Here is a 56,325-nt window from a genome sequence, read left to right as displayed (position 1 = left end):
GGGCTGTTAGGGTCGTCTGCTTCTGCCAACCGGGCCGAATGAAAGCCGGCCGCCGCCGCCACGCGGTTGGGGTGTTCAGCCGACATGCGCAGTGCGAAGGCCCCCGTCATGCAATAGCCAACCACCGCCATCCTGCCTTTCTCGAACTCGGCTGCGTTATCGATGCCGTCTAGAAGGGCGACGAAGTCACGGGATTGTGCCGCGGGTGTGAGATGTTTTGCGTACTCTAATAGCGTTGGTCGTACGTCAGGGTCGCGGAAAGATTTGCCCTCAGGCACGACAGCGCCGCTTACATCGCGATAGTAGACGTTGGGCATCAATACGGCATAGCCATTGCTGGCGATTTGCTGGGCTTTCTCGTGATAGCAGGGGCGCAGACCGCCGATATCCGTGAACAGAATAACCGCCGGAAAGGGGCCTTTGGCGTTCCCGGGCGTGAAGATGTGAGCATCGATGGTACCGTCGGCGGCGGGAATTTCGATAGCACGCGACATGAACAAACTCCGGCTTGTTGATAGTGAGGGATCATTGCCACAAACGAGTATTACACAGATAAATCCAGCCGAAGAAGGGCCTGCACTCTTCGTAACATGGCGTCATCGGCCAACAACTCCTATGTTGTCGGAAAGGCGATAGGAGTAACGATGATGGATGCACTTGCGCGGAAGCTTGGTCTCAGGACGGACCCCACCATATTTTTCACGTCTGCTGGGATCATGATCCTTTTTCTGGTCGTGATTCTGATTGCGCCGGGCCCCATAGGGGAAGCCTTCGGTGCTGGCCGGGAATGGATCGTTACCAATCTAGGCTGGTTCTTTATTTTTGGGGTGACGAGCTGGGTAGCCTTTCTACTTTGGGTAGCGATCAGCCGTTTCGGGGCAATCCGACTAGGTGGCAATGATGCAACGCCGGCCTATAGCAATGTCTCCTGGTTCGCCATGCTGTTTGCAGGTGGTATCGGCACGGTATTGATGTTCTGGGGGGTAGCGGAACCTATTTCCCATTTTACAACGCCGCCAAGGCCTGATGTTGAGCCTTTCTCTGTAGAAGCCGCCGACGATGCCATGAGCTTTTCGATCTATCACCTGGGGTTGCATACCTGGGCGATCTTCGCCATGCCGGGCCTTGCGTTTGCGTACTTTATCTATCGTTACAATCTGCCGATGCGTTTCAGCTCGGTTTTTTACCCACTGATAGGCGAGCGGATTTATGGTCCTGTCGGCAAAGGCCTCGATATCTTTGCCATTCTCGGCACCCTCTTTGGCGTGGCGGTCTCCATTGGCCTCGGTACCCAGCAGATCAATGCAGGATTAACTGAGTTGTTCGATATTCCGGATGCAGTGATTACCAAGGTGGTCATTATCACCATTCTGACGTCTGTTGCTGTTGGTTCTATCGTGGCGGGGCTGGATTCAGGTGTAAAACGGCTCTCCAATATCAATATCGGCATGGCTGTTGGCCTGATGGTGTTTGTGCTTTTTACAGGCTCTACCGTTTTCCTTCTGCGTGCCGTTGTTGAGACCTTTGGCCTCTACATATCGAACCTGCTGCCCATGGCATTCTGGAATGACACACTGGCGACCTATACCAACGATGATGGCAGTGGCTGGGGCTGGCAGGGCAGTTGGACCGTCTTTTATTGGGCCTGGACAGTTACCTGGTCGCCGTTCATCGGCATATTCGTGGCGCGGATTTCTCGTGGACGGACCATCCGTGAGTTTGTCCTTGGGGTATTGTTCGCCCCCTCTATTTTTACGCTGATCTGGTTTGCGATCTTCGGCTGGTCGGCGATGGAGATTGACGGGATTGGGCCTGAGGCCCGGGAAGCAATGGGCGAGCAGGCCGGTGTCCTGTCTGCGGCCGTTGGTGAAAGCATTCCGCTTGCCATGTTTGCGTTTTTTGAGAATTTCCCGGCCGCTACATTGATTCAAGGCCTGGCCGTTGTCATCGTGGCTATTTTCTTTGCCACGTCCTCGGACTCTGCGTCACTGGTGGTCGATATGCTGTGCACCGGCAGCCCTGATCCTGGCCCTTGGCATCAGAGGGTGTTCTGGGGTGTCTCTGAAGGCATGCTGGCGGCCATGCTTATTGTGCTTGCTGGCGACGCGGGACTGACGGCATTGCAGGAGGTGATTACCGTTGTCGGTCTGCCAATGTTCATTCTAGTATTTGCCATGATGTTCGCGTTGTTCCGTGGGTTGTCCCACGAAGACCTTGGGGCAGTGAAGGTCGGTGAGCCGCCCAAGCCAGAGGAGCTATCAGCGAGCGAAAAGGGGCGAACCTAAGCCCTTTCGACGATCAACAGATTCCAGGAAACTGGAGATAGCATTTTCCGGATCCATTACCGCAAGGGGAGGATGGCCATGAGCCAACGCGATGAGTTCATCGAGGAAATGAAAGCCAAGCTCGACGAGTGGAATGCTGAGATCGACAAGCTAACCGCTCAGGCCCGCCAGGCCAGTGACGATGCCAGGGTCAAGTACCACGAGGATATCGAGCAACTCAAGAAACGCCAGGCGGAGACTCAGCAAAGGCTTGAGGAACTGCGCCATGCCAGCGAAGAGGCCTGGGATACCGTCCGCCAGGGCATGGACGATTCCTGGGAATTGATGCGCAAGGCTTTCCGGGATGCTTCCTCGCGTTTCAAGTAGCCGTTATAGGGCGCGGACCCATCAGGTGGAGGCGGGGCCGTCCTTCGGTTGCGCCTCATTACCTTCTCGTAGACGTTCGATAGACGCGCTTCCCTGCTTTGACAAAGCGGCGAGGCGGTCTATTTGCTCATCCAGGCGAGGCAGCGCTTCCTGACGATAGGTTGAAAGGTCGTCGATTGCGCCCATCACCTCGCCAAACGCTTCCTCGAGCACCTGCATGTCGAGCATCGCCGAGGAGGCCCGCTTCTGGATGTCCACGCCTTGCTGGCGTAGCGCCTTGGCGGTACCGCCGATCATCTGGGATGTGGTGGCGTTGAGGGATTCGATACGATCCAGTACCAGACGCTGATTGGCCATCGCCATGGCGACCGTCACTGCCACAGTGAGGGCCGAGACCGTCACGTTGATGGCCCTGTCCACGCCACGCATCAATTCCCGGTTGTTGCGGATGATGACTTCCAGCGCCAATACACCCTGCTGGCTCACCGCCAGCTGTTGCTGTAGGTCGACAATGCGTTGACGAAGCGGAAAGAGCAGTTCCTCTTCGATAAATTGACGCCGCGGATCATGCGTGTCGCGCTCGGCAACATCATCCTTAAGGCGTTGGTCGATCAAACGGCCCAACGCGATCTGGCGGTTGAGCTCGCTGAGGATGTCATTGAGCGCCTTCTGGTCATCGCTCAAGGTGAGGTTGTCACGATGCAGCATATCGCGACCACCTTCCAGGTCCTCGATGATTGCGTCCAGGGCCTGCTGGGCATTCTCGAACTTGCGAAAGTAGCGCTGCAGGCGACTGTCGACGCCGGGAATGATCGCCATCACGCGGTCCAGTGCACTGGGCGCCAGGCGGTGACGGGTGGGGTCGAGACCTTCCATGCGGCCCCGCAGGTCGCTCAGTGCCTTGGCAACCGGCCCGCCTTCGTCGCCCTGGTGGGCCAGCTTGCGAAGCGGTGTTTGCAGCATGGCACTGCGATGGGCGGCCTGCTGCTGAAGTTCCAGGCCCATTTCGTCCACGGCACGGCGTTGGCGAACCGCCGACGCTTCATCACCCTCGCCAAGAATGTCCTCTATAAAACGGTCAGCCATGGACGTGAGCTCGGGGTCAATGTCCTGACTTTCAGGCTCAAGCGACTCGTCCCGATGCGCCCCCAATTGGCTGGCAATCTCGTCCACGGGTGGCAATGAGAGGCGAGGTTGGTCATCCGATGGCTGAGTCATGGGCGTCTCCAGAGGATAAAAACTGAGTGATCAAGAAGCGTCGTGAATACTTTACTGTATCAATGACTGCCGGATCAGTCTTTGCGTGCATAACGATCGGCCCCTTCGACGAAGCGGCGCAGATCCTCCAGCGCTTTTTCGGTGGTAACGGACGCTTGAGGTCGCGTTGTTTCGATGCGTGCCATGGAAACGGCGGTATCGTCGAGCACGGTAAGTGCCGATTCTATTCGGGCGGAAAGCTCATTGAGCCGGTGTTCGGTCTCCACCAGCAGGTCGAGCCGACGCACCAGGGCGGTACGCTCCTCGTCGCTTAGCCGATTGCCATCCCGTTCCAGCCGACCGCGGACGTATTGACCATCCACGCTGACCACGCCGCGGGCCTGGGAGGCCATGGTCGTCAGTGTATCCACCGCGCCGAGACACACCTGAGTAACCAGCCCACGGGAGCGCTCAAAGGCCAGCTCACCCGTGTGGAAGCGACCGCTCAGGACATCCATGACATGACGGTAGCGGCTATAGAGACGGTCCGCGAGAATCGCCAGGTCAGGGCGTTTGACATCCAGCAGGCTCTGTTTGGTCCGACACATGGCCAACACAAGATCGTCGGCGCCTTCGGGTGGCCTTGCCGGATCGAGCACCGATACGCCAGCCTCATAGGCCTTGCGCTCCTCCTGGGTTCGGCGCCGTTGCGCTTCGGCGATACTTTGAGCCTCGCGGCGACGTTCACGGCGGCGAGCAAGCCATCCGCGCAGCGTTCGCTCTATGGGCAGTGCCGCCGGGATGGCCACGATGCCCGCCAACCAGCCGAGCAGGCTGGGGCTGAAACCACCCCAAAGAGAGGTCAGCCATAGCAGCATGCTGATGAAAGGGATGACCAGACAATAGCGGAAGACGACCTGCAGCCGCCCTTGGGTTGCCACCGGGAGCGCTATGCCAGGGTTGTACAGGCCGATCAGTAACCAGGGCAGGCAGGTCATGAAGAGGCCATAGGAAAATCCCTGCAGGAATCCCAACATTGATGCGATCACCCTTCAAAAATTGAACGGTCAGAGTAACCGAGCTAGGTCGATAAACACCAGCAGCGCTGGCACTCTGACAATATTTTGTGTACTTCTATCAGTCATTCCTTTCTTCTTTGATACTTATGGTTTTATTACCTATGTCCTTGTTTGGTGCCTGCCGTTGGCTGTCCGCCGGTCATTTGCAAACACTGTATAGCCCATTATTTCGCTCAGCCTTGCCTTTAGCGCGCGAACGGGAGCGGCTGACGCTAAGGGATGGGGACTTCATCGATCTCGACTGGTATGGCGGCGGTGACGACGACACGCCTTGCGTCATACTGCTTCATGGGCTGACCGGCAGCTCTTCGTCGCGTTACATCCTCGGCCAGCAGCAGGCATTAGCCATGCAAGGCTGGCAGAGCGTGGCGGTGAATTGGCGGGGTTGCTCTGGGGAACCCAATCGACTCGCTCGCGGTTATCATTCCGGGGTGAGTGACGACCTCGCTGAGGTTGTCGGGATGCTGTCCATGCGCCGACCGGCCCAGCCCCTGGCGGTGATTGGTTATTCGCTGGGCGGCAACGTACTGTTGAAATACCTGGGCGAGCAGGGCAGTGATACACCGCTGCAGGCAGCCGCCGCTGTTTCGGTACCGTTCCGTTTGGATCACAGTGCCAAGCGAATACGCCAGGGCATGTCGAAAGTTTACCAGGCACGCTTTTTACGCGACCTGCGTCATTACATGACAGACAAGCGCCAGCGATTTGCGATAAATGGCGACCCCGATGAATACGCAAGGCTGCTAGCCTTGGGATCGCTAAAGGGGATTAGTTCGCTGTGGGAATTCGATGAGCGGGTGACAGCCCCATTGCACGGTTTTTCAAGCGCTGCCGATTACTACCAGCGATGCAGCAGCCTGCACTTCCTTTCGTCGATTACTGTGCCGACACTGATCATCCAGGCACAAGACGACCCATTTCTTTACCCAGATAGTGTGCCACATCCAGCGTCATTACCTGATAGCGTGGCGCTTGAGTTTCATCGCCAAGGGGGGCATGTGGGCTTTATTGAAGGCTCACCCTGGTCACCCGGTTATTACCTGGAGCGGCGCTTGCCAGCTTGGCTGATGGCTATCCTGGCAAGTTCCGAACATCGGGCAAGCTACGCGTAAAATATCGATTGTATTGGTACGGCGTTGCACTAATATGCAGCTATAAGGCTCATTGGGAGCCCTTATGGAAAGCCGCCATGCTAAAAGGTCTGATTATCTGTTTTGTTGTGTTGTTTGCACAATTAGCGGTACTGCATGTAATTGATGCGCGCCTCTACAACGCCCCTCAGGACGCACGTCAAACCGCGGTTACCAACAACACGCCCCTGAAAGACGATGAGGAAGACGTACCAAGCTAGGTTGGCTAATCAGTACGTTCATGGCAGGCTCGCTTCCGAAAGGTTAAAGGAGGTGTTGTGCGGCCAATAAATGCCGACTTCGTAGTTTACAACGACGATTTCCGGTTCAACGCTAGCGCTTGCTAAACTGATACAGGATTGAATATCCAATCACTAAAGACGAAGAGCGTGTAAGACAAAGACTTGCGTCTGGAACTTGGGAACGGCATGCTGGTCAATTGTTTGATAGATCATTACGGAGCATGAACACATGAGTTACAACGACTCACATATTGCGCAATCAGCCTCTGGCGGTGTGGCCAATTCGGTTAGCACCAACAAAGTGCTGCGTAACACCTACGCGTTGCTGGCGATGACGCTGCTTTTCTCTGCGGTCACCGCAGGCGCCTCGGTCGCAATGGGCGTTCAGCAACTGAACATCTTTGTGTTCTTCATTGGTGCCTATGGGTTGATGTTCCTGGTCCATAAAACGGCCAACTCAGCGTTAGGCCTGCTGTCTACATTTGCCTTCACGGGCTTTATGGGCTTCACCCTAGGGCCGATTCTGTCCGCCTACCTGGCATTGCCCAATGGCGGCGCCTTGATCATGAATGCCCTGGCCATGACCGGTATCACCTTCATCGGCCTTTCAGCCGTTGCCCTGATAACCAAGAAAGATTTTGGCTTCCTAGCCAATTTCATGGTGGCCGGTGCGATCGTGCTGGTACTCGCGATGGTGGCGGCGTTGATTTTCAACATTCCCGCGCTGTCGCTAATGGTGTCGGCTGGCTTCGTGCTGTTTTCGTCAGCGGCCATTCTTTACCAGACCAGTGAAATCATCCATCGCCAGGGTGAGACGAATTATATTCTGGCGACCATCACGCTCTTCGTCTCTATCTACAACCTGTTTATCAGCCTGCTGTCGCTGCTGGGCTTCATGAGCAACGATTAACCGATCTGGCGTTAAACAGAGCGATAAGCCCAACAGACCCTATCATTAGGGTCTGTTTTTTTATTATGTGCGCGATATCATTAGCCACACCACGATAGGTAAGGGCAATGGATTACGGACTGTTAGTCATGGGGGCCCCCTATAGCCAACCGGCGCCTCATTCGGCGCTCAGGTTTGCCCATGCGGTGCTGGCAAGGGGGCATCGGCTCGTTGGCGTTTTCTTCTATCACGACGGTGTTCATAATGCGTCAATGCTAATGACACCGCCGCAGGACGAGCTGAACCTGCGCGACGCCTGGAAGGCGCTTCATAAAGAGCACGATGTAGCCCTGGATGTATGTATCGCTGCTGCGCTGAGGCGTGGTGTCATCAGTCAATCTGAAGCATCCCGCCATGGCCATGATGCCTTCAACCTGGAAGCGCCCTTCGAGTTGACCGGGCTTGGCCAGTTGCTGACGCTGCAACGGCGCTGCGACCGTTTGATTACCTTTGCCAGTTGAGGCCGTCCATGCGTGAATCAGAAGACCTGCTGGTGATCATTCGTCATGCCCCCCATGATTCGAACTGGCTGCGTGAGGGGCTAGACGCCGCTCTGGTTGGCGCCGCCTTTGGCCAATCTGTAAGGCTGCTGTTCATGGGGCAGGGCGCGTTGGCGTTGTGCAGGGAACAGCTTGCAGGCGCCCCGGGGCAGAAGGCCAGTCTGCCGACCATCGACATGCTCGAGATGTATGATATCGATCAGTTGAACGTTCCCCAGCGAGTGCTCGATGACCTGAAGTTGCCTCTCGAAGCGCTTGTCGATGGTGTAACACCGCTCAGTGAGAGGCAGGTCAAAGCATTATTTAGCCAAAACCGCCCGATCCTCAACTTCTAGGGTGTTTCATGATCCTGCATATTTTGACAACCCCACCCACGAGCGAGGTCGCCCAGCAGGTCGAGCAGGCCATTCAGGCGGGGGATACGCTGTTGCTGACCGAGGCAGGCGTGACGGCGGCGCTTGACCCGGATCTACACTGCTGGACGCAGAATGACTACGCGGTATTTTTGCTTGAAGAAGACCTCGTCGCCAGAGGGCTCTCAAGCATCGCGGCAACCCATGGGTTGTCAACGGTGGATATGGACGGGTTCGTAGCGCTGACCGAGCAACATCGACAGTCGGTCACCTGGTATTGAACAGCTGATAGGCAACAGTGAGTACACTGATGGAGAACACCGAGGCTAACGTAACGCTGGATCCAGAAGGGTATCTCGTCGACATGAGTGACTGGTCGGAAGCGGTGGCGACCCAGTTGGCCGACGATGAAGGTATCGAATTGACGTCCGAACACTGGGAAATCATCCACTTGGCGCGCGGTTTCTATCGCCGTTACGAAATGGCACCGGCGATGCGGCCGCTCGTCAAAGCCACTCAGCAGGCGCTGGGTAGTGACAAAGGCCGTTCGATTTATCTGATGCGGCTCTTTCCTGGCAGTACCGCCAAGGTGGTAGCGCGTATTGCGGGACTTCCCAAACCCACCAACTGTCTTTAAGGCTTTTCTGGCTTTGAGACTTTATCTGGCATTATATCGGTTTAGCTCGGGCCTTCCCTGCGCGCACTGAAAGACAGCGCCACGGTGGCCCTTGCTTGTGGAATCGATACGTGGCCCTGTGGTTAGCCCAAAGCAAAGGGCAAGCCTAGCAAGGCTCTCAGGTGTGCTTCCACGCCACTTGCCAGCGAGGTCGGGTTATACCCACCCTCTAACGAGGAAACCAGGCGGTTATCGGCATACAGGGTGGCAATTTCCATCGCCATGTGCGTGACCCAGTAGAAGTCCTCGTCTGCCAGACACACATCGCCCATGGGGTCATCGCGGTGGGCATCGAACCCGGCGGATATCATCACCAGATCAGGCTTGAAGCGGTGCAGCGCCGGTAGCCATTGGCTCTCAATCAGGCGACGGAATTCGGCGCCTTGCGTGCCGACTTCCAAGGGCGTATTGACCACGTTTTGCCATTCGCTACGTAAATATCGCCATGGGTAGAAGGGATACTGGAAGCTGGTACAGATCAGCACATCGGGGTCATTCTTGAAAATATCGATCGTGCCGTTGCACTGGTGGACGTCAAAATCCAGTATGGCAATACGCTGGGCACCGTAACGTTCCCTTGCATAGGCCGCGCCGACGGCAATGTTGTTGTAAAAGCAAAACCCCATCGCCTCGGCGGCTTCGGCATGATGCCCGGGCGGGCGAACTGCGCAAAATACGTTGTCGGCTTGGCGCTTGAAGACCTGGTCGACCCCTTTGACCACCGCACCGGCAGCAAAACGAGCCGCTTTCAGGCTGTCCGGGTTCATCAAGGTGTCGCCATCAAGCGATACGATGCCTTGCTCGGGCAGGCATTTGCTAAGGGCGTCAAGATGACGCGTGGCGTGCACCCGGTTGAGTGCCGCGTCATCCGCTTCCTTGGCATCGGCCTGCATGGTTTGCTGTAATAATCCCGATAATGCTAGACGCGCTCGAATCGCTTCCAGTCGCTGAGGGTTTTCAGGATGTTCCGGCCCCATATGATGCAATGAACAGTCGGGGTGGGTAAGGTAGGCAGTGATCATTCAAGCGCTCCATGGTAGCTGGTATCACCTTAATCGCGAGACGCTGATACGCGACAGTGTCCATAAGTCTTACATCGCCCTGCACCGTTCCAGGAGAGGCAAACGTGAGCACACGTTTTTTGCACCATTTCTTTGAACCCCGCACGCTTGCCGTCATTGGCGCGTCCGAAAACCCGGCGTCGCTTGGGGGCCTGGTCCTACGCAATATCCATGAAGGTGGATTCAAGGGGCAGCGTTGGGCAGTGAATCTGAAAGGCTATGATCAGGTCTTCGGTGACCCTTGTGTCAAGCGCGTTGACGACTTGCCTGAGGTGCCTGACCTCGCCATCATCTGCTCGCCCATTGACGGGGTGCCCAAATTGATCCACCAGTTGGGCAAGTTTGGGGTAAAAGCCGCCCTGGTACTGTCCGGGGGCGCTTATCTGGACCGCGATACGGGCAATAAAGGCTCGATACGCGAGCGCATGTTGAGGGCTGCCCGAGAATCCGGCATCCGTGTGCTGGGGCCTGAGTGCATGGGCCTGATCGTGCCGGCAAAAAAACTCAACGCCTCCTATGCCAGTCAGCCGGTCAAGGCGGGCCGGGTGGCGTATCTTGGACAGTCAGGCATGTTGGCCAACGCCATGATCGATTGGGCGGCCGGGCGCGATGTGGGGTTTTCGCACCTGATTACCGTGGGTGATAGTGTTGATGTGCTATTGCCGGATCTGATCGATTACGTGAACCAGTTTTCGCCAGCGCAGGCGATTCTGCTCCATCTCGAGCGGATTTCCGATGCGCAGCATTTCATGACCGCGGTACGCGACGCCTCGAGAAACCGGCTCGTGCTGGCGATCAAGAGCGGGCGAACCTTTGCCTCGGATATTTCCGGCATGGCCCCGACCCCGGGTATTGCCAATCGCGATGTCGTGTTTGACGCGGCTTTCTCACGCGCCGGGGTAGTGCGTGTCGACGACTCCGACGAGTTGCTGGATGCCCTGGAAACGCTTTCGCGCATGAAACCCTTGCGGGGTGACCGCCTGGCGGTAGTGTCCAACGGTTTGGGTCCTGCCATGCTGGCCATCGACAAGCTGGTCAGCGCCGGGGGCAAGCTGGCCGAGTTCAGCGATGAAACGCAGCAGGCGCTGCATCAAAGCCAGGTCGATTTCAGCAAACCCGGTGAAAACCCCGTTGACCTGGGCGGCAACGCCACCCCCGAGCGGTTTGTCGAAGCGCTGAAAATTGTCGCCGCAGATGCCAATGTGGATGCGGTACTCGTGGTGCATGCGCCAACGCGCCTCGCGCCTTCGCTGGTCACCGCACAAGCGTTGATTGCCAACCGCAAGGCCTTCCGTCGCAATCTGTTGACCAGTTGGATGGGGCTCAAGGAGGCGCTGAATGCCCGCCACGAATGCAACCTGGCCGGTATTCCCACCTATATTTCACCCGAGAAGGCGGTGAAAGCTTTCATGCATATGGTGGACTACCAGCGCGTTCAGCAGTTGCTTCAGGAAACACCGCCCAGCCTGCCGTTTTCCACCAGCGCCGAGATTCGTGCGGAGTGCCGGACATTGATCAGTGAGGCGAAGGCGGAGGGCCGTCAGACGTTAAGCCACTCGGAAACGGCCCAAGTGCTCGAGGCTTACGGCATTCCTGCAGCCACCAGCTATTACCTCACCAGTGCCGAACAGGCGCTGGACATTGCCGCAAAGATTGAAGGTCCCAAAGCGCTTAAAGTGGTTCATGAGGGCAATTGCCGCCCTTATCGCTATCGCAAGCACCCGCATAAGATCTCGGCGGGACTGCTTCAGGATCTTGAAACGCCCGAGCAGGTGGCGGATGGCGTTCGCCAACTGGGCGAAAAGGTGAACGAAAAGTACCCCGAGTACGCGATTCACGAATACTGCCTGCAGCCCATGCAACGCGGCAAACATTCCATGCAGGTGTGCGCGGGCATTACCCGAGACCCGGTATTCGGCCCGCTGATCGTGTTCGGCATTGGCGGCTATAAAGTCAATGTGCTCGCTGACCGCCAAGTCGCTTTACCGCCTCTCAACATGAGCCTGGCAGCGGATGTGGTCAATCGCACCCACGCGGCATCGTTGATACGCGAACACTCGTCAGACCCCGACCGGGATAACCAGCACCTATGCCAGCTGCTGGTAAAGCTGTCGCAAATGGCCTCGGACCTGGGCGAGCTGCGCGGGCTTGAACTGAACCCGTTGCTGCTCAACCGCGATGGCATGCTGGCCGTCGACTTTGCCATGGACCTCGGCCCCCCGGCACGCTTCGCCATCATGCCTTACCCGGAAGAACTGCGTGAATGGCTGACGCTGAAAAACGGCTGGCAGGTCGAGGTGCGGCCGATTCGTGCTGAAGACGCGCCCTTGATTACCAACTTTCACCGCCAGCTTTCCGAAGAAAGCATTCGCTTCCGTTATTTTCATAACAAGTCGGATTTAACCCAGCGTGATCTGTCGGTGCTGTCGCACATCAATTACGACCGCCAGATGGCGTTTATTGCCGAACATCAGCGTGATGATGGCAGCAAGGAGATGCTCGGGGTGGTGCGTGTCTGGAATGACCCGGATAACATTCGAACGGAATTTTCGGTCATTATTCGCGACGACATGCAGGGCTTGGGGATCGGCAGCCTGCTGATGAAGAAAATGATCGCCTACTGCACCCACATTGGCACCCTGGAAATGGTGGGTAAAATCATGCCGGATAATCATCCCATGCGGGCATTGATGAAGCACCTGGGCTTCACTTGCCGTTACAACATGGAAGAGCAGGTGATCGATGCCATCATGCGGCTCAACGAGCCCGAAAGCGAGTGGCAGCGCCACCGGCTGGAAAGCCTGCCGGACTAGACGCGTACAAGCCATGGCCAGCCAGCCTGCTGCATTGGCCAGCCGGAGGGAATCTTCAGGGCGCCATGCGGAAAGAGTTCCACTCGCCGCCTTCGCGACGTTCATAGCGTATGCGGTCGTGCAGGCGACTGGGTTGGCCCTGCCAGAATTCGATCATGTCAGGATTCACGCGGTAGCCGCCCCAATGGTTGGGACGCGGAATTTCCTGCCCCTCATAGGCTTGCTCAAAACGCTTCTGCCGCTCTTCAATCCAGTTACGGTCGGGTATCACCACGCTCTGGGTGGCAATCCAGGCACCTAGCTGGCTGCCACGTGGGCGGCTGGCGAAATACGCGTCGGACTCTTCAGCGGCCACCTGCTCGACGGCGCCCTCAATGCGTACCTGGCGGGAAATCGATGGCCACCAGAAGGTAAGCGCTGCGTAGGGCACATTGTTGAGTTCACTGCCCTTGTGGCTATGATAATTGGTGTAAAACACCATGCCGCGATCGTCGAACCCTTTCAACAGGACCACGCGCGCATGAGGGCGCCCCTGGCTGTCGACGCTTGCCAGCGTCATGGCATTGCTGTCCCTACCTTCCTGCTCGATAGCCAGACTGAACCATTCATCAAACAACACGAGGGGATCATCAGGGACCTGGGATTCATCGAGTAGGCCACCTTCATAATCACGCCTGATATCCGCTATGTCGCGTGCCATTGCTAGGCTCTCCATCAAGAATTTTTCACATGGTGTCGGGTGTGGTAACAAAGCTCAAGTCTTGATTAGCCCTGAGCACGTATTTGGCGGCTGCGGAACCGCGCATAGGCCATGCAGCCGGTAAACAAAGCCAGTGACAGGACGGCCTCGGCGACGCCACGCAGGGCTTGTGCTGGAAGGGTAGCCACCATGACGCCCTGGCTGAAATACAGCAGGCTGACAAACGCCAACCAGGCGTGACCCCGCGGACGCCTTCCGATAATGGAAGGCAGAAACAGGACCAGAGGGAGCACAAAGGCTGCCATGGGGCGCCAACTGAAGGCCGCGTCCTGGACCATGAAACCACGCAACAACATCATTATCAGCAACAGGCCAAAACTTGCCAATACCCATTGCCGCGCTCGAAAGGTGAGAAGATCAACGCCGTGGCGTTGCTCAACGCGCTCCAGCCACTGCTTCATGGCGCCTCCTCGCGCATTGTCCGCATTGCCAGCGCCAGTTTGGCCAGGCGCTTGCCCTGAGCGACACACAAGGCGCGCTCGTGTTCATCGACTGAGCGGTCGCTCCGTGGCCCTGCCAGGTGGCTTGACCCATAGGGCGTGCCACCGGTCTGTGTGGCCAGCAGCTCGGTGGCGCTATAGGGCACGCCCGCGTAGACCATGCCGTGGTGGAGCAGCGGAACCAGCATGGTCAACAGCGTCGCTTCCTGCCCGCCATGCAGGCTCGAGCTCGAGGTGAAGGCGGTAGCCGGCTTGTCGATCAGGGCGCCATTGATCCAAAGGCTGCTGGTGGTATCAAGGAAATATTTGAGCGGTGATGCCATGTTGCCAAACCGGGTCGGGCTGCCCAGTGCCAGGCCGCTACAGTGACGGAGGTCGTCGAGCTCGGCATAAATCGCACCTTCCTCCGGAATCTCTGGCGATGTTGCTTCGCAGGTGGGGGAAACCGGCGGCACAGTGCGCAGGCGCGCCTCGATGCCTGCCACTTGCTCCACGCCGGCAGCCATCTGCTGAGCCATGGTGGCGGTGGCACCCGAGCGCGAATAATAAAGTATCAAGACATAGGGCAATGAACCGGACATAGTCACTCCAAGCAGATTATTCTCTTAGGGTACCAGAGCAATGTGGGCAGCGGGTAACGACAAACGCGTACCCTGCGCATTGGGTAGCCGCTGATAGACCCAGGCACGGGTGCCATCGGCAAGCTGCTTCTCCACCCGCTCGTAGCGAACCCCCAGGCGTTCATAGCGATCCAGGCGAGCGAGTTGATCGGCGGTGACGCTCAGGCGAAGCCCTTTCACCTGGCTGCCAGGCGAAGGCGATAAATCAAGCCCGTTGCGCTGATGGCCTTCAAGCGTGGCTGGCTCAGGGTCGCCCGAACCGCCCATCACCACCCAGCGAACCGGCGCATAGCGCAGCGTGCCGTAGACAAACACCTGGTGTGTGCGCTGTTCGATATCCTCAAGATCGTCGGGGCGCTCATAAAACCACGGGCTGAGCATGGTCAGCCACAGCCACCCGGCAAGGCCCAGCAGCAGTATTGCACATAGCACCAGTAGGCGTTTGACCCAGGCCATGGTGTTTCCTTATGCAGCAGGCAGAAAGCGTAGGGTGGCGTGCGTCAGCGTGGAACACAAGCGTAACAAGACGCTTAAGCAATCGGTGCGGGTTTGGTAGGATAAAAGCCATATCCTGTCGGAGAGCCTGCCATGAACCAGCCACTTCGTGATGAGACCGACTTTCGGGCGCTTGTGGGCGACGTGAAGCCGCTAGCGCAGAAAAATCGGGCGGATACCGGTGATGCGCGCAAGCGTCCTTCCGAGGCGCAGCTGGCAAGGCGCGAACGCGCTGAAGCAGAGATTGATGAGCACAACTTTCTATCCGATGATTTTGTCGACCTGATACCGCCCTTTGACCCCATCGAGTACCGCCGCGAGGGGATCCAGCAGGGGGTGGTCCATAAACTCAAGCACGGCGGCTACCCGGTTCAGGCACAGCTTCATCTGCTCAGGCGGCCTCTGGCCGAGTGCCGTAGGCTGGTGTTTCCTTTTATTCAGGATGCCTACGCGCACGACCTGCGCTCGGTACTGATTGTCCACGGTCGAGGGCGTGAGATCGACAGCCCCGCCAATGTATTACGTTCCTATATTGGCAAATGGCTGATCCAGTTTGACGAAGTACAGGCCTATATCTCCGCCCAGCCCTCGGAAGGCGGGCTGGGGGCTACCTGGGTCATGCTACGCAAGAGCGATCGCGCCAAAGCCAACAACCGTGAACGGCAGCAAAAACGTCGTGGCTAGCCAGCCATGAATTAGCCGTCAACGAAAAGGGGCAGCCGCATGGCTGCCCCTTTGGCGGGTTCGCTATGATGTGCTCAATGGTGAGCGTTAAGACGTTTTTCAAACAGTGCCTGGCGTTCTTCGACATCCGGCTGGTAGCGCACGCTGAAAAAACTCAGCGCCCGCAGGGCATCCTCGGGATGCTGGTCATCGCGAAGCGCCATGGCGGTAAAGCCACAGCGGCGCATGTATTCCAGCTGGTCGACCAGCACATCGCCTACCGCACGCACTTCGCCCTGATAGCCAAAGCGCTCGCGCAGCAACCGAGCAAGGGTGTAGCCACGGCCGTCGGTGAATGCCGGAAAGTGAATGGCGATTGCCGGGGCCGAACGGAGCTCATCCGCCAGGCTCACCGTCAGTTCGCAATCGCTTGCCAGCAGCGGTGCCAGTTCGGTGTCTTCCTGATGCGCTTTCCAGAGCGCCAGGGGGACAAAGGCAGGGCGCTGCTCGGGCAGCGCCTCTGCGTCGTAAGACACGCACCAGGCGTTTTCCGCCGCCAGTTCGCCATTGGCGATCAGGTGATCGGCATGAACCGGCGTCATCTCAACCGCCTCGGCCTGCTTGTCATTAGGCGGCATAAACACGCTCCTTGAAGGGTTTCAGTCCAATACGGCGATAAGTATCCAGGAAGCGTTCATCTTCATGGCGCTGGGCCACGTAGACTTCCAGCACTTTCTCGACAACCCCTGGGACGTCTTCACGGAAGAACGAGGGGCCAAGAATCTTGCCCAATGAGGCATCGTCGGTCGAGTTGCCGCCAATCGATACCTGATAGTACTCCTCGCCCTTTTTATCGACACCCAGAATGCCGATATGGCCGACGTGGTGGTGGCCACAGGCATTCATGCAGCCGGAAATATTCAGATCCAGCGGCCCCAGGTCGTAAAGGAAATCCAGGTCTTCAAAGCGTTCCTGCAAGGCCTGGGCGATGGGAATCGACACGGCATTGGCCAGGCTGCAGTAATCGCCGCCAGGGCAGCAGATGATATCGTTGAGCGTACCCACCGTCGGGTTGGCCATGCCCAGCGTTTCGAGCTCTTGCCAAAGGGCTTCCAGCTCGTCCACCGGGACGTCGGAGAGCACCAGGTTCTGCTCATGGGTCACGCGGACTTCCCCGAAGCTGTAGCGGTCGGCAAGATCAGCGATGGCGTCCATCTGGTCAGCCGTCACATCGCCGGGGGCGTGCTCGCGGCGCTTGAGCGATAGCGTCACGGCTTTATAACCGTAGACCTTGTGGTCGGTGACGTTATTGGTCACGAAACGCGCAAAGCCACGGTTTTCCTGACGAAGACCCTCATAAGCTGCCACCGCGGTTTCATCCACGGTGCGACGATCCGGCTCGGGGAAGTGGCTCTTTGCGGCTTCGACCGCGGCAGCATTGAGCGTCTGAGGGCCATCTTTCAGATGCGCCCACTCTTCCTCGACGCGACGGCGGTACTCTTCGATCCCCAGCGCCTTGACCAGAATCTTTATCCGGGCCTTGAACTTGTTGTCGCGACGCCCGAACTGGTTGTACACCCGGACGCACGCTTCCAGATAGGTCAGCAGGTGCTGCCAGGGCAGGTCGTCGCGTACCACGTCGCCGATCATCGGCGTCCGGCCCAGACCACCACCCGCAAGGACTCTGACGCGCAGTTCGCCTGCCTCGTTGTACCACAGACGCAGGCCGATATCGTGAACCTGGATGGCCGCGCGGTCCTGGGAAGCACCGCTGACGGCGATCTTGAACTTGCGCGGCAGATAGGCAAATTCAGGGTGCAGCGTCGACCACTGGCGGATCAGCTCGCACCAGGGGCGCGGGTCTTCCACTTCATCGTTGGCAATACCGGCAAACTGGTCGCTGGTGGTATTGCGAATGCAGTTGCCGCTGGTCTGGATGGCGTGCATCTGGACTTTCGCCAGATCCGCCAGGATATCCGGCACATCTTCCAGGGCAGGCCAGTTGAGCTGCAGGTTCTGCCGCGTGGTGAAGTGGCCGTAGCCGCGGTCGTAGCGACGGGTAATATCCCCGAGCGCCCGCAGCTGATGGCCAGCCAGCATGCCGTAAGGGATCGCAATCCGCAGCATGGGGGCATGGCGCTGGATGTAGAGGCCATTCTGCAAACGCAGTGGACGAAACTCTTCTTCTCCCAAACGCCCGTCGCGGTAGCGATCCATTTGATCGCGGAATTGAGCGACGCGCTCATCTACCAGCGTTTGGTCATGAATATCATAACGATACATGGGGCACGGTCCTGCTAAAGCGAAGTTGTCACGTTGAAACGGGACGAATCAGTGTCGCCACCATAACGCGGGCATCATATTCTACAAAAGAATATATAATTATCTTTTTATATCAAAATGGTATTTAGAGCCGTATTTGAGCCAGTGTTTGAGACAGTATTTACGCTAGCGACGTCGCCCAGCGGCGGCGTTGCCATATCCAGAAAAACGCGGCTGAGTTAATGATGCGATACATCAGCTGCATTAGCCAAATGCCGAGTAGCCCATAGCCCAGACTAACGCCGACCCACCAGGCCAGCGGTAAAAAAAGCAGCCATTGCAGGCTCAGCGTCAACAGCATGACGGTTCGCTGGGCGCCCGCCCCCATCAGGGCTTGAGCGAGTACCAGCGCGGCGACGTCAATGACCATCATCAGGCCCGTCAACTGTAAGGGCAGCGTGCCAAGCTTAATCAATTCTGGCGCCTTGAAAAACAGGCCAAGCAGTTTGTCCGGCATCCAGAGCATGGGCAGGGCCAGTATCACCAGCAATAGCGCGGCCACCCAGAGCGCGTCCAGCCCCCAGCGGTGGGCTTCTTGCTCGGCATCCCGGCCCAGAGCTTCACCCACCAGGCTCATCGCGGCAACGCCGACACCGACACCCGGCAATATCAGCAACAGCGACAGGTTGATCAGCACGTGCCCCACGGCAACACTCGCGGTGCCGAGCTGGCTGAGCAGCCAGAAAAGCACGGCATAGCCAGCGGCAAACCAAAGCTGCTGGGCCGAGTGGGGTAACGCCAGCCGGGCAGTGGTTCTCAGCACCGGCACCTCAGGTCGTAACTGGGCCCAGGTCAGGGCACTGCTGTGGCGGGCGGTGATGCCTATCCAGAGCAGCAGCCCCACGCCTACCGACAGCGTGGTGGCAACGCCTGCACCACTGGCTCCCAGCTCGGGAAGCCCGACAAGGCCAAAAATCAATCCCGCGCTGAGCACCACGTTAAGCAGATGGACAGCCACAATAATGCGTAAATACAGGCGTGTGTACTGACGGCCATTCCAGTAACCGCGAAAGCACAGGGTGAGCGCAATCGCCGCCAGCGACAGCACTCGCCAGCGGAAATAATCGACGGCCACGGAGTGAACGTCCGGGGTCGGCGAGAGCCACTGCATAATTGCAGGCGCCTGCCACCATGCCAGCAGCGTCAGCAATGTACCACTGACCAAACCGAGCAACAGCCCCGCCTGCAGCGGCCGGGCGAGGCCGGAATGCCCCGCGCCCAGCCGCTGGGCGGTTTGGGATTGAACGCTGGAGGACAGGCCGAATACCAGTGCCGTCATCATGAACATGGCGTAACCGCCAAGCCCCACACCGGCCAGCGCCGTTTCGCCTAGACGGCCCACCAGGGCAGCATCAACAAGGTTGAGCATGCTCTGCGAGAGCATGCCCAGTATGACCGGCCAAGCCAGACGAACCACTAGGCCGTGGCGGTGGGCGACGTAGGGCACAGTCAGCTCGGGTCGTAGGAAAGCACCGGTGACAGCCAGCGCTCCATTTCCTCAAGCGGCATTTGCTTTCGTTCAGCCAATACCTTGACCTGATCCTGGGTAATCTTGCCGGTGGAAAAATATTTCGATTGCGGATGCGAGAAATACCATCCAGATACCGCCGCGGCAGGCCACATGGCAAAGTTTTCGGTCAGCGCCAGTCCGGTATTGGCGGTGGCGTCAAGCATCCTGAACAGCGTTGCCTTCTCGGTGTGGTCAGGGCAGGCCGGGTAGCCGGGGGCGGGGCGGATGCCCTGGTATTTCTCGGCAATCAAGGCGTCATTATCGAGCGACTCCTCGGGCACGTAGCCCCAGAATTCCTTGCGTACGCGCTCGTGCATCCGCTCGGCAAAGGCTTCTGCCAACCGGTCGGTGAGGGCCTGAACCATGATGGCATTATAGTCGTCGCCCGCCGCTTCGTATTCTTTGGCCAGTTCATCGACCCCGTGCCCGGTGGTCACCGCAAAGCCGCCAATCCAGTCTGCTTTGCCGCTGTCCTTGGGAGCGATGAAATCCGCCAGGCTGTAGCAGATGCCGTCGCGTCCTTTGGTGGTCTGCTGACGGATATGATGCAGCCGTTCGACGACATCGGTACGGGATTCATCGGCGTAGACCTCAATGACATCGTCATCGACGGTATTCGCCGGCCAGAAGCCAATCACGCCCCTTGCCTGGACGCGCTTTTCGTCAAGCAGCTTGCGCAGCATCACCTGGGCATCTTCGAACAGGTTGCGAGCCGCCTCGCCAACTACCTTGTCATCCAGAATCTTGGGGTATTTACCCGCCAACTGCCAGCTCATGAAGAAGGGCGTCCAATCGATCCGCTCGACGAGCTCATCAAGCGGATAATTATCGAAGGTATTCAGCCCCAACTGGTGAGGTTTGACCGGCGTATAGTTGGCCCAGTCGGTCCGGAAACGCCGCTTGCGCGCCTGGGTGTAGTCAAGGTCGGCGGCTTTGGGGCGACGCTTGGCATTGCGTTCACGAACCTTTTCGTACTCTTCGCGTATTTCGGCAATGTAGGGCGTCTTGAGGGACGGGGTAAGCAACCGGCTGGCCACCCCGACGGCCCGGGACGCATCGGTCACATAAATCACCGGATGGTCATACTGGGGTTCGATTTTAACCGCCGTATGCGCTTTCGAGGTCGTTGCACCGCCAATCAGCAGCGGCAGGTCCATGCCGCGACGCTTCATTTCCTTGGCGACGTGAACCATTTCATCCAGGGACGGTGTGATCAAACCGGACAGCCCGATGATATCGGCGTTGTGATCCTTGGCGGCCTGGAGGATTTTCTCGGTGGGCACCATCACGCCAAGGTCAATAACCTCGTAGTTGTTGCACTGAAGCACCACGCCGACGATATTCTTGCCGATATCGTGGACATCACCCTTGACCGTCGCCATGACAATCTTGCCCTTGGCCTGGGTGTCAGCACTTTTCTCGGCCTCGATGTAGGGAATCAGGTAGGCGACGGCCTGCTTCATGACCCGAGCGGATTTGACCACCTGGGGCAGGAACATCTTGCCTGCGCCAAACAGGTCGCCGACCACGTTCATGCCGTCCATCAAGGGCCCTTCAATGACCTCGATGGGGCGCTCCGCCTCGGCACGTGCCAGTTCGGTATCGTCTTCGATGTGTGCGGTAATGCCTTTGACAAGGGCATGTTCGATACGCTTGTTGACCGGCCAGCTGCGCCATTCCAGGTCTTCTTTTTTCGCCGCGCCGCTGCCATCGCCTTTATAGTTATCGGCAATTTCCAGCAGGCGCTCGGTGCCGTCGCTGCGCCGGTTGAGCACCACGTCCTCAACGGCTTCGCGCAGTTCGGCAGGCAGGTCATCGTATACGGCGAGCTGGCCCGCGTTGACGATCCCCATGGTGAGGCCCGCACGAATGGCGTGGTACAGAAAGACCGAGTGAATCGCTTCGCGTACCGGATTATTGCCCCGGAACGAGAAGGATACGTTGGAAACGCCCCCGGAAAGCATGGCGTGGGGCAGGTGTTCGCGAATCCACTGGGACGCCTCGATGAAATCAACGGCGTAGTTGTTATGCTCTTCAATCCCCGTGGCAATGGCAAAAATATTGGGGTCAAAGATGATATCTTCCGCCGGGAAACCGATTTCATCCACCAGCAGGCGGTAGGCACGCTCACAGATCTCCGTCTTGCGGGCGAAGGTATCGGCCTGGCCTTCTTCGTCGAACGCCATCACCACGATGGCGGCCCCGTAGCGGCGGCACTTGGTCGCCTGCTCGCGGAAAGCTTCTTCGCCTTCCTTGAGCGAAATGGAGTTGACCACGGCCTTGCCCTGCACGCACTGAAGCCCGGCTTCGATGATTTCCCATTTGGACGAGTCGATCATGATGGGCACGCGGGCAATGTCGGGCTCACCGGCGATCAGGTTCAGAAAGCGCACCATGGCTTCCTGTGACTCCAGCATGCCCTCATCCATGTTGATATCGATGATCTGGGCGCCGTTTTGCACCTGCTCCAGCGCGACTTCCAGCGCAGTGGTGAAATCTTCTTCCACGATCAACCGCTTGAAGCGCGCCGAGCCGGTCACATTGGTGCGCTCGCCGACATTCACAAACAGCGAGTCGGCTTCGATGTTGAACGGTTCCAGGCCCGACAATCGGCAGGCGGGGGAGCGTTCCGGCACCTCGCGGGGCGGCAGACCATGAACGGCTTCGGCTATGGCGCGGATGTGCTCGGGCGTCGAGCCGCAACAGCCGCCGATAATGTTGACTAGGCCGCTTTGCGCAAACTCGCCGACAATGGCTGCCATTTCTTCAGGCGTTTGGTCGTATTCGCCAAATTCGTTGGGTAGGCCCGCGTTGGGGTGGGCCGACACAAAGGCATCAGCCTTGGTGGAGAGTTCTTCGACGTACTGGCGCAGCTCTTCGGCCCCTAACGCGCAGTTAAGGCCCACGGAAAACGGGTTGGCGTGGCGAACGGAATTCCAGAAGGCTTCGGTGGTTTGTCCCGATAGCGTTCGCCCGGAGGCATCGGTGATGGTGCCGGAGATCATGACCGGCAACCGCTTGCCCAGGGTCTCGAATAGTTCCTCGAGGGCGTAGATGGCGGCCTTGGCATTCAGGGTATCGAAGATGGTCTCGATCATGATCAGGTCGGCGCCGCCATCAATGAGCGCCTGAGCGGCTTCAAGGTAATTGTCGCGCAGCTCGTTGAAGGTGACGTTACGCTTGGCGGGGTCGTTGACATCCGGCGACAGCGACGCGGTTCGCGAGGTAGGCCCCAGCACACCCGCCACATACCGCGGTACCCCGGTCTCTTCGGCAACGGCGTCACACACTTCCCGGGCCAGCCGCGCCGACTCGCGGTTCAGCTCCGGCACAATGTCTTCCATGCCGTAATCGGCCTGGGAGAGGCGGGTACTATTGAAGGTGTTGGTTTCAATAATATCGGCACCGGCCTCGAGATAATCGCGGTGAATGCGGGTCACCACGTCGGGGCAGGTCAGTGCCAGCAAGTCATTGTTGCCTTTCAGGTCCGACGGCCAGTCACTGAAACGCTGGCCACGAAACTCCTCCTCGCTCAGCTCGGCATTCTGCAACATGGTCCCCATGCCGCCATCCAGAATATGGATACGTTGATTCAGGCGTTGGGAGAGGGTGGCAATCAAATCACTAGCAGCCATGGCAGGGGGATGTCTCCAGCGTCACAGTCAAAAAAGGTTTTTTATCGTCGGCAATCGCCGTTCAAATGAACCAACGGCGCACTATGATAACAAAGGGTGCCAGGCGGGGCAGCAATGTATTGTTTATGAATGCCATAGGCCCCATTAACAATACACCGGAAATAGCCCAGTAAAACAGTCGGGATTGTGTCGGCGCGCTGTTTTGCTTACCATAGGCACAAAATGACATGTGAAGTGGCGCCGCCACTGCCACGGGAGGAAAACAGCCCTCATGACCACGACAGCAGAAGCAGAAACCAAGGTCGATACCCAAGGTATTGATATTACCAACAGTGCACAGGATTACCTGGCGGAATTGCTGGAAAAGCAGAACGTCGAGGGCATCGCTGTGCGCATTTTCATCACCCAGCCGGGCACGCCCTACGCCGAAACGTGTTTGGCCTATTGCCGCCCGGGCGAAGAAGAGCCGACTGACGAAAAGCTGGAACTCGAGAAGATCAACGTGTTCCTCGACAAGAACAGCCTGGCGTTCCTTGAGGAAGCCGTGGTCGACTTTAACGCCGACCGCATGGGCGGCCAGCTGACCATCAAGGCACCAAACGCCAAGATGCCCAAGGTCAACGCGGACAGTCCGCTGGAAGACCGCGTCAACTATGTCCTGTACAGCGAAATCAATCCTGGCCTGGCCTCTCACGGCGGCGAAGTCAAACTGGTCGAACTGACCGAGCAGAACATGGCGGTACTGGCCTTCGGCGGTGGCTGCCAGGGTTGTGCGGCCGTCGACCTGACCCTCAAGGATGGTGTCGAAAAAACGCTCATGGAGCGTATTCCCGAGCTTGGCGGCATTCGCGATGTGACCGACCACTCGGACACCACCAACGCCTACTATCGATAATCAATAGCGTTCCGCCAAGATGATGATGCCCAGCTCCTGCTGGGCATTTTTCGTCTGCGCCCATTGACGCTAGCCGTCTAGTCACGGCTATTTTTATCTTCGTGCTCACCATTCTGGTCGCGCGCCAGTGATGTCGGCAGATCGGTTAGCTGCCGTTGCATGGCGTCCATTCTGGACCAAAGCTGTTCCTGCCAGGCCTTTTCGCGAGCATCATGTTGCCGTGCTTCTTCGGCTAACGCCGTTTCTGCGCTGGCAAGCTTCTTGATCACCTCGTCGTGGCGCTGTTGAAGGTCTTTCATTGCGGTGTGCAGCTGCTGATAAGCCTGCTGCTGGGCATGTGCCTCCAACTGATACTGATGGATTGATTTTTCCAGCGTTTTAACCTCCTCGGCCAACGCCTCGTTACGTTTATCAGCCTGTTTCAGACGTTGCTGGTAGGCGCTTTCTTCCTGTGCCCGTTCCTGTCGGGCGCTGTCCAGCAGGCTCATCAACCGGTCTTCGGCAGCTTCATGGCGCTGCTCTTCCTGGGTCAGGCGCGCCTGCCATTCGGCCTGCTGTTGGCTGAGTTGATCGGCATGCTGTGCCTGGCGCTCGGCTATGTCTTGCTGGGCGCGTTCATGGGCGGCCTGCCATTTGCCCACTGCGTCACGTGCTTCCTTTGCCTGGGTCCGCCACTGCGCTTCATCCGCTTGGCTGGCCGTCAGGTCCCGGCTAAGCGCCTCGACGCGCGTCTCTGTATGACGCAGATATTCTGCCAGGGCGCTTTCACGCTGCTCCGCATTGGCGGCCCGCTGGTCGGCCTCGTTGGCCTCGAGCTGTGCCGCTTCGACCTGGCGGTCGGCTTCCTCGCGATAATGGCGTAACGCATCGTGCGCCGCTTCCATGGCGTCCTTCCATAGTTCGCTGGCAGCACTGACCACAGATTCCGGCACGCCCTTGGGGGGAGGGATATCGCGGTTCTGCTCCCGGTCAAGTCGCCACTGGCGAAAGTGTTCGCTGATGGTGGTAAAGCTCCCCGTACCGAGTACTTCGCGAATGCGCTGAACGCTAGGCGTATCGCCTCGGCTAAGCAGTGTATCGATGGCCTGTTGTACATCCTGGTATTGAATGCCGCTGCGTGCCATTGGCGGGCTCCTTGCAGGGTTGGAATGACCGTGATTATCCCGCTCTTGGCGATACAAGACAATATTACGTAATACGTAAAACGTAATTTATTTATCTTAAACCGTATAAATTCAAGATTACGCGTATTATCTTGAATTTATAAAGAGTAAAAGGCACACTTGTCAGCAACTGACGCGAATAAGAAGGAAGATGAGGAGAGAGAAGGGGGAGGAGGGAAGAGGGAAGAGGAAAAATAGCAGGGTGAGAGAGGATAAAGAGACGTCAATGGAAACATGGGATAATACCGCTATCGCCAACCCGATATCGCCGCTGGAAAGGCTCGGTGGCCCGCCCGTGTTGCCGCACATTACCGCCAGCACGGACGTGGAGGCGGTCGCGGCGTGGCTCGCCGAATACCACGAAAGCCCGCAAACCTGGAAGTGTTATCGTCGGGAAGCCGAGCGCCTGCTGTTGTGGCTGAATACCCAGAACTTGACGCTTGACCAGGTCAACCGTGACATGCTGCGTCACTTCGAACAGTTTCTTGCCGACCCACAGCCAAATACCTATTGGGTGGGGCCTACCAAGCCCCGGCATCACCCACAATGGCGCCCCTTCCGGGGTGGACTTTCACCGGCCAGCCGTCGGCAAAGCCTGGTTATTCTTCAGGGGTTGTTCAGCTGGCTGGTTGAAGCGGGGTGGGTGCGCCACAATCCGTTTCGCCTGATGCGCGATAAGTCACGCCGCATGAGCAACCAGGCGCCGCGCATAGAGCGCTACCTGGAGCGGGAGTTATGGGAGTGGCTCTGGCAGTGGCTTAACCAGCCAGCGGAGGAGGGCGAACGCAACCGTTACGAAGTGGCCAGACGACGGTTCATCTTTGGCTTTGCGTACCTGCTGGCCCCCAGGGTGAGTGAAATGGCCGAGGCCCGTATGGGCGACTTTGAGCGAAGCGAAGGGCGCTGGTGGTGGTCCGTCGTCGGCAAGGGCAATAAGATTGCCCGCATTCCTCTCCCGGCTGACATGCTGGAATGTCTGGCCGAATGGCGGCAGGCCCTGGGGCTTTCGCCCACGCCGGAACATCAAGACGATACGCCCTTAATTCGCGCCCTGGACAAGAAGCGAGGGATTGGTCATAACCAGCTTTATCGCCTGATACGTGAGACTTTCAGTGAAGCAGCCAGCGCACTGGAAGCGGCTGATGGCAACCCTGTTTACATTGAGGCGTTGCGCCGGGCAACGCCTCACTGGTTGCGCCATACATCGATTACCCATCAAGCCCAGGCAGGCATCAGCCTGCGGCATTTGGCCGACAGCGCCCGCCACTCGCGCCTGGATACCACCGCGCGCTATCTGCACAACGAAGCCATCGAGTGGCACCAGGAACAGCAACGCCATCAGATTGAGCCGAGAGCCACCCAAGACGACCTTGAGACGTTATAATGGGCCAAATTTCGTGACACCAACGCTAAAGGAATCACCATGACCACGTCCGGTGCCGAGTTAGCCCAGCAGGAACTGATCGAAGAGTTCGACATGTTTGATAACTGGATGGACCGTTATCAATACATCATCGATATGGGCAAACAGCTACCCGCTTTCCCCGACGAGTGGAAAACAGATGAGTTTAAAATTCAGGGATGTCAGTCGAACGTGTGGATGCACCACGAAGCGCAGGACGACATGCTGATCTTCAAGGCAACCTCTGATGCGGCGATAGTATCAGGGTTGATTGCCGTGCTGCTGCGTATCTACAGCGAAAGAACCGCCGAAGAAGTACGTAGTACAGAGCCGCATTTCATGACGGACCTGGGGCTGGACAAACACTTGTCGCCAACGCGGAGCAACGGCTTGCATGCCATGCTGGAGCGTATTTACCAGGTTGCCCGGCAAAGCGCTTAACAATCACGCCGGGAGCGATGATGATCAACAGCGTCGGCATGGTCTTTGTCTTCCCGGCATAGGGCTTCACTACGCCCGCCGGGAACGGGGTCCATGCCACCGTCGCTGCCCGGGTGGCATTTCACAAGCCGCTTCGCGGCCATCCAGCTGCCTTTGAACGGTCCGTGTACCTGGATGGCTTCGATGGCATAGGAGGAACAGCTTGGCCAAAAGCGACAGCGTGGGCCGAGCAGGGGGCTTAACGTATATTGGTAAATGCGCACCATAATGACCAGGCACTGACCGAGCAGCCAACGCACGCCATTAAGCCAAGTCTTCATGGCGATGGCTTGGCGTAGAGCTCGGCGGGGTCAATAAGTGGTTCGCTGTTGATCGTCACGCCTTCGTTTGAAAGCGACAGATAAAAGCAGCTACGCCGCCCCGTATGGCAGGCAGGCCCGGTTTGCGCCACCTGGAGCAACAGCGTGTCGCCATCGCAGTCGAGGGCTGCCGATACCAGATGCTGCTGTTGGCCGGAAGACTCGCCTTTACGCCATAACTTGCCTCTTGAGCGCGAGTAATAGCATACCCGCTGCGTTTGCAGCGTTTCTTCCAGGGCGTCGCGGTTCATCCAGGCCATCATCAGCACTTCGCCGGTATCATGCTGTTGGGCGATGGCAGGCATCAGGCCGTCGGCATTAAACGCGGCGGCATCGAGCAGCGCCGTGACAGAGCAAAGAGCATCCCCAGGGGATGCCGACTCGAGGTCTTTGAATAGTGAATTTTCTGAGGACATGTTCACGACTCATCATGGGGTTGGCAACGCTGGCATAGCCCCTGTAATTCTATGGTCTGGCGCTCTACATTGAAGCCTTGACGCTGGGCGAGTGCGGCCAGTTGATCGCTGATTTCATCCAGGTGGAGTTCTTCCACGTAACCACACTGCCGACAGATAAGCAGCTGAAAGCCGTGGGCGTGTTCCGGGCATGCGCAGGCAACATAGGCGTTTTGCGATTCGATGCGGTGAACCAGTCCCTGCTCGATGAGAAACTCAAGGGCACGATAAACCGTCGGCGGTCGAGCGGCCGCGTGCTCTGTGGAGAGCTTGTCGAGTAGGTCATAGGCCTTTAAGCCGCCACCATGACGCGCGATCAATTCAAGCACACGGCGCCGAATAGGCGTAAAGCGCACGCCCCGCGTATGGCACTGGGATTCTGCCTGTTGTAATAGCACATTGGCGTGTGTCATAGACGTCTCGTTGACCAGGGTGAGCGCAGTTCACGCTCTAAAAGTAGTTTACGCGCTTGCTGGAGGCGTGTCAGCCGGGTCAGTCAACTCACTCACGCGGGCAAAATGATGCTGCGCAAATGCCACACGCTTCTTGGCAGGCACGCCATCGGGCTGACGTTCGATAAGGTCCAGGCGGCGGCGTAGGCCTTCACCGTTGGTCATCTGGATGGCAAGCCCGGGGCGGGCATTAAGCTCAAGCAACATCGGGCCATGCTGGCGGTCGAGCACCATGTCGGTTCCCAGGTAGCCCAGTCCGGTCATTTCGTAACAACCCGCGGCCAGATTAAGCAGCGTTTCCCACTGGGGGACCACCAGGCTTGCCAGGTCGTGTCCGGTATCCGGATGAACAAAGCAGGGGCGGTCAAACTGCACGCCGCGAAGGGCGGCGCCCGTTGCCATGTTAAGCCCCACACCGACAGCTCCCTGGTGCAGGTTGGCCTTGCCATCCGATGCCGCCGTCGAGAGCCGCATCATGGCCATGACGGGGTAGCCTTTAAAGACGATGACACGAATATCAGGGACGCCTTCGTAGGTGTAGGCCATCAGGCTTTCATCAAAGTTGATCAGTGTCTCGACAACGGCGACGTCGGGTGAGCCGCCAAGCGAGTAGAGCCCCGACAGGATATTCGACACATGGCGTTCGATATCGGTGATCGAAAGGCGTGCCCCGCTAGGCTTGATGAAATCATCGCCCTCGATCTTTTCAATGACCAGAATTCCCTTGCCGCCGCTGCCTTTGGCCGGTTTGATCACAAATCCATGGTGGCCTGACAATATTTGGCCGATATGCTTGACCCCAAACTGGGTCGTCACCGTGCCGATTAACGCCGGCGAGGTAATCCCGTATCGTTGCGCCAACAGCTTGGTTTTCAGCTTGTCATCCACCAGCGGGTAAAGACGCCGGTTATTGTAACGCCCGATATAGCGGATGTTACGCCGGTTCATGCCGATAATGCCTTTGTCACGCAGTTGCGACGGCCATGTCCAATTACTCAGCCAGCTCATGAGGGCTTGTCTTCCTCGGTAATGGGCTTGAAGCGCCGCAGTTCCAGCAGGCGATAACCTGTATAGTTACCCAGCAACAGGATCAGTGCCATCAAGATGAACTGAACCCCCAGGAAGTTAAAGGTGATGTGGCGCACCCATGGGTTGTTCATGGCCAGGAAGGCGATGACGGCGGTGAGCAGGCTGCCGCCCCCTTGTATCAGGACCTGCTTGGGACCTTCTTCTTCCCACAGGATCGACATCCGCTCGATCGTCCAGGCAAGAATGATCATTGGGAAGAAGGTGATGGTCAGCCCGGCGTTCAAGCCCATTCGGTACGCCAGCACCGAGAATACCGAAATGATGGCAATGACGGTGATAATCACCGCCGAGACCCTGGCCACTAATAACAAGTTTAGATAAGACAGGTAATTACGGATTATCAGACCTACCGACACGACCAGCAGAAAACCAATCAACCCGGTTGTCAGACTGGTCTGGATAAAGGCGAGTGCAATCAGTACAGGCATGAAGGTGCCCGAGGTTTTGATGCCTACCAGTACGCGCAGGAAGACGACGACCAGGGCGCCAATCGGAATAAGCAGAATGGTTTGAAATAGCGCCTGTTCCTCCAGCGGGAGGCTGTGAATCGAGAAGTTCAGCAACGTATCGTTGGAGTTGTGGTTACGGACCGCCGCGGAAGCGGGCTGATAATGGGTCATCATCGAGAAACTGACCCGTGAGTTTGTCCCGCCTTGTACTTCCAGGACAGCGTCGCCGGTGGTTTCCCATAGCAACAGGTTGTCTGGCTTGCCCTGGACCCCGGTAATGGGGTGGAAAAGCGACCATGTCTCGTCGTTTTCATCGAATACCTGAATCCAGGTGCTCAGTGTTTGCCGCCGACGCCCATCCTCAAGCAGCAAACCGCTGACGCCTCTGGCTTTCACTTCCGCCTGGTTAAGCAGGCGAACCACCAGCGGCGCAGGATCCATCTCGCCAAGTAGAAGGCGGGCGTTCTCATCCTGGCGCTCACCGTTCACATCGCGAATCAACTCGCGGGCAAAGGTGGCGTTATTGGCGCTTCGCTCCCAGGCTTCATCGATAAGCTGCTCAGCCGCCGAGTCGTAAGGGCTTTCCCACTCGACGGCGGGAGGCAGTTCAGGGGCCGCCTGCACCGGCGCTTGCGCGTCGGGCGATACCAGCATTTGCACGGAATAATACAGCTGCTGTTCGCCATCAGCTTCGCGAATCGTCCATTCCGCTCGCCGACCCGCGTCATTTGCCTGGTAAGCCAGCCCGTAGCCAGAAGAAGCCGTGTTCTCGGTAAGTATACGATACCCAGCCTGCTGGGTCGGTAGTGCAAGATCAACCTCTACCGGGCCATCCTGGGCGTCAAAGGTAATGACGGCTTCGATTTCCCAAACCTGGCGTTGCTCACCTGGCACCCAGGGTATTTCAAACTGCAGATGGCGATGTACGCTCATTGCAATGCCAGCTGCGAGCAATAAACCGACGATAAAATAAAAGGGTAGCCGGGACATTGAGATTCCTTTCAAAAGTGACAGAGGCGGCTGTCGTTATTCTTCGCTATCGTCTGACTCAGCAACTTCATCGTCAGCCGCTTGGTCGGCGGGCTCACCACCGGGGAACTCGGGCCGGTCAAAGCGATAAGTTTCTGCCACATCGATAATGGCAATATCGAGTAAGAAACGCCGACCGAGCAGAACAGGGTAGTCCAGATGGCTGCGGTCGCTAAGGGTGAACTCGACAGTTTCGCTGAGCGGCCCCAGGGTTAACAGCAAGGAAATTACCAGGCGCGATTCTTCTCCGGAAGCCTGTACGATACGGACGCGGCGCTCGATAGGCGCTTCAATCCACTCATCGCGGATACTTTCGACCACAACATCTTCTTCATTAAGCGCCAACTTGAAGCGAACCCAGTCTTCACCGTCACGTTCAAAGGGCGTGATGTCACGAGCAGATAGTGATGATGTATTGGCGCCTGAATCCACTTGGGCCTGGAGGTAGGTACCGATACTCGGTAATCCTACCCATTCATTGCGGCCAAGCAGCGTTTTATTTTCAAGCAGGTCGTTTTCAACATTGCATTCTTCACGAACCACAATGGATTCCTGGTTGCGCGCATCCAGTTGCTCCACGTCGTTGCGCAGGAGGCGAAGCAGGCTGCCGACTTCTCGTACATCGGCCGTAAAGACGTCTTGCTTGTCAAGCTGGCGTTGCTGCAAGGACGCCGTCTCGCTGCACTGCTGGGACAACTGGGTCTGCAACCTATCCATGCGCGTGTTGAATGCTGCTTCATCAAGGGGCGGGGGTCCTTCGGGAGCAGGCTTCGGCAACGCACAACCCGTCATCAAAACAGCCGAACCTACTATCAACCAAACAACACCTGTACGCATAACATGGACACTCGTTATCAATAAGAGGATGAATGATAAGGAGTAGTGAGACCGGTTGTCCAACACCCGCACGATGTTTTCACCGTCAGCCCACAACATTTAACATAATATATATTATGCGAACTCAAGGACGGCTTGGCTTTGACCATGATTCCTGCGATAGTTTCGACAATTATTATACCCACCACTCAATCCATATAGGGAAAGCACAATGAAAATATCTGTTCAAGCTGCCGTTTTCGCCCTCCTGGTCACTTTCCTTGCAGGCTGTTCAAGTATCGATGTCGAAGATTACGCCGGTACCGAACCGCGTCTGGATATCGCCGAGTATTTTACCGGCACAACCCGCGCCTGGGGAATGGTACAGGATTACAGCGGCGAAGTTCAGCGCCGGTTTACCGTGACCATTGACGGTCGTGTTGAAAACGGCACGCTAATTCTGGATGAGGACTTCGTGTTCGCCGATGGCGAGACCGACAGGCGTGTATGGCGCTTCGAGCGTATCGATGAACATCGCTGGGAAGGCACGGCGAATGACGTCGAAGAGACGGTGGATGCCCGCCAATACGGTCATGCGTTCCACATGAACTACCCGCTGGATGTGGCGATCGGCGACAGGACGATCAACTTCACCATGGATGACTGGATGTACCTGCAACCCGACGGACGACTGATCAATCGGACCGCCATGACGAAATTTGGTTTAACACTGGGTGAAATTACCCTGGTCTTTGAACAGGTCGATCCCTGACCAGCGCTGATGACATCTTTGCCTTCGATGGCAACGTAAAACAGCCTGCTGGTCAGCAGGCTGTTTTGTGTCTATCACACTGACGGTATTAAGCGTCGGTTTTATTCGTCGGCCGGCGCGTAGGAACCATCTTCACGGTGTACTTCGTTACCGGTGATTGGCGGCGTGAACACGCAGGCCAGGTGCATGGTTTTATGAGCACGCAGCAGATGCTCGTCATGCTGGTCAAGAATGTAGATATCACCGGGCTTGATCGGCCAGATTTTGCCATCTGCCAGGGTTTCCACCTCACCTTCACCTTCGATGCAATAAACGGATTCATAGTGATGCTTGTAATGAATATGCGTTTCGGTGCCTTCGAAGATACGCGTAATGTGGAACGAAAAGTTACCACCATCACCTGCAAGTACCAGGCGCGTGCTGTCCCAGTTTCCGTTCTCGGCTGTCACTAAGCGATCAGTTTGGCGGGCTTCTTCAATGTTGCGAACGATCATACTGGTGCTCCAATTAAGAGGCGGCCCGAACGGAACCGCATACATTATATCTTAGCGGAAGAATAGTAGCGTTGTTACTCGCTAGCGATAGCTTTGACACATTTTTCCAGGATGTCCAACCCTTCCAGCAGGTCTTCATCGCTGATGGTCAGCGGGCACAGGCACTTGACCACTTCGCCGTCTTGACCGCTGGTCTCGATGATCAGTCCATGTTCAAACGCCATGGCGGTGATTTTATCGGCGATATCACCCGACACGACGTCGATGCCACGCATCAAGCCACGGCCACGTTCAGTGGCGGGTATGCCGTTTTCGGTAAGCATCTCGGCTAACGATTTAAAGCGCTCTTCTACAATACGGGCTTTACGCTGTACGTCACGCTCGAAGGTGTCGTTTGACCAGTATTTTTTGAGTGCAGCAGTGGCTGTCACCATGGCCAGGTTGAAACCGCGGAAGGTGCCGTTGTACTGGCCTGGCTTCCACTTATCCAGTTCCGGCTTCATGAGTACATGGGCAAACGGCATGCCAAAGCCGGATAACGACTTGGAATTGGTCACCATGTCCGGCTTGATGCCCGCATGTTCGAAGCTGAAGAATTTGCCTGTGCGGCCACAGCCCGCCTGGATATCGTCAATGATCAATAGAATGTCGTGGGCTTTACAGATCTCTGCCAAGCGCTTGAGCCACTCGAGGCCGGCCACGTTGATACCGCCCTCGCCTTGCACCGTTTCGACAATCACGGCGGCCGGCACATCCAGACCGCCCGATTTATCCTTCAACAGCTTCTCGAAATAATCGAGTGTGTCGGCATGTTCGCCCATGTAGCCATCGAACGGCAGGAAGCTGGCCCCCTGGGTCGGAATGCCACCGGTGGCTTCGCGGAACTTGCGATTTCCGGTCGTGGCCAGGGCGCCCATGGTGACGCCATGGAAACCGTTGGTGAAGGTGACGATATTGTGCCGCCCTTTCGCCACACGCGCCAAGCGGATGGCGGCTTCTACCGCATTGGTACCGGTTGGACCGGGAAGGTGAACTTTATAGTCCAGGCCACGAGGCTTGAGAATGACATTTTCAAGCGTTTCCAGATAATCGCGTTTTGCATCGGTCCACATATCCAGGCCATGAACGACACCGTCTGTGGCCAGATAGTCGATCATGGCTTGCTTTAAGTACGGATTGTTATGGCCATAGTTCAATGTGCCCGCACCGGCGAGAAAATCGATATATTCACGGCCGTTTTCATCGGTCAAGCGGGCATTCTGTGCCTTGGTGAATACCACCGGAAAAGAACGTGAATAGGTACGAACATTGGATTCCATACGTTCGAGAGTCTGGGTCTGCATTAGCGACCTCCTTTTTTAGAAATCAGTTTGCCAAGCGAAAGGAAGGTAACGCGAGCGGGAAAACCGGTTAGATGTTGTGGGTATTGAACGGACCAATACGCACCAGGTTTTCCGGGTCGTGCTCGCCTCCAAGTTGTTCGGTCGAAAAGTATTCACGGCTGTTCAGAGGGGCCTGCCAGCGCCCTGCCAGCCGTTGGAACAAGCCCCATGAGGCTTGATTGTCGGGCGTGATCGTCGTTTCGAGGTGGTGTACATCGGCCAATTCCGGGCGGGACATGATGGCCTCTACCAGGCGGCGCGCCAACCCGGTTCCCCTCGCCTTTTCACCAACGGCCACTTGCCAGAGAAAGTAGGTATCCGGGGCGTTGTCCTTTACATAGCCGGACACAAAGCCGACGACCTCGCCTTCTTCATTGGTCGCGACGGCACAGGTATCCCTGAACTGAGTGGCTAGCAGGAGATAGGCATAGGCGGAATTCACATCTAGCGGGGGGCATGCTTTGATCAGCTCATAGACCCCCCAGCCGTCTTCGGCATTAGGCTTGCGAATATATAGCGGCGTATCCGCATGACCGACAACGGCATCGGCAATGGTCGGTCGGGCCAAGTCTGCTGAAGGCGTAAACGGCGGTGTTGGGGTGCTCATGGTTATGCTTCGCTGTTGCGATTTTGGATGTGATTATAACAGCTGATTATGAGCAGTTCAAAAATCATGTTATTCAACTCCCTATGTTCGATAATTATTTATTATACGAGCAGGCTGTTCATGGTGAACCGGGGGCAGCCACCTCCTCTTCTGACTAGGATAAGTTTAGCCCAAAGGAGATGATTGCCCAGGTCCTATTGAAACGCCACTAGCCCCGGGAAGGCGCACGCATCGTGACAAATTCTTCCGCGCCGGTGGGATGAATTCCGACCGTATTGTCAAAGTCGCGCTTGGTTAATCCGGCGCGCACCGCGATGGCAATTCCCTGGATGACCTCCCCCGCGTCGTCACCGACCATGTGGGCACCGACCACCACATCGGTCGCATCATCCACCACGAGCTTCATCAGAGTACGTTCCTGGCTGCCTGACAGCGTATGCTTCATGGCCCGGAAGTCAGTCCGGTAAACGCGAATGGCGCCAAACTGTGCCCGCGCGGCTTCTTCTGAGAGGCCGACCGTGCCAATGTTGGGGTGGCAGAAAACAGCCGTTGGCACGCGGGTGTAGTCCAGGGGGGCGGGCGCCGTGCCACCGAAGTGGTGGTCAGCTAATTGCATGGCTTCCGCAATGGCGACCGGGGTCAGCTCGGGCGTATCAATCAAGTCCCCGAGGGCAAGAATTGACGGGACCTCAGTTTCAAAGCGTTCATTGACCGATAGCTTGCCCTGCTCGTTCAGTGAAAGGCCTATCGATTCCAGGCCCAGTCCGGACACGTTGGCACGGCGCCCTGTAGCAGCCAGAACGGCATCCACTTCAAGGGTCTCCCCATTGGTGAGCGCAACCTGGTAGCCAGTGTCAGTTTTCTCGATTGTCTCGATATTGGTATCAAAATGGAGATGGACACCTTGACGATCCATTTCCTGACGCGTGAACTCACGCACCTCGTTATCAAAGCCTTTCAGGAATAGATCACCGCGGTAGATCAGGTGCGATTCGCTGCCTAAACCGTTAAAGATACTGGCAAACTCAACGGCAATATAGCCACCGCCAAGAACAAGAAATCGCTCCGGCAGACGTTCAAGATCAAAAATCTGGTTGGAGGTCAGGGCGTGCTCATTGCCTGGGAAGGTGGGTACCCAAGGCCAGCCGCCGGTGGCCAGCAGTATGCGCTCGGCCGTCACATGCTGCTCGTCGCCCTGCTGATCGGTAATCACTACCGAGTGCTCACTGTCCAGGCGGGCTCGCCCGTTATAGAGGTTGACGCCTGCGGTCTCCAGCAAACGCTGATAGATGCCATTGAGCCGTTTGATTTCGCTGGTTTTGTTGTCCCTTAGCGTCGCCCAATCAAAACGCGCCTCGCCGGGCAGCTGCCAGCCGAAGCCACTGGCATCATCGAATGCGCTATGGAAATGGGACGCGTAGGCGTAGAGTTTTTTGGGCACGCAGCCGACGTTGACGCAAGTGCCGCCAAGGTACCGATCCTCCACGATCGCGACCCTGGCCCCCTTGGCAGCGGACATACGGGCCGCTCGTACGCCGCCGGAGCCTGCACCAATTACCAACAAGTCGTAGTCGTAACCTGTAACCTCTGACATTTCAATCTCCTATATCGTCAACACGGCGAATGTTGACCCGCTGTCGAGAGAAGGTTAAAAACCTTCCTCTGGTTAATGTGTATGCTGGCCGTCATGACTAAGAATGAGCATGCCGGGCGTAATGATGGAAAAATTGAGTAATCGGAGACCCAATGTCTGACCCTATTGAGACGTTACTAGAGAACAATCGTGCCTGGGCGAAGCGCATGTGCGATGAAGACCCTGATTACTTCAAACGACTATCAGAGCAGCAAAATCCTGATTATCTCTGGATTGGCTGTTCTGATAGCCGGGTGCCCGCCAATCAGATCATCGCTCTGCCTCCCGGTGAGGTGTTCGTCCATCGCAACGTCGCCAACCTGCTGCATCATACCGATATGAATGCGCTTTCAGTGGTGCAATTTGCTGTGGATGTGCTTAAGGTCAGCCATATCATGGTGGTCGGGCATTACGGCTGCGGGGGTATCAAGGCCGCGGTAATGGGTGGCGAATGCGGTGTCGTCGACTACTGGCTACACTCGGTTCGTGAGCAATACAATCAACATCGTCGTTCACTTGACCACCTTCCAATTGACGAGCAAATCGACCGCATGTGTGAGCTCAATGTGAAAGCGCAAGTCAATAGCCTGTGCCGTACCAAGATCCTTCAGCGTGCCTGGCAGCGCGGTCAGCAGATCTCGGTTCATGGTTGGGTCTATGGCTTGAGCGATGGACACGTAAAAGACCTCAATTGCACCATCGACGGCCTTGAACAGGTCGAAACGTTATACCGCATTGACCGTCTGCAAACCGACGACTGACGACCTATCGCCCGCGGATGCCGCGGGCGATAGTAACAGCCAGCCCCTTACCCTATAGGGCAGCTGACGCCTGTTCCCTTAATGCCGCAATAGCCATTGGGATTTTTGTATAGGTATTGCTGATGATACGCCTCGGCATAATAAAAAGCGTCCAGCGGCTTGATTTCAGTAGTGATATCGCCTTTTCCGGCGGCGTGAAGCGCCTGCTGGAACACCTTGGCACTTTCCTCAGCTGCCTGATGCTGCGCCGCTGTCGTCGTATAAATCGCTGAGCGATACTGAGAGCCAACATCATTGCCCTGGCGATTTTTTTGGGTGGGGTCGTGCTGCTCCCAGAAAATATTCAGCAGGGTTGCCAGTGATACCTGGCTCGGGTCGTAAATAATTCGTACGGCCTCGGTATGGCCGGTCAGCCCCGTGCAGGTTTCTTCATAGGTCGGGTTGGGCGTTTGCCCACCGGCATAACCTGCCGCCGTCACATAGACCCCTGGCAAATCCCAGAAAAGGCGCTCCACGCCCCAGAAACAGCCCATGCCGACAACCAGTTCCTCAGCCTCTGGGGGAAAAGGCGGATGCAGTGGATGACCGTTAACGGCATGATGATCACTGGTTGCAATGGGTGCCTCACGACCCGGCAGAGCGGGCTCCGCCTGGCGAGTGGCATTATGGGTGTCAAATATAGACATGCTGCTTACCTCATTGCTGATCGAAAATGGTTGGGTTACCAGAGCGGCTGAAGGTGTAGATTAGGTCCACTGCCTGATTGGCCCCGGAAACTGCCTGCACATAAAGGTTGCGCCACAAAGTGTAGCGTAACGTTAGTTCTGCAATGGGGGAAAAAATTCCCACCCCGTAACTGATCCGGATATCGTCAGTCAGCTGCCCACTCAATGCCACCTGACTATCTTCACCGGAACCTGCCGTGTCCAGTGTCAAATCATCGATGCCAAAGGCCTCACCGATAGAGCCAACCGCCCCACCGGTGCGGCCCAGCGACATGCCAATAAGTGCGGTGGTCAACGCGCTGTCGACACCACCGCCTGAGTCCTCAGGGGCGCGCCCTCTCAATATATAGGAAAGCGCACGGCTCTCATTCATGGCGGGTTCGGAAAAAATGGCAATGTTCGGCTGTTCGGCGTTCCCTGTCACTCGGAGACCGGCAATGACATCGTCTTCGGTCACCTCCGGGTTGCGTATGGCCTCAAAGTCGAGAATGGGCAGCCCAGGGGGGCCACTGAATAACAACTGCCCCCGGCGAATGAGCAGGTCCTGTCCAAACGCCTGAAAACGGCCGTCGACCAGGTTGACCTCGCCAAATAGCTGTAGCGAACCGCTATCCTGACGAATTTCTAATGTGCCTCCCAGCCGAGATTCCAGCCCATACGCTGAAATCCTCATGTCGCGACCTAACGTCAGGGTAATTAAAACATCCAGCTCCATGCCCTCACTGGCGAGCTCATCGGCCGCACTGGAGCCATCTTCGCCACGTTCTGCCTGGCGGCGTGCCTCCTCTGCCGCCTGCCTATCCTGGCGCTCGGTAATAATCACTTCGTCAGGGCTGGGTGAGATAGCGGACGACGGTAGGTCCCCCACTTCCAAGCGGGCCCATGGCAAGTCGACATTGCCGCGAACCTGTAACCGCTCGGGGGTGACGCGTACACGAATATCCGGCGCGGCTTCCAAACGCCCAAACTGCGGCAATACCACCAGTATCGGCGATTGGGCTGCGTTGAGGTCTACCCCCACCCGCCAGTCATCATCCGCTGGCCAACGGGCATTTCCCTCAATATCAAGCTGGCCTCGCTCGGCGGCCAGGAAGCCGTCGATCGTCCCTTCTTCGCCGTCGAACCTTATGGTGACCTCACCGTCCTGAACATCCACTGGAATATCGGGGCCATTCACCTGGATGCCAAGTAGCGCAAGCTCGCCCTGCAGGTCAGGCTGGGTCGTGGTGCCCGCTATATCGATGCGGCCATTCAAATCCCCCGCAAGCTCCTCAAGGGATACCACCATGGGCTGATACGGGGCCAGTGATACGTCATTGGCTTCAAGCGACCCGGACAACTCTCCCGCGCCGAGTGGGTCCAGGACCGACAGCGCCAGTTCGATATCTCCCGCCTCTTCCAGTGATAGCAGCACCCTGCCATCCGCCTCGGCCTGAGTGGCGGCTATCTGAGTATCCAATGAGATGCGCGGCAGCTCGACGGGCTGACCATAATCATTGACCGCTGTGACCCTGAGTTCGCCAAGCACCTCGGCATCGGCTTGCCAACGCTGTCCACCCTGGCTCCATTGAGCAGCCAGGTCCGCGGTGGTATCACCATCGACCTGCCACTCTTCGGGTAACCAGGGTTCCAGCGCTTCGATAGGAATATCACGCACGCTAAGCGCCGCTTGCCCCTGGTCAGGTGATGCCACCATTGGCCGGTCAGCGCATACCCGACCGCCCTGCTCGCGAACCAGACAAAACGGCGCCAAACGGGCCTCACTGCTGGCAAGGTCGAAAACGACATCAAGCGGCGCTTCCAGTCGGATATCGCCTCCCCCGGTGTCGACTTCCAGCGGTATGAGACGCGCCTGGTAGCGCTGAGCCGTCTGGTCCAACTGGCCGTTGAGAGTGAGCAAAACACGTTCCAAGGCGCCGTCCGGCTGACCATCCACATTGATATTCATTTGATGCGATGACAGCCGTCCATCCAGGGTCAGATTTGCCGCGGCGAGTGTCTGACCACCGGCAACCAGGTTCTCGAGCGCCAGTGAAACGTCCAGTTGCGGGTCCTCCAGCCCTTCCACATTGGCATTGAGGCGTAACTGCTCGATGCGATTTTGCGCAAACCTTAGCGCTTCGCCGTTGAGCGTTGCCTGAAGCTGGGGCTGCGCCAGGCTTCCCCGAGCTTCAATATCGCCACGGATCGTACCGGCGAGATCAGGGGAAAGCGTTTGCAGCTCGCGCAGATCGATATCGGCGTCCACGGCGAGTTCGTCAGGCTGTACCGAACCGCTCGCCGACAAGCGGTTTTCTCCCTGACGAAAGCGCAGGCGTTCGATGTTGGCCTGCAAGTCACTGTTGGCATCAAAGGCAGCATCCAACTGCAATGGATAGTCACGCAGGTCGCCGTTCAAGCTCAAGTTCGGTACATCGACCAGCCAACGCGTGCCCTGCTGACGAAGGGTGAACGCTAGTTCGCCATCGATATCGCCTTCTAACGAGTCGACAAACAAGGCCGGATCAAATTGCTCGAGCCCTACCTGGGCATCCACCGTCAGCGGGGAGGTCCAGTCGACACGGCCTTCGCTAGTCAGTTGGCTATCGCCTGCGACCAGCGTCAACGGCTGCCAAATGAAATGTGCCATGTCGCCTTGGCCGTTCACCGCGATGTCGGTTTCGGGCAGCCCCGGGCCTTGCGCCTTCAGGCCCAACTGAAGTTGATAAGCGGCGAGGTTGCCGCTTACCTCCAGGTCAAGATCGTCGATAACGAACCCGTCGCTTGACGGTGCTTCTTCTTCGTCAAGCGCTGCATTGGTTTCAGGCAGCGGCCATGTCAGTTCGTCACTTTGCAGACGCACCTGAAATGGAAGCGCCGGGTCCAGGGCATTCACCTGGCCTTCCAGTGCCGCAGTAATGGCTCCTTGGGCGTCAAGCTGTGCCGTCAATTCGCTCAGGTTACCCGTCAAATCAAGCGTAAGAGACTGACCACTCAGTGCCGGTAACGGCTCCTCCAGGAACAGCGTGGTTTCAGCTTGTAACGCCAGCGGATAGTCGTCACGCAATGCAACATTGCCTGCCAGATTAAACCTTGCATCGGCAGACGCCACCTCGAAATGCTCGATCACGACGTCACTTCCCCGGGTTTCCACCCCGAGACTCAAGCGTTCGACGAGATAGCGAAAGCGACCCCTGACTTCGATATCGTCAACCGTCAGCGTGGCGAGCCGGATATCGACAGGCAGGCTCACTTCGGGCAGTTCGATGGTAGAACGGTCTGAAGCCTTCTCATCACTGGCCGCGGCACCGGGCGTTTCAGCAAGCGGATTTTGTAACGCGATGGAGGCATCAATGGTCGCGGCGGTTACCCCTGACCCACCCTCTGCTGGTGCCAGGCGCTGCCCCGCTGACGGCGGCAAATAAAGCCGAGGATTTTCCCAATGCGTCGGGGCAATATCGACGCGTCCAGCACTTGCCTTTACCGAGGTGCGAAAAGAGGTCCAGGCGAACCGGGTACCATCGGGTAGTTCCAGGGCAACGTCGTCCAGCACCAGTTCCCTGAGCTCGACAGGAAAGGGAAAACTGAATGGGGAAGCCCCCTCTGAGCCGTCCGCCTCTGCAGGCGCTTCTTCACCGCCGCCGCCAGACAGGCGGATATCGGCACCTTCCAGGCGTAAGGTATCCAGACAAAGCTTGCCGGACAGAACACAGTCATCCGCCCAGGCAAGTTCAAGCTCGTCAATCCGAACCTCTGCACCGGCTGCATCGAGCTGAAAACCGCTAAGCTGGAACTCATCGAGCACACCGCCCACGTGTTCTTCAACGCTGAACCAGCCGCGGTCCTGGCCTTGGGATAGCAATACACCGGTTCCCCACGGCGAAAGCGCCACTCCCAACAATAAGACCACAGCGCCAACCAACCATAGCGGAAGCAGCAACAACAGTCGCAGGGTACTCCAACATAACAACCACAGGCGGAAGCGACGGGTCAGCGCTCGACGACCAGCCGCGGGCGTTTGGGTAGCTTGAGGCACATCGCTCTCCTAGAATTCGGGTCCAATCGAAAAGTGCAACCGCCAGCTATCGTCGGCGTCGTCAAACGGATGCGCCACATCAAAGCGAACAGGGCCCACCGGGGAGACCCACCTCACCCCTAAACCCGCACTTTTTTTCAGATCAGCGGGGCCCCAATTGTCAAAGGCATCCCCGGCATCGAAAAAGGCTGCTCCCCACCATGCACCGGTGACGCGGCGCTGGTACTCGAGGCTTGAGGTCAGTTTTTGCTGGCCCCCGCGCAGTTTGCCTTCAGCGTTACGGGGCGAAAGTCCTTCGTAGGAATAACCGCGTACGCTGCGATCGCCGCCCACAAAGAACCGCAGCGACGGGGGAATTTTATCGAAGTCTCGGGTTTCGATGGCCCCGACACTGATGCGAGCCAAAAAGCGGTTATCATTGCCGTAGGTGCGAATCCACTCGGTATCACCCGTCAGGCGTAAAAACTGGGCGTCCGACCCCCAGGCGGGGTCAGAGTACTCCACCGAAAACTGCTGGCGATCCCCCCACAAAGGAAAGCGCTGAGGCCGGGTTCGCGTGCGTGACCACTGAACACCCGGGTAAAATAACCATACTTGGTCGGCTTCTCCCCCTTGGGTGAAATCTTCATAGGTGGTGCGAAAATAAAGCGACTGCACCCAGTCATTGTCGAACTCCCAGCGCCGGGCGATTTCCACGGTCCCTTCCAATGAGTCCGTATCGCTGTCATCGACGTTGCGGACACCGTATTGCAGGCGGTAGCTATCGCGCAGGGGATCTTCAAGGGGAATATCGTAGACGCCGGTAAAGCGCTGCTCGGGCGCTGACAGGTAGAGATCGTGATCCAGGCTATGTCCATAGCGGTTAATCCACGGCTGGTCCCAGCCGAACCGTAACCGTGGCCCCACGTCAGTGGCGAAGCCTATGCCTGTTTCAAACTGGTGCCGATTGGCAGGCTCCACGCTGACATCAATGGGCAAGGCTGTATCGTCGTCGGATTGACGCGTGCTCAAAGCGCTGGCAAGTGCGGCACTGGTAATTCTTGGGCGCTTCGGCTGTGATTCGGTCGCCGATACCCACCAGGGGTCGCCACCGCCAGGCGGGGCGAGTGTTAGTTCTTGAGCCGTTTCCAGGCGCGGTTTGACGGATACGGAGCTAAACCAGCCGGTCTCGGCGAGCCGTTGGTTGAAGCGCGCCAGGGACTCAGCCAAATAAGGCTCATCCTTCTCATAAGTGCGCATCTGCTGAAGACGCTCCGGTTGAATGTGGCTGCCGGTGATCAGCGTTTCCCCAAACCGGTAACGCGGACCACTGTCAAAGTCCATATACAGCCGTGCACTTTGCAAGTAGGGGCGTACCTCCATCCGGCGATCCGTGAACCCCCAGTCAAAATAGCCACGTTCAATGGCCAAGCCGGAAAACTCTCCCCGCAGCCGGTCCCAGGGCGCATGACGCAGTGTATCGCCCACTTTCAAGGGGAACCCCTCTAGCGCCTCTTTGAATGGCTTATCCTGAGCGGCGTCACCGAGGATATTGATATCCAGTGTTTCGATGGTGACCTGAGGCCCTGGCTCAATGACCAAGCGCGGGGTCCCTTCAGTTGGAAGGTCTATGGAAATATCGGGTTCATAATAGCCGTAAACGCGCATTGCCTGCCGAGTGCGTTGACGGATTTCACCTTCCAGACGGGGTTGGGTGTATTCGTCTTCTTCGATATTCTGCAGATAGGCGCGGATGTTGCCCGCCACCTCGCCCTCCACGCCTTCAAGGGTAGCGTCTAGTGCCCATGCGGCGGGCGCGGCCACTCCTAGCGGCAAGGTTACGAGGTTTGCGATGACCGTTGCTGAAAGCCATTGCCGTTGTCTTCCCATACATTTTTCCTAACCTGATCATCGGCGTGCTGCCTTTCAGCCAGTCGTGTCAATCAACGCAACATTTCAAGCTGTGCACTGAATGCCAGTTGCGCTTGGCGAACTTGGCGTACATCATCTTCCAGCTCGTCCAGTCGCTGTGACAATTGGCTCTCTAGTGCTTCGTTGTCGCTCCTTTCACCCTCAAGCTCGCTTAGTGAGGCTTCAAAGCGTGACCACTGTTCTTGTCGCTCGGCGTCGCGGGCGTTGAGGCGTTCGTCAATATCATTTGCCAGGTCGGCAACTGACGTTTCCAGTGCCTCAAGCGCCTCTTGGCTTTGAGATTCTACATGAGCGATTTCCTCGGCTAGCGACCTACGTCCCGATGTTCCGGCTTCCTCCAACGCATCCAGCGATGCTTGGATGGCGGCAAGTTGGCTATCGCGAAGGGCCGCCCGCTCACGCTGGTCCTCCAAACGCTCGAGCAACGGATCAATCGTGTCACTGGCAATAGTGCCTTCGTTCTCGGTGAGTACATCGTAAAGCTCGTTCCGAGTATCCGTTAGCGCGACCGACAATTGTTCCTGTTCTTGAAACAAGGTACTCATCTGAGCTTGGACAAAGGTTAACGTATCTTGTACATCACTGTCACCTGAGTCCAGACGGGCGTGCATGTTCGATACCTCGCCACTGACACGCTGCAACTCCTCCTGAAGCCGCTCGCGCTCCAGGTACAGCCCTATCGCGGCTGCCACCAATAGACCAATTAACACAAACATGCACAGCCAGAGCGGCCACAGTGACGGCCCCTTGCGGTGTTTGACATGCTGAGATGCAATACTCTGATCGGCATCCGGTACAATGCGCGAAGATGGGGCTCTATCGGACATGCAATTTCCTCACAACGACGTTGGATCGGCGCGCCGACCTATTCCTCGATACTTTAAGCCACAGCTGGCCACAAATTCAGGGTCATAAATATTCCTGCCGTCCAGTATCAGCTTATCGCCAAGCTGTGAAGCCAAGCGTTGCCAGTCGGGATTCCAGTAGGTTTTCCATTCTGTTACCAACATTAACGCATTAGCACCTTCACAAGCATCGTACGGGTTATCGACAAAGGTAACCAAATCATTCCTTGGGCCCACAGCCGCCTTCAATGCAGGCGTAGCCGCGGGGTCGTGAAGCTGGACGTGAACCCCCTGCGCCCAAAGTGCGTCAAGCAACGTCAGCACCGGCGCATGGTCAATCCGGGCGGTACCGGGTTTAAAAGCGGCGCCCCAAATGGCAATCGTCTTGCCTTCAAGCGCTCCGCTGTAGTAGGACCACAGCTTGCGAAATAACGTCTCTTTCTTCTGTTCGTTGATATCGAGCACGTGCTCGAGCAAGGCTGATTGCCGCCCGCTGGCAACCTGCACGTCGGCAAGCCTCATCAAATCTCGCGAGAAGCTTGGCCCGCCAAAGCCGCATCCTGGATAAAGGTATTCGTACCCGATACGTGAATCGCCCCCCATTCCCTGCCGGACATGTTCCACATCAACGCCCAGGGTATCCGCCAACCCGGCAATTTCATTCATGTAGCTGATGCGCGTGGCCAGCATGCCGTTGATGGCCAGCTTGGTTAACTCAGCGGCACGCGTGGGCATCACTTGAAAAGCGTCACGGCGCCGGTTGAAGGCTCTCAGTAACTCGCGTAGCTTTTGCTCGGCCAGTGAATCATCACAACCCAACAGCCAACGCCCAGGGCGTGTAAACGACTCCCAGGCGCGCCCCTCTTCCAGTGTATCCGGCAAGGCAACACCCAGAGCGCATTCACCCGTCAGGTGCTGTAAGCGTTCGGTTTCACCCACCGGAAAGGTCGAGTTATTGACCAGCACGCTACCTGTCTGCCACGTCAACGCGGGGTGCTGCAGCAAGCCGGCTGCCGATTCGCGTTGTGACGGTGAAAGCGCTAACCACAACACATCGACAGCCAGCTTTGCTTCCGGCTGAGCAATAACCGTTAAAGCACCAGTCTCCAGAGACTGTTGTATCTGATCAACGAGGTGCGGTTCGCGGCGTAGCCAGTTCTCGTTGAAGAGCGTCGACCATGGTGTATCCCCATGGGGAAGCCATGTCACCACATGGCCCACGGAGGACAGCGCAGCCGCCGCGGTTGCGGTGCTTAATTCACTGCCGTACAGGAGCACCCGCATCGTTTATCCTCCCTGATGATAGCGTGCGAGCAGCGCTTTAAAATCATCACCCAAGTCAGGGTGCCTGCGAGCATAGGCCAGCGTCGCCTCCAGGTAGCCCAGAGGTTGTCCGCAATCGTACGTCGTCCCCCGCATACGGTAGGCCTGAACCCCCTGCTGCTCACGAAGCGTTTCAATCGCGTCGGTGAGCTGAATTTCGCCCCCCGCACCGGGCGGTGTCTTGGCAAGAATAGGAAAAATCGCGGCGGGTAAGGCATAACGGCCGATGACCGCCAGGTTCGAGGGTGCCTGGTCACGCGCAGGCTTTTCAACCATGCCGAGCAGGTCAGCAGAGCATGAGGGAGCTGGCACCTTACCTGCAGGGGCGACAATGCCGTATTTTTCCACAAGTTCCCAGTTGACTTCCTCGACCATCAGTTGCGCGGTGGCGTGCTGCCCGTAGGCCTCGAGCATCCCTTGCAGATCACTGCGCGGCGTGTCGCTGTTGTCTACCAACACATCCGGCAAAAGCACTGCAAAGGGTTCGTCGTCGCCAATAATTGGCCGTGCGCAAAGAATGGCATGTCCAAGCCCCAGGGGCTCACCCTGGCGAACACTGATGATATTGACATCATCAGGCACCATTGCCCTGAGCGAGGCCAAGAGGTCGTGCTTCCCCTTTGCTTCCAGGCTCGCTTCCAATTCAGCATGGGTGTCGAAATGGTTTTCGATAGCGCCCTTGTTACTGCTGGTGACAAACACGATATCGCGAATACCCGCCGCAATCGCCTCTTCGACCACGTATTGAATGACCGGCCGGTCCACAATGGTGATCATTTCCTTGGGAATGGCTTTGGAAGCGGGCAGGCAGCGGGTACCAAACCCCGCAACAGGCAGTACGGCCTTACGAATCATAAGAGGTCCTTTTCATGCGTTCCGGCTCAGGAGTAGTTAGAATGCCTATCATACTGAACGCGCGGTGGGTTTCCAGTTCGCCGTTAGACTGCAAGTATCAGGCCACGGTCTTTCCCATGCTTGCTCACTGTTGATGGAGTCAAAACATGTCAGCGACACCAAAGGATAGCACTGCTCACCAATATCAAGGCAATGTTGATAACGCCGAAGTGGCGAAATTTGAAGCACTTGCCAGTCGCTGGTGGGATCCGCAGAGTGAATTTAAACCCCTGCACGATATAAATCCCTTACGACTCGACTTTATCGATGCCAGGGCCGGGCTGGCGGGCAAGAAAGTGCTGGATGTTGGCTGCGGCGGCGGCATTTTGAGCGAAGCCATGGCGCGACGTGGTGCACAGGTGACCGGTATTGACCTGGGTGAAGCACCCTTGGGAGTCGCCCGCTTGCATGCGGAAGAGCAAGGCGTGGCGGTTGACTACCGCAACATCAGCGTGGAAGCACTGGCAGATGAACAGGCGGGCCAGTATGACGTCGTCACCTGCATGGAAATGTTGGAGCACGTTCCGGACCCGGCGTCGGTGGTGCGTGCTTGTGCGGCCTTGGTGAGACAGGGTGGCTATGTGTTTTTCTCTACCCTTAACCGCACGCCGAAGGCGTACGCTTTTGCCATTCTAGGTGCCGAGTATGTGCTGAAGCTGCTGCCTCGCGGAACGCATGACTATGCGAAATTCATTCGCCCCTCCGAAATGGCGAGCTGGAATCGACAGAACGGCCTGGAAGTGCGCGAACAGATCGGCCTGACCTACAACCCCCTGACCCGACGCTATCGGTTGGTTGAAAACGATGTTTCGGTCAATTACATGATGTACTGCCGTAAGGTGCATGCGTAATGCCTGTCTGCTCATCGCCTTGCGCTGTGCTGTTTGACCTGGACGGCACCCTGGTGGATACCGCGCCGGACTTGGCCGTCGCGACCAATGCGTTGCGTCAACACCACGGCTTGGCACCGTTGCCGTTCGCCACCATTCGTACCCAGGTTTCAAACGGCGGTAACGCCTTGGTGAGCCTGGCACTGGGCGATGACCTTAGCGTCACGCATCAGGCGGAGGCTCGTCAGTTCCTGCTGGACGCCTATGAAGCCTCGGTTGCGGTTCACAGCCGGGTATTTTCACCGCTGGACCAATGGTTAGATGCCTGGCACCAACAGGCGCGCCCTTGGGGGATTGTCACTAACAAACCCCGGCGTTATACCACGCCATTGCTTGAAGCCCTGGCGCTGGCACCCGGTGCCCTGCTTTGTGCAGATGATCTGACCGCCAAGAAACCCGACCCCCTGCCCCTGCTCGAGGCCGCTCGGCAATTAGGTGTCAATCCGCAGCACTGCTGGTACGTTGGCGACCATTTGAGGGATATGCAAGCTGCCCGGGCTGCTGGTATGACCGCGGTGGCGGTGGGCTACGGGTATATCGCGGAAGGCGATGATTATCGTCAGTGGCCAGCACACTGCTGGTATCAGCAGTGTGCCGAGCTGGTCGATGCGCTGCCTGACATCGCTTGAAAAGCCTTAAACGTCAAGTCTGCCGGGGTGGTTGCGCATCGATTTTCTGACCATGGGTGCCCGCGCTGTCGGGGCCCATCAACCACAGATAGGTGGGCATAATGTCGTCAGGCGTGCGCAAGTTGGCGGGGTCTTCACCGGGATAAGCATTACGCCGCATTTGAGTCCGGGTAGCGCCTGGGTTAAGGGTGTTGATGCGCATGTGGGGCTCATTATCCAGCTCGTCGGCCAATACTTCCACAAAGCCTTCCGTGGCAAATTTAGACACGGCGTAGGCCCCCCAGTAGGCACGGCCTTTACGACCGACACTGGAAGAAGTAAAGATGACCGACGCATCATTGGAGCGCTGCAACAACGGCAATAGCGCCTGGGTCATCCAGATGGGGCCGTTGATATTGACCTGCATGACCTGCTCCCAGAGCGTGGCATCATACTGCGCAAAAGGGGTAATCCGACCCAGTAGACCGGCATTGTGCAGTAGACCATCCAGACACCCGAACTCCTTTTCCAGGGTGTCGGCCATATCGTGAAAATCCTTGAGCGTCGCGCCCTCAAAATTGAGCGGGAAAATGGCCGGCTGGGGGCCGCCATCCGCCTCGATTTCATCGTACACACGCTCTAGCTTGGCAATGGTGCGGCCAAGCAGAATTACCGTCGCACCGTGGCGGGCGTAGCTGAGTGCCGCCGCACGACCTATACCGTCACCTGCCCCGGTGACCAGCACAACACGGTCACGGAGCAAATCGGGTGCTGGCTGATAATCAATTTTACATGTCATCGCAGACCCTCCTGGCGGCTTCTGTCATCAACTGCTCTGGCGAAGAAAGTCATCGGCCAGCCCCGCCGCACTGCTTTGTGGGTAATCATCCTGCACTTTTTCGAGAAGCGCACGACTTTCTTCCGCTTCGCCCTGCCGGGCCTTGACCAAGCCAAGCTTGTATAACGCATCCGGTACCTTGCTACTACCGTCATAGTTATCAATCACGCGGGTGAATGCTTGTTCGGCGGCATCCAGTTCGCCTTCGGCGGCATACAACTCTCCCAGCCAGTAATGGCCATTGGCGGTCAGGCTGGTATCCGGATAGGCTTCCACAAAGGCTTCAAAGGCGTCGATAGCCTCACCGAAGCGACGCTCCTGCACATGCGCAAATGCATCCTGGTAGGCCTGCCTGGCGTCATCACTGACGTCGCTTACGGAGGGCGCATTGGCGACTTCTTCGGCGGCTTCCGGTTCAACCTCGGGTGTTGATTCCTCGATCTGATTTTGGCCGCTGCTCATCAGGCGGTCTTCAATATCCAGGTATTGCTGCTGCGATTGGCGACGGAGCTGCTCCATTTGATGGCGCAGCTCTTCAATTTCACCCCGCAGACGCTGGATTTGCTGCTGGTGCTCCTGCACCGTGTTGAATAACACCAGACTCCCATTGGCGCCTCCGCCCTGGGTTTGGGCTTGTTCATAAAACCCGCCGCCCGAACCTGACAGATCTTCGACAACGGGTTGTTGGGCAACACTGACAAGGGGCAATACGGATAGCGGGAGCACTAGGGCTCCCGCACCGCACAGCCTCTCAACGTAACGCTTGAGACTGTGATTCATGATGACTCCAAAAATAGCAGGTACTAATGCGCGTTAATCACCACGCGGGTCATCAATAATTGAACACAACGCGACGGTTTTGTGAATACGCCGCTTCGCTGCTACCACGCTCTGCTGGACGTTCTTCACCATAGCTCACCACGCTCATTTGCGAAGACGAAACGCCTTGAATGTTCAAAAAGCGTTCAACGGCGTTGGCGCGTCGCTCGCCGAGGGCCATATTATATTCACGGGTACCGCGTTCATCGGTATGCCCATGCAGCACGACATTGGCACCCGGATTTGAGCGCAGGTAACGTGCGTGGGCCATCACTACAGATTCGTATTCGCTTTTAATCGTGTCGCGATCGTAATCGAAATAAATGGTTCTGACATCGGGAATACGCGAGTCGGCCTGTTGACTACGGTCAGCGCCTGACGTGCCGCTGCCGTACTGACCGCTCGTTCCGGTGCCCGAGGTGCTACTGGCGCTTCCATCGCGGCCATCCTGGCTGCCATAGGAATCACCGTCTTGAGTCCCACCGGTGCTTGAACAGCCGGCGATAACGGCAATAGAAAGCGCGACGGCCAACGAGCGAACCAAGGGTTTAAGTTGCATAATCAGACTCCTTGCCTGAAAACATGAATGGATTTCATTCGTTTAAAAACGGTGACCATGCGGGGTCTCGCACATCACCTTGAGCGGCGGGTAACCTGAATGACGAACGGCCATCGGCAGAAACGGCACTCAGCACCCCGTTGTTACCCTGTTGGGTAGCGAAGATTACCATGGTCCCGTTCGGCGCAACACTAGGTGACTCATCACTGGTGGAATCACTCAAGGTGACCAGGCGACCACTGTCGATTTCCTGACGTGCGACTTGAAAACCACGGTCGGAACGGTGGATCAAAAACAGGTTTTCGCCATCCGGCGAGAAACGCGCCCGAGCATTGTAGTTACCCGTGAAGGTCATACGCTCCGTTTCACCGCTACCAAGCGTGTGCTGGTAGATTTGCGGCCCACCACTACGGTCAGACGTAAACACCAGACGACGACCATCCGGTGACCACGCAGGTTCGGTATCGATACTGTTGCTATCCGTGACGCGAGTTAACGAACGATCGGCGATTTCCATGATATAGATATCGGGCTGGCCGTCTTTCGACAGGGACATGGCCAAACGGCGGCCATTTGGCGACCATGCTGGCGCCCCGTTAATTCCCTCGAACGATGTGATCCGCGCACGATTGCCGCTGCTCACTTCCTGAATATAGATCTCCGGGCGTCCACTCTCGAAAGATACATAAGCGAGCTTACCACCGTCCGGTGACCAGGCAGGCGACAAGATCGGCTGGTCGGACGTTAAAATCTGCTGGCTGTTGCGCCCGTCTGCGTCGGCCACGTAAAGACCATAGTCCGTGCTATCGCCAACCCCTTGGGCGGTGACATACGCAATTCGCGTTGAGAAGGCCCCGCGAATATCGGTAATCTCTTCAAAAATCTGGTCGCTGATATAGTGAGCAGCACCGCGCAGGTCATTTTCACTGGCCGTGACGGTTTCGCTCATCATGCGCCGCTGCCCACTGATGTCCATCAGGTCGTATTGGATTCGATAGCCGCTGTCTGTCCGCTCGGCCCTGCCAACAACCAGATAACGAACATCCAATGAGCGCCAGGTGCTGTATTGAACATCGTCGGCCTTGCTCGGCTGCTCAAACATCGAGCCGCGATCCAGTGGATCAAAAAAACCGCTGCGATCAAGATTGTCATGAATGATTTGGGCCACGTCTTCGGGCATACCCGCCGAGCCCTCGAACGGTACCACGCCTATGGGTAGCGCCTGGTCACTGCCGCGAGTAATTTCAATGGTTAAGTTGGCGTTGGCGACAGTACTCATCGCCAGTAACAGACAGAATAGCCATACCTTGCTTATGGTGTGCATCAGCGAACATCCCCCGGGGTAAATCGCAGATTGAATTGACGTAGATTGCGCTGCTGACCGGTCGGCAGCTCACGCAGTTCGACGAACGGTGCTGCATGTTCGATTGCCTGCATCGCCGACCGATCAAAGTTGCCATCGCCACTTGACGACACCACTGACGTGGTCAGCACTTCGCCTGACGGCCCTAACCTGACTTGAAGCGTAGCACTCATCGAGTCGCTTGCACCTGACGGAATAATCCATGCCTGCTCCACGGCGCGCTTAACAATCGTCAAGAAGCTATTTGCCGCTTGCTCGGCTTGCTGAGCCTCGGCGGCAGCCTGGGTTTCACCTTCCAACTGCCGCTGCATGGCGGCTTCCGCCTCCTCCTGGCGGCGCTGCTCTTCAGCCTCACGCTGACGCTGGGCCTCGGCCTCGGCTTCTTCCTGGCGGCGCTGTTCTTCGGCTTCCCGCTGACGCTGGGCCTCGGCTTCGGCCTCTTCCTGGCGGCGCTGTTCTTCAGCCTCACGCTGGCGCTCGGCCTCTGCTTCGGCCTCTTCCTGGCGACGCTGCTCTTCAGCCTCACGCTGGCGCTCGGCCTCGGCCTCTTCTTGGCGACGCTGCTCTTCAGCCTCACGCTGACGCTGGGCCTCGGCTTCTTCCTGGCGGCGTTGCTCTTCGGCTTCACGTTGGCGTTCGGCCTCGGCTTCTTCCTGGCGGCGCTGTTCTTCGGCTTCCCGCTGGCGTTCGGCCTCGGCTTCGGCCGCTTCCTGAAGGCGCTGGGCCTGCGCTTCAGCTTCTGCCCTGGCGGCTTCCAAGGCTTGCTCTTCGGCGGCAGCAGCTTCCCGTGCAGCCTGTTCGGCAGCGGCTTGCTCTTCCGCGGCGGCTTCCTCGGCTGCCGATGTATCGGGTTCTTCTACTGTCTCATCTTCCTCGGCCGCTTCCATGGCAGCGGACTGATCATTGGCCTGCTGAGCCCGGTTGGTGAACGCCTCGGTACTGATCAGGGTCGCCTGCACAATAGAAGATGAATCTGGCTCGGCGTCGCTATCAGGCCATTCAATCAAGGAGAACAGCACGATCAACAAGTGCACGGCAATCGCAAAAACCGCCGGCCAAAGGTAGCCAATGTCTTGAGGATCACGAGGTTTTTTTACAGCCATGCCCTGTGCGTCCTTACTCATTCTGTGGCGGCTCAGAAATGAGCCCCACATTGGCTACGCCCGAGCGCTGCAGGTTACTCATCAACACGACCACTTCGCCATAAGCCACGTTCTGATCGCCACGTACCATCACTGGCGTATCAGGTCGCTGCTCTATAATAGCGCTAACCCGGCGAGTGATATCATCGGCAGAGACCTGGGTCGAATCATCTCCAAGACTGAGGTAGTACTCTCCTTCCCGGTCGATGGAGATAATGATCGGATCGTTGTCTTCCTGGCTTTCGATTGGCTGTGAACTGACCTGGGGCAGCTCAACGTCCACGCCCTGATTCAACATCGGCGCGGTAATCATGAAAATGACCAACAATACCAGCATGACATCGATAAAAGGGACAACGTTGATTTCGCCCATGGGCTTACGCTGTCCGCCTCGTTTAAACGGTCCTTGCATGGGGTAACTCCCTTAGCTTGACGCGCTGTCACGCCCTTGCAGATTGCGGTGCAAGATAGCGTGGAATTCTTCGGCGAAATCTTCGTACTTGCCCAACAGACGACTGGCGTTGTTGGAAAGCCGGTTGTAGAAAATCACGGCTGGTATCGCAGCGAAAAGGCCCATCGCCGTGGCGATCAACGCCTCTGCGATCCAGGGAGCGACTGTTGCCAACGTGGCTTGCTGGGTCATGGATAACGACTGGAAAGACCCCATGATGCCCCACACGGTACCAAACAGACCGATATAGGGGCTGGCTGAAGCCACTGTGGCGAGAAAGACAAGATGCTGGGTCAGGCGGTCTTCTTCACGTGACCAGGCGACGCGCATGCTGCGCTGAACACCTTCAAGAACGGTTGCGGTACTGCGCGTTTTGGGCATCAGGCGATTGAATTCACGAAACCCTGCCTGAAAGATGTGCTCGGCCCCGTGGCGCGGATCGTCGGCCGGGATGTCCCGGTAAAGCTCATTCAAATCTACGCCTGACCAGAACGTTTCTTCAAACTGGGTATATTCTTTTTGCGCACGGCGCAGGGCAATGCCGCGTTGAAAAATAACCACCCAAGAGAGAATGGACCCTACGGTTAACAGCAACATGACCAGTTGAACCACGATGCTTGCATTCATAATCAGGTGCGGAATAGACATGGCATTATCGTTCACAAGTGCCCTCATCAATCATCAGTAATGTGGTGTTAGGAGCCCGCATCGTTCGTTACATAAGCGATTTGAGCGCAGATGGCCATGCCATCGGGCGCAGATCCTGCGCATTCAAGCACGCTATCTCGACCGTGGCGGCGCAAAGACGTTCATTTTCCCGCCATACCTGCTGCTCAAATGTCATCCGGCAGCGGCCAACGCTGGCGATATCGGCACTTACGTCAAGCGCATCGTCCAACCGTGCAGGCTTGATGTAATGACAGGACAAGCGATATACCACTAGCTGAGTGCCTGCGTCCAGCAACGTTTGCTGGTCGACCCCCAATGATCTCAGCCATTCACTGCGGGCTCGCTCCATAAACTTCAGGTAGTTAACGTAGTAGACAATACCACCCGCGTCTGTATCTTCCATGTAAACGCGAACCGGTAAACGCAGCGGCGGAGTCATGGGCGCTGCTCCCCCTGGGCTTCAATGGAAGCTTCGTGAGGAACGCGTTCAAAATGCAACCAGGCTTGCCGCGTGACGACGCGCCCGCGTGGCGTCCGCATCATCAGCCCCTGCTGGATCAAATACGGCTCGATGACATCTTCAATGGTGTCGCGCTCCTCACCGATTGCGGCTGACAGCGAATCGACCCCTACCGGCCCACCGTCGAATTTATCGATCATGGCCAGTAACAGCCTGCGGTCCATATGATCCAGTCCATGGTGGTCCACATTAAGCATGTTCAGCGCTGCGTCTGCCAGGTTTGCATCCACGGTGCCGTCGCCCTTCATTTCGGCGTAGTCGCGCACGCGGCGGAGCAAGCGGTTGGCAATTCGCGGAGTGCCTCTTGAGCGACGGGCAATTTCAACGGCGCCTTCATGGTGGGTTACAACGCCAAGCAGCTTGGCTGAACGGGTCACAATCTCGGTCAGCTCGGTCAGGTTATAAAACTCGAGCCGTTGGACGATGCCAAAACGATCGCGTAACGGCGAGGTGAGCAACCCCGCTCGAGTCGTGGCGCCCACCAGCGTAAAGCGGGGCAAATCCAGCTTGATCGAGCGTGCGGCAGGCCCCTCACCAATCATGATGTCGAGCTGAAAATCCTCCATCGCCGGATACAGGACTTCCTCGACGACGGGCGACAAGCGGTGGATTTCATCGATGAACAGAACGTCCCCAGGCTCCAGGTTGGTGAGCATTGCCGCCAGGTCACCAGCACGCTCGAGCACCGGGCCCGACGTCGATTTGAGCCCTACGCCCATTTCCGTGGCAATAATGTTGGCCAAGGTGGTTTTGCCCAAGCCTGGCGGACCAAACACCAACGTATGGTCAAGGCTATCTTCACGCAGCCGGGCGGCACCAATAAAAATTTCCAACTGCTCGCGAACGCGGGGTTGGCCAATATAATCCTGGAGCCGTTTGGGGCGAATCGCATGGTCGATGCGACCTTCACCTTGCTCTGGCTCAGCGGCAATCAGTCGATCGTGCTCTAGCATAAGCGTTCATTTACGTCCGTGGTTGTACGCGTTCAGCCCTTCATGCGCTGGGTGAGTGCCGCCTTGATGAGGGCCTCGGTGGACAGAGAGCCATCAAGGTCGGCCAGCATTTTCGTGGCCTCGGTCGGTTTGTAGCCAAGACTAACCAGTGCCGACTCGGCGTCCGCCAAGCTGTTGCGGGATTGGGCAGCCTGTCCATTGGCGGCTTCCAGGGGAAGCGTGGTATCACGGCCATTTTCCCACTCAGGGAAGCGATCCCGCATTTCTATGATCAATCGCTCGGCGGTTTTTTTACCCACGCCTGGGAGTTTGGTGAGCGCCTTGCTGTCATCATCGCGTACGCAGCGCATAAAAGCGTCTTCATCCATACCGGACAAGATGGCCAAAGCCAGTTTGGGCCCCACGCCATTCACTTTGATCAGGGCGCGAAACAGGGCACGTTCATGCGCGCGACCAAACCCATAAAGCAGATGGGCGTCGTCCCGGATAGTGAGATGCGTATATA

The 56,325-nt window shown here is 57.3% G+C and carries 57 protein-coding genes (2 of these 57 cut by a window edge); 18 read left to right on the top strand and 39 right to left on the bottom strand.

What is annotated here, in order from left to right:
- A protein-coding gene (locus NH395_RS02980; RefSeq protein ID WP_253022309.1) for a dienelactone hydrolase family protein crosses the window boundary here: on the bottom strand, positions 1–494 show its 5' portion. It extends 247 nt beyond the left edge of the window; 494 of the gene's 741 nt are visible here — the first part of the coding sequence; the start codon lies at positions 492–494; its stop codon lies off the left edge, out of view.
- Positions 495–647: 153 nt separating this feature from the next.
- Here NH395_RS02980 and NH395_RS02975 point away from each other — a divergent pair, with 153 nt between their 5' ends.
- Both NH395_RS02975 and NH395_RS02970 read left to right on the top strand, forming a co-directional pair.
- Positions 648–2,285 (top strand): BCCT family transporter, encoded by a 1,638-nt coding sequence (locus NH395_RS02975; protein ID WP_253022436.1) that lies wholly within the window; start codon positions 648–650, stop codon positions 2,283–2,285.
- 78 nt (positions 2,286–2,363) lie between these two features.
- On the top strand, positions 2,364–2,651 hold the full coding sequence (locus tag NH395_RS02970) for a hypothetical protein (RefSeq protein ID WP_253022307.1): 288 nt from the start codon (positions 2,364–2,366) through the stop codon (positions 2,649–2,651).
- A 21-nt stretch (positions 2,652–2,672) separates the two neighbouring features.
- Here NH395_RS02970 and NH395_RS02965 read toward each other — a convergent pair whose 3' ends face one another.
- Both NH395_RS02965 and NH395_RS02960 read right to left on the bottom strand, forming a co-directional pair.
- Positions 2,673–3,869 (bottom strand): toxic anion resistance protein, encoded by a 1,197-nt coding sequence (locus NH395_RS02965; protein WP_253022305.1) that lies wholly within the window; start codon positions 3,867–3,869, stop codon positions 2,673–2,675.
- 74 nt (positions 3,870–3,943) lie between these two features.
- Complete coding sequence (locus NH395_RS02960) at positions 3,944–4,885, bottom strand: cobyrinic acid a,c-diamide synthase (protein WP_253022303.1); 942 nt, start codon at positions 4,883–4,885, stop codon at positions 3,944–3,946.
- 143 nt (positions 4,886–5,028) lie between these two features.
- Here NH395_RS02960 and NH395_RS02955 point away from each other — a divergent pair, with 143 nt between their 5' ends.
- From NH395_RS02955 to NH395_RS02925, 7 genes are all read left to right on the top strand, one after another.
- A complete protein-coding gene (locus tag NH395_RS02955) occupies positions 5,029–6,039 on the top strand; it encodes a hydrolase (protein WP_253022301.1) in 1,011 nt (336 codons plus the stop codon).
- 77 nt (positions 6,040–6,116) lie between these two features.
- Positions 6,117–6,278 carry a hypothetical protein gene (locus NH395_RS02950; protein ID WP_253022299.1) on the top strand — a complete coding sequence of 54 codons (162 nt, stop codon included), beginning with the start codon at positions 6,117–6,119 and terminating at the stop codon, positions 6,276–6,278.
- A gap of 250 nt (positions 6,279–6,528) precedes the next feature.
- Positions 6,529–7,209: a Bax inhibitor-1/YccA family protein gene (locus tag NH395_RS02945; protein ID WP_066320603.1), complete on the top strand. Its 681-nt coding sequence runs from the start codon at positions 6,529–6,531 to the stop codon at positions 7,207–7,209.
- Between the two features lie 107 nt (positions 7,210–7,316).
- On the top strand, positions 7,317–7,709 hold the full coding sequence (gene tusD / locus NH395_RS02940; protein WP_253022297.1) for a sulfurtransferase complex subunit TusD: 393 nt from the start codon (positions 7,317–7,319) through the stop codon (positions 7,707–7,709).
- An 8-nt stretch (positions 7,710–7,717) separates the two neighbouring features.
- Positions 7,718–8,083, top strand: coding sequence for a DsrE family protein (locus tag NH395_RS02935; RefSeq protein WP_253022295.1), 366 nt, complete (start codon positions 7,718–7,720; stop codon positions 8,081–8,083).
- Between the two features lie 8 nt (positions 8,084–8,091).
- Positions 8,092–8,382, top strand: coding sequence for a sulfurtransferase complex subunit TusB (tusB, locus tag NH395_RS02930; RefSeq protein ID WP_253022293.1), 291 nt, complete (start codon positions 8,092–8,094; stop codon positions 8,380–8,382).
- A 29-nt stretch (positions 8,383–8,411) separates the two neighbouring features.
- A complete protein-coding gene (locus NH395_RS02925; RefSeq protein WP_253022291.1) occupies positions 8,412–8,738 on the top strand; it encodes a TusE/DsrC/DsvC family sulfur relay protein in 327 nt (108 codons plus the stop codon).
- Positions 8,739–8,860: 122 nt separating this feature from the next.
- On the opposite strand, the gene NH395_RS02920 is transcribed toward NH395_RS02925, so the two are convergent.
- Positions 8,861–9,799, bottom strand: coding sequence for a histone deacetylase family protein (locus NH395_RS02920; protein WP_092828496.1), 939 nt, complete (start codon positions 9,797–9,799; stop codon positions 8,861–8,863).
- 104 nt (positions 9,800–9,903) lie between these two features.
- On the opposite strand from NH395_RS02920, the gene NH395_RS02915 reads away from it, so the two are divergent.
- On the top strand, positions 9,904–12,651 hold the full coding sequence (locus NH395_RS02915; RefSeq protein ID WP_253022290.1) for a bifunctional acetate--CoA ligase family protein/GNAT family N-acetyltransferase: 2,748 nt from the start codon (positions 9,904–9,906) through the stop codon (positions 12,649–12,651).
- A gap of 55 nt (positions 12,652–12,706) precedes the next feature.
- Here the strand turns inward: NH395_RS02915 and pdxH are convergent, their stop codons facing one another.
- The 4 genes from pdxH to NH395_RS02895 form a co-directional block, all read right to left on the bottom strand.
- Positions 12,707–13,351: a pyridoxamine 5'-phosphate oxidase gene (gene pdxH, locus NH395_RS02910; protein WP_253022288.1), complete on the bottom strand. Its 645-nt coding sequence runs from the start codon at positions 13,349–13,351 to the stop codon at positions 12,707–12,709.
- 65 nt (positions 13,352–13,416) lie between these two features.
- Positions 13,417–13,812 carry a DUF2069 domain-containing protein gene (locus tag NH395_RS02905; protein ID WP_092828490.1) on the bottom strand — a complete coding sequence of 132 codons (396 nt, stop codon included), beginning with the start codon at positions 13,810–13,812 and terminating at the stop codon, positions 13,417–13,419.
- Positions 13,809–14,432 carry an NAD(P)H:quinone oxidoreductase gene (wrbA, locus tag NH395_RS02900; RefSeq protein WP_066320591.1) on the bottom strand — a complete coding sequence of 208 codons (624 nt, stop codon included), beginning with the start codon at positions 14,430–14,432 and terminating at the stop codon, positions 13,809–13,811. Before wrbA ends, NH395_RS02905 begins: the two co-directional genes overlap by 4 nt.
- A 24-nt stretch (positions 14,433–14,456) precedes the next feature.
- Positions 14,457–14,927 (bottom strand): gamma-glutamylcyclotransferase family protein, encoded by a 471-nt coding sequence (locus tag NH395_RS02895; RefSeq protein WP_253022286.1) that lies wholly within the window; start codon positions 14,925–14,927, stop codon positions 14,457–14,459.
- Positions 14,928–15,059: 132 nt separating this feature from the next.
- Here NH395_RS02895 and smrA point away from each other — a divergent pair, with 132 nt between their 5' ends.
- Positions 15,060–15,650 carry a DNA endonuclease SmrA gene (gene smrA / locus NH395_RS02890; protein WP_253022284.1) on the top strand — a complete coding sequence of 197 codons (591 nt, stop codon included), beginning with the start codon at positions 15,060–15,062 and terminating at the stop codon, positions 15,648–15,650.
- Between the two features lie 74 nt (positions 15,651–15,724).
- Here the strand turns inward: smrA and NH395_RS02885 are convergent, their stop codons facing one another.
- The 4 genes from NH395_RS02885 to metH all read right to left on the bottom strand — a co-directional run bounded on the left by NH395_RS02885 (position 15,725) and on the right by metH (position 23,096).
- Positions 15,725–16,267: a DUF934 domain-containing protein gene (locus tag NH395_RS02885; RefSeq protein WP_253022282.1), complete on the bottom strand. Its 543-nt coding sequence runs from the start codon at positions 16,265–16,267 to the stop codon at positions 15,725–15,727.
- Positions 16,257–17,912 carry a nitrite/sulfite reductase gene (locus NH395_RS02880; protein ID WP_253022280.1) on the bottom strand — a complete coding sequence of 552 codons (1,656 nt, stop codon included), beginning with the start codon at positions 17,910–17,912 and terminating at the stop codon, positions 16,257–16,259. The genes NH395_RS02885 and NH395_RS02880 overlap by 11 nt, the downstream gene beginning before the upstream one ends.
- Positions 17,913–18,072: 160 nt before the next feature.
- Positions 18,073–19,398: an MATE family efflux transporter gene (locus tag NH395_RS02875; protein ID WP_253022278.1), complete on the bottom strand. Its 1,326-nt coding sequence runs from the start codon at positions 19,396–19,398 to the stop codon at positions 18,073–18,075.
- A 2-nt stretch (positions 19,399–19,400) separates the two neighbouring features.
- Entirely contained in the window at positions 19,401–23,096 is a 3,696-nt protein-coding gene (metH, locus tag NH395_RS02870; protein WP_253022276.1) for a methionine synthase, read from the bottom strand.
- A gap of 271 nt (positions 23,097–23,367) precedes the next feature.
- On the opposite strand from metH, the gene nfuA reads away from it, so the two are divergent.
- Positions 23,368–23,991, top strand: a complete 624-nt coding sequence (gene nfuA, locus NH395_RS02865; RefSeq protein ID WP_066320581.1) for a Fe-S biogenesis protein NfuA — start codon at positions 23,368–23,370, stop codon at positions 23,989–23,991.
- Between the two features lie 77 nt (positions 23,992–24,068).
- Here the strand turns inward: nfuA and NH395_RS02860 are convergent, their stop codons facing one another.
- The gene (locus tag NH395_RS02860) at positions 24,069–25,115 is read right to left on the bottom strand and encodes a DNA-binding protein (protein ID WP_253022274.1); all 1,047 of its coding nucleotides are present in this window, start codon (positions 25,113–25,115) and stop codon (positions 24,069–24,071) included.
- 265 nt (positions 25,116–25,380) lie between these two features.
- Here NH395_RS02860 and NH395_RS02855 point away from each other — a divergent pair, with 265 nt between their 5' ends.
- Positions 25,381–26,538: a site-specific integrase gene (locus NH395_RS02855; protein ID WP_253022272.1), complete on the top strand. Its 1,158-nt coding sequence runs from the start codon at positions 25,381–25,383 to the stop codon at positions 26,536–26,538.
- A 39-nt stretch (positions 26,539–26,577) separates the two neighbouring features.
- On the top strand, positions 26,578–26,997 hold the full coding sequence (locus NH395_RS02850) for a SufE family protein (protein ID WP_253022270.1): 420 nt from the start codon (positions 26,578–26,580) through the stop codon (positions 26,995–26,997).
- Here the strand turns inward: NH395_RS02850 and yidD are convergent.
- Genes yidD through NH395_RS02820 form a run of 6 tightly spaced genes read right to left on the bottom strand, consistent with a single transcriptional unit; the run spans position 26,994 to position 31,667 of the window.
- Positions 26,994–27,317: a membrane protein insertion efficiency factor YidD gene (yidD, locus tag NH395_RS02845; RefSeq protein WP_253022268.1), complete on the bottom strand. Its 324-nt coding sequence runs from the start codon at positions 27,315–27,317 to the stop codon at positions 26,994–26,996. The two genes, NH395_RS02850 and yidD, sit on opposite strands and share 4 nt — an antisense overlap.
- Entirely contained in the window at positions 27,314–27,772 is a 459-nt protein-coding gene (gene hisI / locus NH395_RS02840) for a phosphoribosyl-AMP cyclohydrolase (RefSeq protein WP_253022266.1), read from the bottom strand. The genes yidD and hisI overlap by 4 nt, the downstream gene beginning before the upstream one ends.
- A gap of 2 nt (positions 27,773–27,774) precedes the next feature.
- Positions 27,775–28,224: a transcriptional repressor gene (locus NH395_RS02835; protein ID WP_066320569.1), complete on the bottom strand. Its 450-nt coding sequence runs from the start codon at positions 28,222–28,224 to the stop codon at positions 27,775–27,777.
- Positions 28,225–28,272: 48 nt separating this feature from the next.
- Complete coding sequence (locus tag NH395_RS02830; RefSeq protein WP_253022264.1) at positions 28,273–29,271, bottom strand: alpha-L-glutamate ligase-like protein; 999 nt, start codon at positions 29,269–29,271, stop codon at positions 28,273–28,275.
- Complete coding sequence (locus NH395_RS02825) at positions 29,268–30,791, bottom strand: inactive transglutaminase family protein (protein WP_253022262.1); 1,524 nt, start codon at positions 30,789–30,791, stop codon at positions 29,268–29,270. Before NH395_RS02825 ends, NH395_RS02830 begins: the two co-directional genes overlap by 4 nt.
- Positions 30,792–30,827: 36 nt before the next feature.
- Positions 30,828–31,667: an ATP-dependent zinc protease gene (locus NH395_RS02820; RefSeq protein WP_253022260.1), complete on the bottom strand. Its 840-nt coding sequence runs from the start codon at positions 31,665–31,667 to the stop codon at positions 30,828–30,830.
- A 211-nt stretch (positions 31,668–31,878) separates the two neighbouring features.
- Between NH395_RS02820 and NH395_RS02815 the strand changes: the two genes are divergently transcribed.
- Complete coding sequence (locus NH395_RS02815) at positions 31,879–32,418, top strand: DUF3833 domain-containing protein (RefSeq protein WP_253022258.1); 540 nt, start codon at positions 31,879–31,881, stop codon at positions 32,416–32,418.
- 101 nt (positions 32,419–32,519) lie between these two features.
- On the opposite strand, the gene NH395_RS02810 is transcribed toward NH395_RS02815, so the two are convergent.
- From NH395_RS02810 to gorA, 4 genes are all read right to left on the bottom strand, one after another.
- The gene (locus NH395_RS02810; protein WP_092828462.1) at positions 32,520–32,912 is read right to left on the bottom strand and encodes an ectoine synthase; all 393 of its coding nucleotides are present in this window, start codon (positions 32,910–32,912) and stop codon (positions 32,520–32,522) included.
- Between the two features lie 74 nt (positions 32,913–32,986).
- The gene (ectB, locus tag NH395_RS02805; RefSeq protein ID WP_253022256.1) at positions 32,987–34,255 is read right to left on the bottom strand and encodes a diaminobutyrate--2-oxoglutarate transaminase; all 1,269 of its coding nucleotides are present in this window, start codon (positions 34,253–34,255) and stop codon (positions 32,987–32,989) included.
- A 67-nt stretch (positions 34,256–34,322) separates the two neighbouring features.
- The gene (ectA, locus tag NH395_RS02800) at positions 34,323–34,901 is read right to left on the bottom strand and encodes a diaminobutyrate acetyltransferase (protein ID WP_066320558.1); all 579 of its coding nucleotides are present in this window, start codon (positions 34,899–34,901) and stop codon (positions 34,323–34,325) included.
- A 208-nt stretch (positions 34,902–35,109) separates the two neighbouring features.
- Entirely contained in the window at positions 35,110–36,495 is a 1,386-nt protein-coding gene (gorA, locus tag NH395_RS02795) for a glutathione-disulfide reductase (RefSeq protein WP_253022254.1), read from the bottom strand.
- A gap of 152 nt (positions 36,496–36,647) precedes the next feature.
- Between gorA and can the strand changes: the two genes are divergently transcribed.
- On the top strand, positions 36,648–37,295 hold the full coding sequence (gene can / locus NH395_RS02790) for a carbonate dehydratase (RefSeq protein WP_253022252.1): 648 nt from the start codon (positions 36,648–36,650) through the stop codon (positions 37,293–37,295).
- A 47-nt stretch (positions 37,296–37,342) separates the two neighbouring features.
- Here can and msrA read toward each other — a convergent pair whose 3' ends face one another.
- Genes msrA through galU form a run of 6 tightly spaced genes read right to left on the bottom strand, consistent with a single transcriptional unit; the run spans position 37,343 to position 46,969 of the window.
- Positions 37,343–37,981, bottom strand: coding sequence for a peptide-methionine (S)-S-oxide reductase MsrA (gene msrA, locus NH395_RS02785; RefSeq protein ID WP_253022250.1), 639 nt, complete (start codon positions 37,979–37,981; stop codon positions 37,343–37,345).
- 10 nt (positions 37,982–37,991) lie between these two features.
- Positions 37,992–42,035, bottom strand: coding sequence for a translocation/assembly module TamB domain-containing protein (locus tag NH395_RS02780; RefSeq protein ID WP_253022248.1), 4,044 nt, complete (start codon positions 42,033–42,035; stop codon positions 37,992–37,994).
- 9 nt (positions 42,036–42,044) lie between these two features.
- Positions 42,045–43,904: an autotransporter assembly complex family protein gene (locus NH395_RS02775; protein ID WP_253022246.1), complete on the bottom strand. Its 1,860-nt coding sequence runs from the start codon at positions 43,902–43,904 to the stop codon at positions 42,045–42,047.
- A gap of 53 nt (positions 43,905–43,957) precedes the next feature.
- Positions 43,958–44,773: a hypothetical protein gene (locus NH395_RS02770; protein ID WP_253022245.1), complete on the bottom strand. Its 816-nt coding sequence runs from the start codon at positions 44,771–44,773 to the stop codon at positions 43,958–43,960.
- 9 nt (positions 44,774–44,782) lie between these two features.
- Positions 44,783–46,075 (bottom strand): nucleotide sugar dehydrogenase, encoded by a 1,293-nt coding sequence (locus tag NH395_RS02765; RefSeq protein ID WP_253022243.1) that lies wholly within the window; start codon positions 46,073–46,075, stop codon positions 44,783–44,785.
- 3 nt (positions 46,076–46,078) lie between these two features.
- Positions 46,079–46,969: a UTP--glucose-1-phosphate uridylyltransferase GalU gene (gene galU / locus NH395_RS02760; protein ID WP_253022241.1), complete on the bottom strand. Its 891-nt coding sequence runs from the start codon at positions 46,967–46,969 to the stop codon at positions 46,079–46,081.
- Positions 46,970–47,115: 146 nt separating this feature from the next.
- On the opposite strand from galU, the gene ubiG reads away from it, so the two are divergent.
- Positions 47,116–47,859, top strand: coding sequence for a bifunctional 2-polyprenyl-6-hydroxyphenol methylase/3-demethylubiquinol 3-O-methyltransferase UbiG (gene ubiG / locus NH395_RS02755; protein ID WP_253022239.1), 744 nt, complete (start codon positions 47,116–47,118; stop codon positions 47,857–47,859).
- Complete coding sequence (locus tag NH395_RS02750) at positions 47,859–48,527, top strand: HAD-IA family hydrolase (protein ID WP_253022237.1); 669 nt, start codon at positions 47,859–47,861, stop codon at positions 48,525–48,527. The genes ubiG and NH395_RS02750 overlap by 1 nt, the downstream gene beginning before the upstream one ends.
- Before the next feature lie 13 nt (positions 48,528–48,540).
- Here NH395_RS02750 and NH395_RS02745 read toward each other — a convergent pair whose 3' ends face one another.
- The 10 genes from NH395_RS02745 to ruvA form a co-directional block, all read right to left on the bottom strand.
- Entirely contained in the window at positions 48,541–49,305 is a 765-nt protein-coding gene (locus NH395_RS02745; protein WP_253022235.1) for a YciK family oxidoreductase, read from the bottom strand.
- Between the two features lie 27 nt (positions 49,306–49,332).
- Positions 49,333–50,124 carry a tol-pal system protein YbgF gene (gene ybgF, locus NH395_RS02740; protein ID WP_253022233.1) on the bottom strand — a complete coding sequence of 264 codons (792 nt, stop codon included), beginning with the start codon at positions 50,122–50,124 and terminating at the stop codon, positions 49,333–49,335.
- 52 nt (positions 50,125–50,176) lie between these two features.
- Complete coding sequence (gene pal / locus NH395_RS02735; RefSeq protein ID WP_253022231.1) at positions 50,177–50,722, bottom strand: peptidoglycan-associated lipoprotein Pal; 546 nt, start codon at positions 50,720–50,722, stop codon at positions 50,177–50,179.
- Between the two features lie 34 nt (positions 50,723–50,756).
- Positions 50,757–52,046, bottom strand: coding sequence for a Tol-Pal system beta propeller repeat protein TolB (tolB, locus tag NH395_RS02730; RefSeq protein ID WP_253022229.1), 1,290 nt, complete (start codon positions 52,044–52,046; stop codon positions 50,757–50,759).
- The gene (gene tolA / locus NH395_RS02725) at positions 52,046–53,188 is read right to left on the bottom strand and encodes a cell envelope integrity protein TolA (RefSeq protein ID WP_253022227.1); all 1,143 of its coding nucleotides are present in this window, start codon (positions 53,186–53,188) and stop codon (positions 52,046–52,048) included. Before tolA ends, tolB begins: the two co-directional genes overlap by 1 nt.
- A 13-nt stretch (positions 53,189–53,201) precedes the next feature.
- A complete protein-coding gene (gene tolR / locus NH395_RS02720; RefSeq protein ID WP_253022225.1) occupies positions 53,202–53,639 on the bottom strand; it encodes a protein TolR in 438 nt (145 codons plus the stop codon).
- 12 nt (positions 53,640–53,651) lie between these two features.
- Positions 53,652–54,326, bottom strand: coding sequence for a protein TolQ (tolQ, locus tag NH395_RS02715; protein ID WP_234346823.1), 675 nt, complete (start codon positions 54,324–54,326; stop codon positions 53,652–53,654).
- Between the two features lie 67 nt (positions 54,327–54,393).
- A complete protein-coding gene (ybgC, locus tag NH395_RS02710; protein WP_253022223.1) occupies positions 54,394–54,786 on the bottom strand; it encodes a tol-pal system-associated acyl-CoA thioesterase in 393 nt (130 codons plus the stop codon).
- Complete coding sequence (gene ruvB, locus NH395_RS02705; RefSeq protein ID WP_253022221.1) at positions 54,783–55,820, bottom strand: Holliday junction branch migration DNA helicase RuvB; 1,038 nt, start codon at positions 55,818–55,820, stop codon at positions 54,783–54,785. Before ruvB ends, ybgC begins: the two co-directional genes overlap by 4 nt.
- 32 nt (positions 55,821–55,852) lie before the next feature.
- On the bottom strand, positions 55,853–56,325 hold the 3' portion of the coding sequence (gene ruvA / locus NH395_RS02700; RefSeq protein ID WP_253022219.1) for a Holliday junction branch migration protein RuvA. 139 nt of this gene lie beyond the right edge of the window; only the last 473 of its 612 coding nucleotides appear in the window; its start codon lies beyond the right edge, outside the window — the gene reads right to left on this strand; it ends in the stop codon at positions 55,853–55,855.

The sequence above is a fragment of the Halomonas sp. Mc5H-6 genome (assembly GCF_024124705.1).
GTDB classification, from domain to species: Bacteria; Pseudomonadota; Gammaproteobacteria; order Pseudomonadales; family Halomonadaceae; genus Vreelandella; species Vreelandella subterranea.
The sequence above is the reverse complement of the archived record's forward strand: the minus strand, read 5'-3'. Positions and strand labels throughout refer to the sequence as shown.

Bases quoted from the DNA above. Each gene is read 5' to 3' on its own strand.
- NH395_RS02950 (WP_253022299.1), top strand. From the start codon at position 6,117: ATGCTAAAAGGTCTGATTATCTGTTTTGTTGTGTTGTTTGCACAATTA.
- nfuA (WP_066320581.1), top strand. From the start codon at position 23,368: ATGACCACGACAGCAGAAGCAGAAACCAAGGTCGATACCCAAGGTATT.
- tusD (WP_253022297.1), top strand. From the start codon at position 7,317: ATGGATTACGGACTGTTAGTCATGGGGGCCCCCTATAGCCAACCGGCG.
- ubiG (WP_253022239.1), top strand. From the start codon at position 47,116: ATGTCAGCGACACCAAAGGATAGCACTGCTCACCAATATCAAGGCAAT.
- NH395_RS02975 (WP_253022436.1), top strand. From the start codon at position 648: ATGGATGCACTTGCGCGGAAGCTTGGTCTCAGGACGGACCCCACCATA.
- pdxH (WP_253022288.1), bottom strand. From the start codon at position 13,351: ATGGCACGCGACATAGCGGATATCAGGCGTGATTATGAAGGTGGCCTA.
- NH395_RS02775 (WP_253022246.1), bottom strand. From the start codon at position 43,904: ATGGGAAGACAACGGCAATGGCTTTCAGCAACGGTCATCGCAAACCTC.
- tolQ (WP_234346823.1), bottom strand. From the start codon at position 54,326: ATGTCTATTCCGCACCTGATTATGAATGCAAGCATCGTGGTTCAACTG.
- NH395_RS02815 (WP_253022258.1), top strand. From the start codon at position 31,879: ATGAAAATATCTGTTCAAGCTGCCGTTTTCGCCCTCCTGGTCACTTTC.
- NH395_RS02905 (WP_092828490.1), bottom strand. From the start codon at position 13,812: ATGAAGCAGTGGCTGGAGCGCGTTGAGCAACGCCACGGCGTTGATCTT.
- galU (WP_253022241.1), bottom strand. From the start codon at position 46,969: ATGATTCGTAAGGCCGTACTGCCTGTTGCGGGGTTTGGTACCCGCTGC.
- can (WP_253022252.1), top strand. From the start codon at position 36,648: ATGTCTGACCCTATTGAGACGTTACTAGAGAACAATCGTGCCTGGGCG.
- NH395_RS02830 (WP_253022264.1), bottom strand. From the start codon at position 29,271: ATGAGCTGGCTGAGTAATTGGACATGGCCGTCGCAACTGCGTGACAAA.
- NH395_RS02850 (WP_253022270.1), top strand. From the start codon at position 26,578: ATGACCACGTCCGGTGCCGAGTTAGCCCAGCAGGAACTGATCGAAGAG.
- NH395_RS02955 (WP_253022301.1), top strand. From the start codon at position 5,029: ATGTCCTTGTTTGGTGCCTGCCGTTGGCTGTCCGCCGGTCATTTGCAA.
- pal (WP_253022231.1), bottom strand. From the start codon at position 50,722: ATGCAACTTAAACCCTTGGTTCGCTCGTTGGCCGTCGCGCTTTCTATT.
- NH395_RS02895 (WP_253022286.1), bottom strand. From the start codon at position 14,927: ATGGCCTGGGTCAAACGCCTACTGGTGCTATGTGCAATACTGCTGCTG.
- NH395_RS02860 (WP_253022274.1), bottom strand. From the start codon at position 25,115: ATGGCACGCAGCGGCATTCAATACCAGGATGTACAACAGGCCATCGAT.
- ectB (WP_253022256.1), bottom strand. From the start codon at position 34,255: ATGCAGACCCAGACTCTCGAACGTATGGAATCCAATGTTCGTACCTAT.
- ectA (WP_066320558.1), bottom strand. From the start codon at position 34,901: ATGAGCACCCCAACACCGCCGTTTACGCCTTCAGCAGACTTGGCCCGA.
- NH395_RS02750 (WP_253022237.1), top strand. From the start codon at position 47,859: ATGCCTGTCTGCTCATCGCCTTGCGCTGTGCTGTTTGACCTGGACGGC.
- NH395_RS02765 (WP_253022243.1), bottom strand. From the start codon at position 46,075: ATGCGGGTGCTCCTGTACGGCAGTGAATTAAGCACCGCAACCGCGGCG.
- msrA (WP_253022250.1), bottom strand. From the start codon at position 37,981: ATGTCTATATTTGACACCCATAATGCCACTCGCCAGGCGGAGCCCGCT.
- NH395_RS02835 (WP_066320569.1), bottom strand. From the start codon at position 28,224: ATGACACACGCCAATGTGCTATTACAACAGGCAGAATCCCAGTGCCAT.
- tolR (WP_253022225.1), bottom strand. From the start codon at position 53,639: ATGCAAGGACCGTTTAAACGAGGCGGACAGCGTAAGCCCATGGGCGAA.
- NH395_RS02945 (WP_066320603.1), top strand. From the start codon at position 6,529: ATGAGTTACAACGACTCACATATTGCGCAATCAGCCTCTGGCGGTGTG.
- NH395_RS02855 (WP_253022272.1), top strand. From the start codon at position 25,381: ATGGAAACATGGGATAATACCGCTATCGCCAACCCGATATCGCCGCTG.
- NH395_RS02825 (WP_253022262.1), bottom strand. From the start codon at position 30,791: ATGTCCCGGCTACCCTTTTATTTTATCGTCGGTTTATTGCTCGCAGCT.
- NH395_RS02880 (WP_253022280.1), bottom strand. From the start codon at position 17,912: ATGTATCGTTATGATATTCATGACCAAACGCTGGTAGATGAGCGCGTC.
- tolA (WP_253022227.1), bottom strand. From the start codon at position 53,188: ATGGCTGTAAAAAAACCTCGTGATCCTCAAGACATTGGCTACCTTTGG.
- ybgF (WP_253022233.1), bottom strand. From the start codon at position 50,124: ATGAATCACAGTCTCAAGCGTTACGTTGAGAGGCTGTGCGGTGCGGGA.
- NH395_RS02820 (WP_253022260.1), bottom strand. From the start codon at position 31,667: ATGCGTACAGGTGTTGTTTGGTTGATAGTAGGTTCGGCTGTTTTGATG.
- NH395_RS02920 (WP_092828496.1), bottom strand. From the start codon at position 9,799: ATGATCACTGCCTACCTTACCCACCCCGACTGTTCATTGCATCATATG.
- gorA (WP_253022254.1), bottom strand. From the start codon at position 36,495: ATGTCAGAGGTTACAGGTTACGACTACGACTTGTTGGTAATTGGTGCA.
- NH395_RS02965 (WP_253022305.1), bottom strand. From the start codon at position 3,869: ATGACTCAGCCATCGGATGACCAACCTCGCCTCTCATTGCCACCCGTG.
- yidD (WP_253022268.1), bottom strand. From the start codon at position 27,317: ATGAAGACTTGGCTTAATGGCGTGCGTTGGCTGCTCGGTCAGTGCCTG.
- NH395_RS02960 (WP_253022303.1), bottom strand. From the start codon at position 4,885: ATGTTGGGATTCCTGCAGGGATTTTCCTATGGCCTCTTCATGACCTGC.
- NH395_RS02885 (WP_253022282.1), bottom strand. From the start codon at position 16,267: ATGCCGCCTAATGACAAGCAGGCCGAGGCGGTTGAGATGACGCCGGTT.
- hisI (WP_253022266.1), bottom strand. From the start codon at position 27,772: ATGTCCTCAGAAAATTCACTATTCAAAGACCTCGAGTCGGCATCCCCT.
- smrA (WP_253022284.1), top strand. From the start codon at position 15,060: ATGAACCAGCCACTTCGTGATGAGACCGACTTTCGGGCGCTTGTGGGC.
- NH395_RS02810 (WP_092828462.1), bottom strand. From the start codon at position 32,912: ATGATCGTTCGCAACATTGAAGAAGCCCGCCAAACTGATCGCTTAGTG.
- NH395_RS02745 (WP_253022235.1), bottom strand. From the start codon at position 49,305: ATGACATGTAAAATTGATTATCAGCCAGCACCCGATTTGCTCCGTGAC.
- metH (WP_253022276.1), bottom strand. From the start codon at position 23,096: ATGGCTGCTAGTGATTTGATTGCCACCCTCTCCCAACGCCTGAATCAA.
- tusB (WP_253022293.1), top strand. From the start codon at position 8,092: ATGATCCTGCATATTTTGACAACCCCACCCACGAGCGAGGTCGCCCAG.
- tolB (WP_253022229.1), bottom strand. From the start codon at position 52,046: ATGCACACCATAAGCAAGGTATGGCTATTCTGTCTGTTACTGGCGATG.
- NH395_RS02770 (WP_253022245.1), bottom strand. From the start codon at position 44,773: ATGTCCGATAGAGCCCCATCTTCGCGCATTGTACCGGATGCCGATCAG.
- ybgC (WP_253022223.1), bottom strand. From the start codon at position 54,786: ATGACTCCGCCGCTGCGTTTACCGGTTCGCGTTTACATGGAAGATACA.
- NH395_RS02935 (WP_253022295.1), top strand. From the start codon at position 7,718: ATGCGTGAATCAGAAGACCTGCTGGTGATCATTCGTCATGCCCCCCAT.
- NH395_RS02925 (WP_253022291.1), top strand. From the start codon at position 8,412: ATGGAGAACACCGAGGCTAACGTAACGCTGGATCCAGAAGGGTATCTC.
- wrbA (WP_066320591.1), bottom strand. From the start codon at position 14,432: ATGTCCGGTTCATTGCCCTATGTCTTGATACTTTATTATTCGCGCTCG.
- ruvB (WP_253022221.1), bottom strand. From the start codon at position 55,820: ATGCTAGAGCACGATCGACTGATTGCCGCTGAGCCAGAGCAAGGTGAA.
- NH395_RS02970 (WP_253022307.1), top strand. From the start codon at position 2,364: ATGAGCCAACGCGATGAGTTCATCGAGGAAATGAAAGCCAAGCTCGAC.